General features: G+C 36.3%; 50 protein-coding genes, 2 tRNA genes and 1 rRNA gene. 1 reads left to right on the forward strand and 52 read right to left on the reverse strand.

Features of this window, described 5'->3' with window-relative positions:
- Positions 1–423 precede the first annotated feature (423 nt).
- From lysS to metG, 42 genes are all read right to left on the reverse strand, one after another.
- On the reverse strand, positions 424–1,923 hold the full coding sequence (gene lysS, locus CQZ94_RS25390; RefSeq protein ID WP_105587646.1) for a lysine--tRNA ligase: 1,500 nt from the start codon (positions 1,921–1,923) through the stop codon (positions 424–426).
- Positions 1,924–2,083: 160 nt separating this feature from the next.
- Positions 2,084–3,082: a tRNA dihydrouridine synthase DusB gene (dusB, locus tag CQZ94_RS25395; protein WP_002159621.1), complete on the reverse strand. Its 999-nt coding sequence runs from the start codon at positions 3,080–3,082 to the stop codon at positions 2,084–2,086.
- Between the two features lie 23 nt (positions 3,083–3,105).
- Positions 3,106–3,309, reverse strand: coding sequence for a helix-turn-helix domain-containing protein (locus tag CQZ94_RS25400; RefSeq protein ID WP_002009706.1), 204 nt, complete (start codon positions 3,307–3,309; stop codon positions 3,106–3,108).
- A complete protein-coding gene (gene folK, locus CQZ94_RS25405) occupies positions 3,261–3,776 on the reverse strand; it encodes a 2-amino-4-hydroxy-6-hydroxymethyldihydropteridine diphosphokinase (protein ID WP_105587648.1) in 516 nt (171 codons plus the stop codon). Before folK ends, CQZ94_RS25400 begins: the two co-directional genes overlap by 49 nt.
- The gene (gene folB, locus CQZ94_RS25410; protein ID WP_105587649.1) at positions 3,773–4,135 is read right to left on the reverse strand and encodes a dihydroneopterin aldolase; all 363 of its coding nucleotides are present in this window, start codon (positions 4,133–4,135) and stop codon (positions 3,773–3,775) included. Before folB ends, folK begins: the two co-directional genes overlap by 4 nt.
- Positions 4,136–4,996: a dihydropteroate synthase gene (gene folP, locus CQZ94_RS25415; protein WP_142395932.1), complete on the reverse strand. Its 861-nt coding sequence runs from the start codon at positions 4,994–4,996 to the stop codon at positions 4,136–4,138.
- The gene (pabC, locus tag CQZ94_RS25420) at positions 4,971–5,843 is read right to left on the reverse strand and encodes an aminodeoxychorismate lyase (protein ID WP_105587652.1); all 873 of its coding nucleotides are present in this window, start codon (positions 5,841–5,843) and stop codon (positions 4,971–4,973) included. Before pabC ends, folP begins: the two co-directional genes overlap by 26 nt.
- Positions 5,837–6,424 carry an aminodeoxychorismate/anthranilate synthase component II gene (gene pabA, locus CQZ94_RS25425; protein ID WP_002113273.1) on the reverse strand — a complete coding sequence of 196 codons (588 nt, stop codon included), beginning with the start codon at positions 6,422–6,424 and terminating at the stop codon, positions 5,837–5,839. Before pabA ends, pabC begins: the two co-directional genes overlap by 7 nt.
- A 5-nt stretch (positions 6,425–6,429) precedes the next feature.
- Entirely contained in the window at positions 6,430–7,827 is a 1,398-nt protein-coding gene (gene trpE, locus CQZ94_RS25430) for an anthranilate synthase component I (RefSeq protein WP_105587654.1), read from the reverse strand.
- A 223-nt stretch (positions 7,828–8,050) separates the two neighbouring features.
- Positions 8,051–8,974: a cysteine synthase A gene (gene cysK, locus CQZ94_RS25435; protein ID WP_105587656.1), complete on the reverse strand. Its 924-nt coding sequence runs from the start codon at positions 8,972–8,974 to the stop codon at positions 8,051–8,053.
- Between the two features lie 117 nt (positions 8,975–9,091).
- Entirely contained in the window at positions 9,092–9,967 is an 876-nt protein-coding gene (gene hslO / locus CQZ94_RS25440; RefSeq protein ID WP_105587657.1) for a redox-regulated molecular chaperone HslO, read from the reverse strand.
- Between the two features lie 6 nt (positions 9,968–9,973).
- The gene (locus CQZ94_RS25445) at positions 9,974–10,762 is read right to left on the reverse strand and encodes a type III pantothenate kinase (protein WP_002144522.1); all 789 of its coding nucleotides are present in this window, start codon (positions 10,760–10,762) and stop codon (positions 9,974–9,976) included.
- Positions 10,763–10,984: 222 nt separating this feature from the next.
- Complete coding sequence (ftsH, locus tag CQZ94_RS25450; protein ID WP_070140511.1) at positions 10,985–12,886, reverse strand: ATP-dependent zinc metalloprotease FtsH; 1,902 nt, start codon at positions 12,884–12,886, stop codon at positions 10,985–10,987.
- Positions 12,887–12,971: 85 nt separating this feature from the next.
- The gene (gene hpt, locus CQZ94_RS25455; RefSeq protein WP_002124550.1) at positions 12,972–13,514 is read right to left on the reverse strand and encodes a hypoxanthine phosphoribosyltransferase; all 543 of its coding nucleotides are present in this window, start codon (positions 13,512–13,514) and stop codon (positions 12,972–12,974) included.
- Complete coding sequence (tilS, locus tag CQZ94_RS25460) at positions 13,511–14,941, reverse strand: tRNA lysidine(34) synthetase TilS (protein WP_105587658.1); 1,431 nt, start codon at positions 14,939–14,941, stop codon at positions 13,511–13,513. The genes hpt and tilS overlap by 4 nt, the downstream gene beginning before the upstream one ends.
- 204 nt (positions 14,942–15,145) lie before the next feature.
- Complete coding sequence (gene spoIIE, locus CQZ94_RS25465) at positions 15,146–17,617, reverse strand: stage II sporulation protein E (protein ID WP_142395933.1); 2,472 nt, start codon at positions 17,615–17,617, stop codon at positions 15,146–15,148.
- Positions 17,618–17,878: 261 nt separating this feature from the next.
- A tRNA-Glu gene (locus tag CQZ94_RS25470) sits at positions 17,879–17,950 on the reverse strand.
- 13 nt (positions 17,951–17,963) lie between these two features.
- Positions 17,964–18,037 (reverse strand) — tRNA-Met (locus CQZ94_RS25475).
- 159 nt (positions 18,038–18,196) lie between these two features.
- A complete protein-coding gene (locus CQZ94_RS25480) occupies positions 18,197–18,682 on the reverse strand; it encodes a S1 domain-containing RNA-binding protein (protein WP_105587660.1) in 486 nt (161 codons plus the stop codon).
- A gap of 87 nt (positions 18,683–18,769) precedes the next feature.
- Positions 18,770–19,129 (reverse strand): cell division protein DivIC, encoded by a 360-nt coding sequence (divIC, locus tag CQZ94_RS25485; protein ID WP_105587662.1) that lies wholly within the window; start codon positions 19,127–19,129, stop codon positions 18,770–18,772.
- Positions 19,126–19,779, reverse strand: a complete 654-nt coding sequence (yabQ, locus tag CQZ94_RS25490) for a spore cortex biosynthesis protein YabQ (RefSeq protein WP_002107301.1) — start codon at positions 19,777–19,779, stop codon at positions 19,126–19,128. The genes divIC and yabQ overlap by 4 nt, the downstream gene beginning before the upstream one ends.
- The gene (gene yabP, locus CQZ94_RS25495; protein WP_001059101.1) at positions 19,776–20,084 is read right to left on the reverse strand and encodes a sporulation protein YabP; all 309 of its coding nucleotides are present in this window, start codon (positions 20,082–20,084) and stop codon (positions 19,776–19,778) included. Before yabP ends, yabQ begins: the two co-directional genes overlap by 4 nt.
- Positions 20,085–20,142: 58 nt before the next feature.
- Positions 20,143–20,418: an RNA-binding S4 domain-containing protein gene (locus CQZ94_RS25500; protein WP_105587663.1), complete on the reverse strand. Its 276-nt coding sequence runs from the start codon at positions 20,416–20,418 to the stop codon at positions 20,143–20,145.
- Positions 20,419–20,429: 11 nt separating this feature from the next.
- Complete coding sequence (yabN, locus tag CQZ94_RS25505; protein WP_105587665.1) at positions 20,430–21,893, reverse strand: bifunctional methyltransferase/pyrophosphohydrolase YabN; 1,464 nt, start codon at positions 21,891–21,893, stop codon at positions 20,430–20,432.
- Positions 21,894–21,905: 12 nt separating this feature from the next.
- Positions 21,906–23,507 (reverse strand): putative polysaccharide biosynthesis protein, encoded by a 1,602-nt coding sequence (locus CQZ94_RS25510; protein WP_105587666.1) that lies wholly within the window; start codon positions 23,505–23,507, stop codon positions 21,906–21,908.
- 231 nt (positions 23,508–23,738) lie between these two features.
- The gene (gene spoVT / locus CQZ94_RS25515; protein WP_105587668.1) at positions 23,739–24,275 is read right to left on the reverse strand and encodes a stage V sporulation protein T; all 537 of its coding nucleotides are present in this window, start codon (positions 24,273–24,275) and stop codon (positions 23,739–23,741) included.
- 135 nt (positions 24,276–24,410) lie between these two features.
- On the reverse strand, positions 24,411–27,941 hold the full coding sequence (gene mfd / locus CQZ94_RS25520; protein WP_105587669.1) for a transcription-repair coupling factor: 3,531 nt from the start codon (positions 27,939–27,941) through the stop codon (positions 24,411–24,413).
- Between the two features lie 105 nt (positions 27,942–28,046).
- Positions 28,047–28,271, reverse strand: a complete 225-nt coding sequence (locus CQZ94_RS25525; RefSeq protein ID WP_002174557.1) for an anti-sigma-F factor Fin family protein — start codon at positions 28,269–28,271, stop codon at positions 28,047–28,049.
- Positions 28,272–28,341: 70 nt separating this feature from the next.
- Positions 28,342–28,902: an aminoacyl-tRNA hydrolase gene (pth, locus tag CQZ94_RS25530; protein WP_002144538.1), complete on the reverse strand. Its 561-nt coding sequence runs from the start codon at positions 28,900–28,902 to the stop codon at positions 28,342–28,344.
- Positions 28,903–28,974: 72 nt separating this feature from the next.
- Complete coding sequence (locus tag CQZ94_RS25535; protein ID WP_000107420.1) at positions 28,975–29,928, reverse strand: ribose-phosphate diphosphokinase; 954 nt, start codon at positions 29,926–29,928, stop codon at positions 28,975–28,977.
- Between the two features lie 18 nt (positions 29,929–29,946).
- A complete protein-coding gene (glmU, locus tag CQZ94_RS25540) occupies positions 29,947–31,326 on the reverse strand; it encodes a bifunctional UDP-N-acetylglucosamine diphosphorylase/glucosamine-1-phosphate N-acetyltransferase GlmU (protein WP_105587671.1) in 1,380 nt (459 codons plus the stop codon).
- A 322-nt stretch (positions 31,327–31,648) separates the two neighbouring features.
- Positions 31,649–31,942 (reverse strand): septation regulator SpoVG, encoded by a 294-nt coding sequence (gene spoVG, locus CQZ94_RS25545; RefSeq protein ID WP_000454042.1) that lies wholly within the window; start codon positions 31,940–31,942, stop codon positions 31,649–31,651.
- A 152-nt stretch (positions 31,943–32,094) separates the two neighbouring features.
- Positions 32,095–32,469, reverse strand: coding sequence for a RidA family protein (locus tag CQZ94_RS25550; RefSeq protein ID WP_105587672.1), 375 nt, complete (start codon positions 32,467–32,469; stop codon positions 32,095–32,097).
- A 123-nt stretch (positions 32,470–32,592) separates the two neighbouring features.
- Complete coding sequence (purR, locus tag CQZ94_RS25560) at positions 32,593–33,441, reverse strand: pur operon repressor (RefSeq protein ID WP_105587674.1); 849 nt, start codon at positions 33,439–33,441, stop codon at positions 32,593–32,595.
- Positions 33,442–33,495: 54 nt separating this feature from the next.
- Positions 33,496–34,365 (reverse strand): 4-(cytidine 5'-diphospho)-2-C-methyl-D-erythritol kinase, encoded by an 870-nt coding sequence (ispE, locus tag CQZ94_RS25565; RefSeq protein WP_142395934.1) that lies wholly within the window; start codon positions 34,363–34,365, stop codon positions 33,496–33,498.
- Between the two features lie 196 nt (positions 34,366–34,561).
- Entirely contained in the window at positions 34,562–34,741 is a 180-nt protein-coding gene (gene sspF, locus CQZ94_RS25570) for an acid-soluble spore protein SspF (protein ID WP_002094215.1), read from the reverse strand.
- A gap of 91 nt (positions 34,742–34,832) precedes the next feature.
- Positions 34,833–35,096 carry a biofilm formation stimulator Veg gene (veg, locus tag CQZ94_RS25575; RefSeq protein ID WP_002107294.1) on the reverse strand — a complete coding sequence of 88 codons (264 nt, stop codon included), beginning with the start codon at positions 35,094–35,096 and terminating at the stop codon, positions 34,833–34,835.
- Positions 35,097–35,334: 238 nt separating this feature from the next.
- On the reverse strand, positions 35,335–36,198 hold the full coding sequence (yabG, locus tag CQZ94_RS25580) for a sporulation peptidase YabG (RefSeq protein ID WP_105587677.1): 864 nt from the start codon (positions 36,196–36,198) through the stop codon (positions 35,335–35,337).
- Between the two features lie 110 nt (positions 36,199–36,308).
- Complete coding sequence (gene rsmA / locus CQZ94_RS25585) at positions 36,309–37,187, reverse strand: 16S rRNA (adenine(1518)-N(6)/adenine(1519)-N(6))-dimethyltransferase RsmA (RefSeq protein ID WP_105587678.1); 879 nt, start codon at positions 37,185–37,187, stop codon at positions 36,309–36,311.
- Positions 37,184–37,741: a ribonuclease M5 gene (rnmV, locus tag CQZ94_RS25590; protein ID WP_105587680.1), complete on the reverse strand. Its 558-nt coding sequence runs from the start codon at positions 37,739–37,741 to the stop codon at positions 37,184–37,186. Before rnmV ends, rsmA begins: the two co-directional genes overlap by 4 nt.
- 260 nt (positions 37,742–38,001) lie before the next feature.
- The gene (locus CQZ94_RS25595; protein ID WP_105587682.1) at positions 38,002–38,769 is read right to left on the reverse strand and encodes a TatD family hydrolase; all 768 of its coding nucleotides are present in this window, start codon (positions 38,767–38,769) and stop codon (positions 38,002–38,004) included.
- Positions 38,770–38,935: 166 nt separating this feature from the next.
- Complete coding sequence (metG, locus tag CQZ94_RS25600; protein WP_105587683.1) at positions 38,936–40,945, reverse strand: methionine--tRNA ligase; 2,010 nt, start codon at positions 40,943–40,945, stop codon at positions 38,936–38,938.
- A gap of 490 nt (positions 40,946–41,435) precedes the next feature.
- Between metG and CQZ94_RS25605 the strand changes: the two genes are divergently transcribed.
- Positions 41,436–41,720, forward strand: a complete 285-nt coding sequence (locus CQZ94_RS25605; protein WP_000843037.1) for a transition state genes transcriptional regulator AbrB — start codon at positions 41,436–41,438, stop codon at positions 41,718–41,720.
- A gap of 20 nt (positions 41,721–41,740) precedes the next feature.
- Here the strand turns inward: CQZ94_RS25605 and rsmI are convergent, their stop codons facing one another.
- The 10 genes from rsmI to rrf all read right to left on the reverse strand — a co-directional run bounded on the left by rsmI (position 41,741) and on the right by rrf (position 48,563).
- Positions 41,741–42,616 (reverse strand): 16S rRNA (cytidine(1402)-2'-O)-methyltransferase, encoded by an 876-nt coding sequence (rsmI, locus tag CQZ94_RS25610; protein ID WP_105587685.1) that lies wholly within the window; start codon positions 42,614–42,616, stop codon positions 41,741–41,743.
- Positions 42,585–42,875, reverse strand: coding sequence for a GIY-YIG nuclease family protein (locus CQZ94_RS25615; protein ID WP_105587687.1), 291 nt, complete (start codon positions 42,873–42,875; stop codon positions 42,585–42,587). Before CQZ94_RS25615 ends, rsmI begins: the two co-directional genes overlap by 32 nt.
- The gene (locus tag CQZ94_RS25620; RefSeq protein WP_105587688.1) at positions 42,862–43,602 is read right to left on the reverse strand and encodes a tRNA1(Val) (adenine(37)-N6)-methyltransferase; all 741 of its coding nucleotides are present in this window, start codon (positions 43,600–43,602) and stop codon (positions 42,862–42,864) included. The genes CQZ94_RS25615 and CQZ94_RS25620 overlap by 14 nt, the downstream gene beginning before the upstream one ends.
- 120 nt (positions 43,603–43,722) lie before the next feature.
- Positions 43,723–44,073: a DNA replication initiation control protein YabA gene (gene yabA / locus CQZ94_RS25625; RefSeq protein WP_002009639.1), complete on the reverse strand. Its 351-nt coding sequence runs from the start codon at positions 44,071–44,073 to the stop codon at positions 43,723–43,725.
- A gap of 14 nt (positions 44,074–44,087) precedes the next feature.
- On the reverse strand, positions 44,088–44,915 hold the full coding sequence (locus CQZ94_RS25630) for a PSP1 domain-containing protein (RefSeq protein WP_002144546.1): 828 nt from the start codon (positions 44,913–44,915) through the stop codon (positions 44,088–44,090).
- 5 nt (positions 44,916–44,920) lie between these two features.
- Positions 44,921–45,904 carry a DNA polymerase III subunit delta' gene (gene holB, locus CQZ94_RS25635; RefSeq protein WP_105587689.1) on the reverse strand — a complete coding sequence of 328 codons (984 nt, stop codon included), beginning with the start codon at positions 45,902–45,904 and terminating at the stop codon, positions 44,921–44,923.
- Positions 45,905–45,939: 35 nt separating this feature from the next.
- Positions 45,940–46,566: a dTMP kinase gene (tmk, locus tag CQZ94_RS25640; protein WP_105587691.1), complete on the reverse strand. Its 627-nt coding sequence runs from the start codon at positions 46,564–46,566 to the stop codon at positions 45,940–45,942.
- A gap of 1 nt (position 46,567) precedes the next feature.
- Entirely contained in the window at positions 46,568–47,989 is a 1,422-nt protein-coding gene (locus CQZ94_RS25645; RefSeq protein ID WP_105587692.1) for an aminotransferase class I/II-fold pyridoxal phosphate-dependent enzyme, read from the reverse strand.
- 79 nt (positions 47,990–48,068) lie between these two features.
- On the reverse strand, positions 48,069–48,248 hold the full coding sequence (locus CQZ94_RS25650; protein WP_105587694.1) for a sigma factor G inhibitor Gin: 180 nt from the start codon (positions 48,246–48,248) through the stop codon (positions 48,069–48,071).
- Positions 48,249–48,447: 199 nt separating this feature from the next.
- Positions 48,448–48,563, reverse strand: a 5S ribosomal RNA gene (gene rrf, locus CQZ94_RS25655).
- Between the last annotated feature and the right edge of the window lie 73 nt (positions 48,564–48,636).

The following is a 48,636-nucleotide window of genomic DNA, read 5'->3' on the forward strand; positions in this document are numbered from 1 at the left end:
TCAAACTCTCCAATAAAGTTAGTTTGTCTAGCATCTAAAAATAAAAATTGACGTTCACGTTGTTTGTTTCGTTCAGTTTTCAAAGAACTTGTCTGTCGCTCAGAAGCGACTTTATTAATATAACATTTCGTTATATTTTCGTCAACAACTTTTTTCAATAAGTTGTTTTTCGTTTGTTTCTTATGTTGTCTTCCGTGACAACGAATATAAATATACCAGTTTGATTATTAAAATGCAATAGTTTTTCTAATAAAATTTTTAACTTAGTAAAAAAGCATAAAAACAGCACCTTTCTTCTATATAAGTATAGTTTTTTAATCTGGCATCCATTTAACGAGCAACAATCTCGCTTTCCTTTTAATAGAAGGTTTCTCTCCCCTCAAATAAAGAAAATAAAAAAAGCTTTGGAGAAATCTCCAAAGCTTAGTCTTGTTTATGGCGCATAGCTGGGAATAATAGCACGTCACGAATAGATGGTGCGTTTGTTAATAACATAACAAGACGATCAATACCGATTCCTAATCCGCCCGTAGGAGGCATACCATACTCAAGAGCTTCGATATAGTCATCATCCATCATATGAGCTTCATCATTACCTTGCTCACGCTCTTTTAATTGAGCTTCAAAACGTTCCTTTTGATCGATTGGATCATTTAACTCAGTGAATGCATTCGCATGTTCACGAGCAACAATGAATAATTCGAAACGATCTGTGAATCGTGGATCTTCATCATTCTTTTTCGCAAGTGGTGAAATCTCTACCGGATGACCGTAAATAAATGTCGGTTGAATTAACTTATCTTCTACTTTTTGTTCGAAGAATTCATTAATAATATGACCAACTTCCATTGTATCTTTAATTTCTACACTATGCTCTTTTGCAAGTTCACGCGCTTCTTCTACACTCATCGTCTTCCAGAAATCAGCTCCAGAGTATTGCTTAATTGCATCTACCATATGAAGACGTGTCCATTCTGGCTCTAAATTGATTTCTTGATCACCGTATTGGATTGTTGTTGTACCTAGTACTTGTTTCGCAATATGAGCAACCATGTTTTCTGTTAGTTTCATAATATCTTTATAATCAGCATACGCCTCATATAATTCAATCATTGTAAACTCAGGGTTATGACGTGTTGATACACCCTCATTACGGAATACACGGCCGATTTCATAAACTTTTTCTAATCCGCCCACAATAAGACGTTTTAAATGAAGTTCAATTGCGATACGCATATATAATTCCATATCTAACGCATTATGGTGTGTAGTGAAAGGACGAGCAGATGCTCCACCTGCAATTGCATGCATCATAGGCGTTTCCACTTCAAGATAACCATTATCGTCTAAGTATCTTCTCATCTCACGAATGATTTTACTACGAGTAACGAATGTTTCACGACTTTCCATACTTGTAATTAAATCTAAATAACGTTGACGGTAACGTTGTTCAATATCTTTTAATCCGTGATATTTATCCGGCAATGGACGAAGAGATTTCGTTAATAGCGTAAAGCCTGTTGCCTTTACTGAAAGTTCTCCAACATTTGTTTTAAAAACTTTACCTTCAATACCTACTAAGTCACCTAAATCAGCTGTCTTAAATAATTCATACTCATCATCACCAACAGCATCTTTACGAACATAGATTTGAACTTGTCCGTGTAAATCTTGAACGTGCGCAAATCCAGCTTTTCCTTTACCGCGTTTTGTCATAATGCGACCAGCGATAGAAACAGAGATTTCTTTCTCTTCTAATTCTTCTTTAGAGAACTCTCCATATAAGCTTAATAAGTCATTTGTTGAATTTGTGCGTTCAAATCGTTTACCGAACGGATCGATTCCTTGTTCACGTAAGTTATGTAACTTTTCACGACGAACAAGCAATTGGTCGTTTAATTCTTCGTGGTTCATGTTATCCATGATATTGATATCACTCCAGCTCTATTAAATTTTACAATATATACAGTATAGCATTTTCTACTCAACTAGAAAAACTGCCAGCAACCAACTGGCAGTTCTTCTTTCTTTCACGTAATTATAGGAAGTGTATAGAAGAATGTCAATCTCCTATGCCCCCTTATTAACCAACATAAATTGTTTGTTGTTTCGCTTCTACTTCTTCTACAAATGCACCTAATAAATTCGCAAGGTCTTCACGTGTGTTACAAATATTGATACCATTGCGCACACTCGCATTACCACGAACACCTTTTAAATACCAAGCTGCATGCTTTCTCATCTCTCTTACAGCGACATTTTCGTTCTTTAAATCGATAAGACGATCTAGATGCAACATACATACATCAATTTTCTCACGCACTGTTGGTTCCGGCATTAATTCACCTGTCTCTAAATACTTTACCGTACGATAAATCATCCACGGGTCTCCAAGAGCAGCGCGACCAATCATAACTCCATCTACACCAACTTCATCAAGCATACGCTTTGCATCTTGCGGTGTTTCCACATCACCATTTCCGATAACCGGGATATTCACAGATTGCTTTACTTGTTTAATAATATCCCAATCCGCTTTCCCTTCATACATTTGCACTCGTGTACGTCCATGAACTGCTACAGCTTGCCCACCAGCACGCTCAACAGCTCTAGCGTTTTCAACTGCGAAAATATGATCTTCATCCCAACCAATACGCATTTTAACTGTAACTGGTTTTTCAACTGCATCTACAACTGCCGCTACCATCTCATATATTTTATTTGGATCTAAAAGCCACTTTGCTCCCGCATCACACTTAGTGATTTTCGGTACTGGGCAACCCATATTAATATCAATAATGTCTGCTGTCGTATATTTATCTACGTATTTCGCAGCATCTACAAGAGTTTCTTTCTCTCCACCAAAAATTTGTAAACTTAATGGCTTTTCTCTCTCATCGATATATAACATATCTAATGTTCTTTTGTTATTAAGTAATATTGCCTTATCACTTACCATTTCAGCACAAACTAAACCTGCACCAAATTCTTTTACTGTCAAACGGAATGCAGAGTTACACACTCCCGCCATCGGTGCTAGTACAACTGGATTTTTCATCTCAATATTTGCAATCTTTAACACCCGACTTACTCCTTCCTTTACGGTCACTTTGGCATCAATTCGTCTATTGAAACGTTTAATGTTTTAGCGACTTCTACTACAAAATCTTGGGAAGGTGATCTATTGCCCCTCTCAACTTCACCTAAAACCGATACAGATACCCCTAATTCTTTCGCAAAACCTTCTTGCGTATAGCCTTTTAGCTTTCGAAAAGCACGAATGCGTCTTCCCCATTTTTCTGCTTCCATACCGTTACTCCCTCTCGCCTTTTCATTTCTTCTACTTGTGAACGTGAAATGTTTTGTTTTATATCTTGATTAATCTCTAACAACGGAACGATAACAAAAGCTCTTTCGAACATCCGCGGATGCGGAACAATAAGACTCTCTGCTTCAATATTTTCTTGATTATATAGTAAAATGTCAAGGTCGATGGTCCTCGGGCCCCATCTAATTTCCCTTTTTCTTCCTAGGTCATTCTCTACCTTTTGTGTTACTTTCAATAATTCTTGCGGTGATAAATTGGTAGAAATTTTTATAACTAAATTTAAAAAGCAATTTTGGTCAGTATAGCCAACCGGATCAGTTTCATATACAGACGAAACATCATCAACTTGGATATGCTGGTTTTTATTTAAAAACTGAATTGCTTCAGTTAAATAAATATAACGCTCCCCAATATTGGAACCTAATGCAATGTACGCTATATTATTCATGGACGTTCTCTCGTAATTTCTACCGCTACAGCACGATAATGTCCCGGTATCGGCGGATCCGGTTTAATTACCTTAATTGTACACTGTGAAATACTCTCATATTGTTTCAATATATCTGTAGCGATATTTTCAGCGATACTCTCTACAAGCTTATACGTTCTATCTTCAACAACTTTTCTACACAGTTCGAAAAGCTCCCCGTAATTGACAGAATGCTCTAAGTCGTCACTTTCTCCTGCACGTTTTAAATCCAACTCCACCGTTAAATCCACTTTAAATCTCTGACCCAATTTATTTTCTTCTAGGAATACACCATGATAACCGTAAAACTCCATATCATGGATATAAATTTTATCCAATTACTTTGCCCCCTTACCAATCATCGCGTCCATCATCTTAGCCATACGCGCCATTTCTTTCACATCATGAACACGGATAAACTCACAGCCCTTTTCAATACCAAGACAAACGGTAGCGCCCGTTCCTTCAAGACGTTCCTCCACTGGTAAATCTAACACATGGCCAATAAAGGACTTTCTTGAAGTACCTAAGAGAACTGGGTAACCCAGTACATTTAACTGTTCTAAATTACGCATCGCTTCTAAATTTTGCTCAGGTGTTTTCGCAAAACCGATACCTGGGTCTAAAATAATATTCTCATCTCGCACACCCGCGTCTTTAGCGATTTTAATACTTTCATACAAATCAGCAATCATATCAGCCATTAAGTTGCGGTATTTCATATTATCTCGGTTATGCATTAAGATAATGGGCACATCATAATAGGCTGCAACTTCAGCAATCTTCGGTTCCGCCTTCGCTCCCCAAATATCATTAATAATATGAGCACCAGCTTCAATCGCTTGTTTCGCAACCTCAGCTTTATACGTATCAATAGAAATAGGTAGCTTTACTTCTTTTGACACTGCCTGAATCATTGGAACAACTCGCTTTATTTCTTCTTCTACTGAAACTTTAGCGAAACCCGGGCGAGTAGATTCGCCGCCAATATCAATAATATGAGCACCTTCATTTTTCATTTCTTTCGCATGTCGCACCGCGGCATCTACTTCGTTGTAACTCCCACCATCAGAAAATGAATCTGGCGTTACATTTAAAATCCCCATAATTAATGTCTTTTCATTTAAGTTCAATGTATATTCGCCGCAGCGCAAATCATAATCCCACTTCAAACTACACATCTCCTCTTCGCAATTCATTTCTGCTCCACAATTTTTCTCTCTGCACTCCATAAAGATCCATAAGTCTTTTTGTAACCACTCCCACTTTACCCGGGAAATCTTTCTCCTCTATACGATAAAGGGGGACAATCTCTTGAATAGAGTTCGTTACGAACACTTCATCCGCTGAAAGCAATGCATCTTTTGTAAAGAAACCTTCCTTTACTTCTATACCTAGCCCTTCAGCAGCCTTTATAATAAACGCACGAGTGATTCCGTTTAAAATCCCTGTTTCTAATGAAGGAGTATATAAAATATCTCCTTTAACAAAAAAGAGATTCGAAACAATACCCTCTGCAACATAACCTGTTTCGGTAAGAAAAACGCCTTCCTTATTCACAACATTTCCAATTTCGCGTTTCCCTAAAATATTATTTAAATAATGATGGGACTTCAAGCGAAATGCACCCTCTGGTGTATTTCTCACTTGCTTTAAAATAACTCCTTCTTTTTCCACTACATTCCCTGGAGCTGCTAAAGGTTTTATAAAAACAATAACAGACGGTTCTTCATATACTTCCGTTTGTAATCCTATTTCATCTATACCCGCCGATACATTTAAGCGCACATATGCATGCTTTAACCCATTCTTAACAAGTAGATTCTTTAAAATAAGCATCACTTCATCTTTTGTCATTGTCCATTTGATTTGCAATATATCGAGCGCATCCACTAAGCGTTCATAATGATCATCCAATAAAAAGGAATGACCATTATAAATACGAAATGTCTCAAAAACCCCAAGCCCATATAGGTAACCGTGGTCATACGGAGAAATTTTCGCTTCACTCGCTTCTACATACGCGCCATTTACGTAAATTAACACGATGTCACACTTGGGCTATATTTGCGAATGAAATTCTGTAGCAACTCTTTCCCGTGAGAAGTCATAATAGATTCCGGATGGAATTGTACCCCTTCAATCGGCAACGTTTTATGACGAAGCGCCATAATTTCACCTTCTTCAGTCCAAGATGTTATCTCTAAACAATTCGGTAACGTCTCTTTTTTAACGATAAGAGAGTGATAACGTGTCGCGGTAAATGGATTTGGAATATCAGAAAAAATCGTCTGCCCATCATGATGCATTAAAGATGTTTTTCCATGCATCAAACGCTCTGCCCTGACAACATCCCCTCCAAATACTTGTGCAATTGATTGATGTCCAAGACAGACCCCAAAAATCGGAAGCTTACCTGCAAAATATTTAATAACATCCATACTGATTCCCGCCTCATTAGGACTACATGGACCTGGCGAAATCATTAAAAAATCCGGTTTCATATTCTCAATATCCGAAATAGTCACTTCATCATTACGCTTAACAACAAGCTCTTGTCCAAGTTCTCCAAGAAACTGCACTAAATTAAATGTAAAAGAATCATAATTATCAATCATTAATATCATTTCTCTCACCTAACCGTTTCTTCGCTACTTTCTTTTGCACGCCATAAAGCGATTGCTTTTTTTAACGACTCTTTATATTCATTTTTTGGATTTGAATCAATTACAATACCCGCTCCAGCTTGCACATGCGCTTGTCCATCTTTAGCAAGTAGTGTTCGGATTACAATATTCAATTCCGTATCTCCAGAATAACCAATCCAACCAATTGAACCCGTATAAATTCCTCGACGAACAGGTTCTAATTCTTCAATAATTTCCATCGTACGTATTTTCGGGGCACCGGTAATTGTCCCACCAGGAAATACAGCCTTCACCAAATCGAAAGCATCTTTATCTGCTTCCACCTCACCACGCACATTAGAAACAATATGCATAACGTGTGAGTATTTTTCAATTACCATAAATTCATCTACTTCAACAGTGCCATATTTACAAACCCGGCCCAAGTCATTTCGTTCTAAATCCACAAGCATTACATGCTCTGCTCTTTCCTTTTCGTTTTCAATTAATTCTTTCGCTAATTCCTCATCCTCTTGCTCACTTGCTCCTCGAGAGCGCGTACCGGCAATTGGCCTTGTACTCACTTCCTTTCCTTGCTTTTTAATTAGCAATTCAGGCGAAGCACTAACAATTTGAAAATCTCCAAACTCCAAGTAACCCATATATGGAGATGGATTAATTTCACGAAGACTTGTATATATTTCTAGTGGATGTGTTTGTAATGTTCTTTCTTGTCTTGTCGACAAGTTTACTTGAAACACATCACCCGCTCCAATATATTCTTGAATACGTTCAACGGCCTTCATAAAGCCCTCTTCCGTAAAAGCGACTGCTTCATTTTTCTTTTCAGGAGATTCAAACGGCATAGTCACTTCGGGGGCTTCTTTCATCCAAAGACCCTTCCATTCATTTAATCGTTCTTCTGCCTCTTCACACTCATCTACATAATGCGTAATAATCCATAATACTCTCTCCTGTTGATCATACACAAACACGTCATCAAATAACAAAAAGAATATGTCAGGTATATTAATATCATCCTTCGCAAGAGAAGAAAGTTTTTCAATATAACGGATACAATCATAACTAAAGTATCCAATTGCTCCACCTTGAAAAGGTGGGTACTCCGGATTATAATCCGTTTTCCATTTCTCCATATACGCTTGCATTAAATCTAATGGATTCCCTCGTTCTATTGTTTCCTTACCACTTTCACTTATATGTAACGTCTCATTCTTACCCTGAATTACCGCTACTGGATCCAGCCCAACAATGTTATAACGACCACCACGTCCACTTTCTAACAAAATATGTTGCGGCTTATCCTGAGAAAGAAATTTATATTGCTTAAAGAAATCTAACTGATATGGAATAGAAAGCGCTAAAGATTTTCTTCGTTGCATATCAACACCCCGTCTTCTGTTATCCCACCCTCTTAAGCCAATCAACTCAAACTACATAAAATTATTTATATAGAGAATGATTATACTTGAGGGCTAGTGAAAATAAATTAATTATACTACTTCTTATTTTACATGAAGTTTTCTAGTCATTCACTCTTTTCCTTTTTCCAATCAAAAAAGAAAAAGCATCCTTTTTTAAGGATGCTTTTCAAATCACATTCAATTATGACTCAAATTGATAAAGTGGTGTACTTAAATAACGTTCACCGTTACTTGGGATAATAACAAGTACCTTTTTCCCTTTACCTAATTTCTTCGCAACCTCTGTCGCTGCATAAACGACTGCTCCCGAAGAGATACCAACTAAAATACCTTCTTCTCTAGCCACTCTTCTCGCATATTCGAACGCTTGCTCCGTTTTCACTTGAATAATTTCATCATATACCTCTACATCCAATGTCTCCGGAACAAACCCCGCTCCAATTCCTTGGATCTTATGTGGCCCCGGCTTTCCACCAGATAATACTGGTGAATCCGCAGGTTCTACCGCGTAAATTTTGATATCTTTATAAGCTTCTTTCAGTACTTCACCGGCACCTGTAATTGTTCCACCTGTACCAATACCTGCGATAAACGCATCTAATTGATCCCCCATCTGTTCAATAATTTCTGGACCTGTTGTTATACGATGGATTTCTGGATTCGCTTGGTTTTGAAACTGTTGTGGTATAAAGTACCCATGTTCTTCTGCTAATTCAGTTGCCTTTCGAATTGCCCCGCCCATTCCTTCAGGTCCTGGAGTCAATACTAATTCAGCACCGTAAGCGCGTAATAAATTACGACGCTCAATACTCATTGTTTCTGGCATTACTAAAATTGCCTTATATCCTTTAGCAGCTGCTACCATCGCTAAGCCAATACCTGTGTTACCGCTTGTCGGCTCAATGATTGTATCGCCCTCTTTTAATAATCCTTTATTTTCAGCATCTTCAATCATAGCTAACGCGATACGATCTTTAACACTGCTCCCCGGATTCATAAATTCTAATTTTAAGTATACATCTGCGCTGTCTGATTCTACGATGCGGTTCAACTTAACGATCGGCGTTTTCCCGATTAATTCTGAAACTGATTGTGCCACTCGCATTCCTGTCACTCCTAACACCGAGTATTTTTATTGGTTTTATCTATATTTAGATTTTGTCAGAAAATTCCCTGTTTGTCAATCTATTTGGGTGGCTGATTCTCCAGCTAAACTTCTTTATTACAGGTTCTCAATTAGACTTGTAATATCTTCTTTAGCGAATTTATATCGTTCATTACAGAAGTGACAGTGAACTTCCGTCTCTTCTTCTTCTGCACGAATTTGTTCTAACTCCGCTTTCCCTAAACTAATTAGCACACTTTCAATGCGCTCGCGTGAACATGTACAATTAAATTGAACATCCATTGTTTCTAGCACTTTCACTTTATCTTCTCCAAGCACTTCATATAGTAGCTCTTCTGGAGAAAGCCCTTGTTCAATCAGTTGTGATACGGGAGGAATTTTTTGCAAACGCTCTTCAATAAATGAAATTGTTTCTTCCTGCGCACCTGGCATAATTTGAAGAATGAATCCACCCGCTGCCAATATGCTATCATCACCATTTACGAGAACACCGACACCTACAGAAGAAGGTGTCTGCTCAGAAACCGCGAAATAATATGTGAAATCTTCCCCTAGTTCTCCTGAAACAATTGGAGATTGACCGATAAACGGTTCACGCATACCGATATCTTTAATTACCGTTACAAATCCTTCTGTACCTACCGCTTGATATACACGTAATTTGCCTTGTTCCGTTCCCTCAAAATCAACATGTGGATTCGTTACATAACCACGTACATCCCCATTTGCATGAGCATCGACTAAGATAGGACCAATCGGGCCGTTACCCTCTACTTTAATCGTTAGCTTCTGCTCGCCTTTTAACATAGCACCCATCATTGTACCCGCAGTTAAAGAACGACCAAGTGCCGCTGAAGCTGTTCTCCATGTATCATGACGTTTTTGCGCCTCACTTACTGTATTTGTTGTACGTACACTATAAGCACGAACCTCTCCATTAAACGCTAACGCTTTTACTAAATAATCTTTCATACTTATTTATTCACCCTTCTCATGTTGTAAATTTGCATTACGTTCATATAACATATACAAACCTTTTAACGTTAAAAACGGATCTACAATATCAATTACATTTGATTCTTCTGAAATCAATTTTGCTAATCCACCTGTTGCAATAACTTTCGGCTCTTGCTTAGCTTCTTCTTTCATACGCTTAACAATACCTTCCACTTGTCCAACGTATCCATAAAGAATACCTGATTGCATTGCACTTACTGTATTCTTCCCGATAACACTACTCGGTTTTGTAATTTCAATACGAGGAAGCTTTGCTGCTCTGCTATATAAAGCCTCTGCCGAAATCATAATTCCTGGCGTAATGACGCCACCCATATAATGCTTCTCTTCGTTAATATAACAATATGTAGTAGCCGTACCAAAATCAACAATAATAAGCGGACTTCCATATAAGTGGATTCCTGCTACTGCATTTACAATTCGGTCCGCGCCTACTTCACGTGGATTTTCATATTTAATATTCAAGCCAGTTTTTATCCCAGGCCCCACTACAAGCGGTTTAATTTTAAAATACTTTTCACACATACGCTCTAAAGCGAACATAATTGGCGGTACGACTGAAGACACAATAATACCTTTCACATCTTCAAAAGAAAGACCTTCATGCTCAAGTAACTGCTTTACAAGCATCCCATACTCATCTTCTGTTTTATGACGATCTGTTTCCATGCGCCAATGCTGACGAAGTTTCCCCTCTTCAAACACACCTAGTACTGCATTTGTGTTCCCTACATCCAATACAAAAATCATATTCTCACCACTTATCTTATTTAATCTATATTTGTGCAGTATGTATAAAACTTATAAAAACATCATATCACACATACTTATATAATCAGTTTTTCTATACTCATCATTGTACAAAAAGATTACTCTCTATTTCAATTTTTAATAATAGTTTCATTTAAATTCTTTTGCCATTTAAATTCATTTCACAAAAAAAAGGAGTGACTATTGTCACTCCTTTTTTTCTTACTTATCTTCTGTATCTTCATCGTCTTTCTTCATATTGATGTTTACTTTCACATCATCTGAAGATGTTGGACGCTCAGGTAATCTGCCATAATCATATAAATGATTAATTTGCTCTGCATCTAATGTTTCTACTTCAAGTAACGTTTTCGCGATAATATCAAGCTTATCTCGTTTTTCAGTAAGAATTTGTTTCGCACGAGCATAGCAGTCTTTAATAATTGTTTGCATTTCCACATCAATTTCATGCGCGATTGCATCACTGTAGTTTTGTTCTGAATGGAAGTCTCTTCCTAAGAATACCTGACCACCTTGTGAGCTACCAAATTGCATCGGTCCAAGCTTATCACTCATCCCGAATTCTGTAACCATACGTCTTGCAATACCAGTCGCACGTTGGAAGTCGTTGTGAGCACCTGTACTCGCTTCACCAAATACAATCTCCTCAGCTACTCGACCACCAAGTAAACCGGTGATTTTATCAAGTAACTCTGGTTTTGTCATGAAGTAACGATCTTCCTTCGGAAGCATTACCGCATATCCACCAGCTTGACCACGAGGGACAATTGTTACTTTATGAACGATATCTGCTTCATCAAGGACAACACCAATTACAGTATGGCCAGCCTCATGGAATGCAACAATATTACGTTCTTTTTCAGAGATAACACGACTTTTCTTAGCTGGACCTGCAATAACACGATCCGTTGCTTCATCGATGTCACTCATATCAATTTTCTTCTTATCTTGACGCGCAGCTACTAAAGCAGCTTCGTTTAATAAGTTTTCAAGATCGGCACCAGAGAATCCTGGTGTACGAGTTGCAATCGCTCTTAGGTTGACATTCTCATCAAGCGGTTTATTACGAGCGTGTACCTTAAGTACAGCTTCACGACCATTTACATCTGGACGATCTACTGTAATTTGACGGTCAAAACGACCTGGACGTAATAACGCTGGATCAAGAATATCAGGACGGTTTGTCGCAGCGATGATAATAATACCTTCGTTTGCACCGAATCCATCCATTTCAACAAGCAATTGGTTCAACGTTTGTTCACGCTCATCATGACCACCGCCAAGACCCGCGCCACGTTGACGTCCTACTGCATCAATTTCATCAATGAAAATGATACAAGGAGCATTTTTCTTTGCATTTTCGAATAAATCACGTACACGGGATGCACCGACACCGACGAACATCTCTACGAAGTCAGAACCACTAATAGAGAAGAACGGAACGCCTGCTTCACCTGCAACAGCACGTGCTAGTAAAGTTTTACCTGTACCTGGAGGTCCCACTAATAGAACACCCTTCGGAATACGGGCACCAACTTCAGCGAACTTACGAGGGTCTTTCAAGAATTCAACTACCTCAACAAGTTCTTGTTTCTCTTCATCCGCTCCAGCAACATCTCTGAAACGAATTTTTTTCTTTTCATCATTGTATAGCTTCGCCTTGCTTTTCCCGAAGTTCATAACACGGCTACCGCCGCCCTGAGCTTGGTTTAATAAGAAGAAGAATAAAATGAAGATAATGACAAACGGAATGATGGAGGTAAAGAACGTTACCCAAGCACTTGTTTCTTCTGCTGGTTGATACTTAACTTCAGCCCCTTGCGCTTTATCATTAATTTTCTTTTGTAATTCCTCAGTATTTGGTGCATACGTAACAAATTGTTCTCCTTGGCTAGAAGTCTTGAATTGTCCCTTTACCTCAAACACACCATTTTTCGGTTGAAGCTGCACATTACGCACTTCACCTTTTTCAAGTTGAGTAATGAATTTATCGTAGCTAACTGATGTCGTTTTTTGCGTCGAACCATTAAAATAGCTTACGATCCCAATTACTACTAAGAATATCAGTAAATAAAAGATGGTATTACGGAAGATACGATTCATTCCTAACCTCCTCTCACGGCATAAACACTATAGTAAATCGTAACATAGAAAAAATTCCCTATACAATTGTAACGCCTATATTTAATTAATTTGAGTAAACACTTGGTTTTAATACTCCTACATAAGGAAGATTACGGTATTGCTCTTTATAATCTAATCCATATCCTACAACAAATTCATGAGGAACAGTAAATCCAACATAATCTGCTTTCAGATCAACCTTACGGCCTGTTGGCTTATCTAATAACGTAACAATCTTTACAGATTTCGCTTTACGATATTTAAACAGGTCTACTAAATAGCTTAGTGTAAGACCGCTATCAATAATATCTTCAACGATTAAAATATCGCGACCTTCTACAGAAGTATCAAGATCTTTTAAGATTTTTACTTCGCCTGTCGAAACTGTAGAGTGACCGTAGCTAGATACAGCCATAAAATCCATTTCAAGATATGTATCTGTTCTCTTTAATAAATCTGCCATAAATGGCATTGCGCCCTTTAGTACACCAATCGCAAGAGGTACTGTATTTTTGTAATCCTCTGCAATAACTGCACCTAGTTCGTGCACCTTTTCCTGTATTTGTTCTTCAGAAATTAATACTTTTTCGATATCTTGATTCATCATTTCATTATCCTCCCGGAAGACTCCTTGCTTTTGTAGTGAATAATCATGTATTTACCCTTCTTTGCTATCTCTTTCGAAGTAGCAAATGCAGATCGTTTCAACAAGGGCACCCAAATAATATTTCCACTTGCGTCACAAACGATCGGCCATTCTTCTCTTTTTTCTTTCGGTACTTTCGCTTCGATAAAAACAGCTTTTATCTTTTTTGTACCAACCATACCTTGCATTGACATGCGATCTCCATTTTCCCTAGACCGAATACGAAGTGGATACGATATATCATTATACTTAGCAACAAATACTGTTTCATTCATGTTACTCGGTATATCTTCGCTCACCTCTGTTACAAATTTATCCCCATTCGGCAATATAATTGTCCCAGGTACTGATAAATCTTGCGAAAAAGGAGAAACAATTTCTTGTTTAAATCCAAAACTACATTCTTCGTATGTGCGAACAATTTTCAAACCACCTGGGAAATCTAGTGAACCTGAAGGTTGTGCCCGCTTAAAAAATTCAATCACCTTGTCAATATGTATAGAAGAAAGCGAAGATGGAATCTTATATTCATAAAGATAGTTTAATATTAGTTGAATCCCTCTTCTTTGTAAAGACATAGACATGGATTCAAAGGCAGGAATTGATAAGCTAATTTGTTTATCGCTTTTTTTTGTAATTACTTTATTCATTTTCTCAAAAGCTAATTCCTGCAAATAAGCCTCATCCTCTTGCATCTGCACGCTGAATTTTTGAAATTTCTCATGCATTTGTGGATTTTCTTCTTTCAAATAAGGGAGGACATATTTACGTAATCGATTCCTTGTATATACTTCCTTTTTATTACTCGGATCTATACGTGGAATAACTTTTAATTTATTACAGTAATCAACAATTTCTTCCTTAGTTACCCCAAGTAACGGCCTAATTAAATATCCATTATGAAAAGAACGCTTCACTGCAATTCCTGCGTATCCTTTCGGAGTACTCCCTCGTACAAGGCGCATTAAAATCGTTTCTACTTGATCATCTCCATGGTGACCAAGAGCTACATATCTCGCATCATATTTCTTCATTATTCTTTCCAAAAATGCATATCTGCATTCTCTAGCAGCAACTTGTGCATTCATTCCATATTGCTGTTGATATTGCGACACATTAATCCTTAGCGTTTCACAAATAACTCCTAGCTCTTTGCAAAGATCCTGTACAAACTGCAGATCCTCATAAGATTCATTACCTCTAAACATATGATCCACATGTGCTACTACAATTTCGAGCTGTTTTTCTACCCTTTTTTCTAGCAAATAATATAAAAGAGCCAAAGAGTCAGGTCCACCAGAAACCCCTACAACAATTGTTGAATGTTTCTTTAATACATCATGCTGCTTTACAAAGTCATCTACTTTTTCAACAAATGCATCTTTCAACTTCGCAATCACCTTTCATTAAACAAGAACAACAACATTAGTTACCTTGTATATAATGGTACAACTTTTACAAACATTGTGCAAAAAAAAGATGTACAAAATTCACATTTTTATCTTACATCCCTCCTGTATATTTAACAAAGTAATCACATTACCTTTTTAATCAAAAAAACCTAGGTAGATACCTAGGTTTTTTTGATTATTTTATTGCGCCTGCATTCCTACTATTGGAATCGTAGCCCACTTCGGCATATTTTTCTTTACTTTCGCCACCACAATAGTCATATCATCATTTATATAACCATCACCAGAGCGAATCACTTCTTCCATAATAATATCAGCAATCTCCTGCGGATCCTCTGTTTGTAGTTCTTTAATTTTACGTTTTATCCATAATTCGTGATTCTCCACATGTTGCGCTCCCTCAAAAATGCCGTCACTCATCATGATAAGAAGATCACCCGTTTTTAATTGCTCACCAACCACATCAACTTCAACATCTTCAATGATTCCCATCGGCAAATTACTTGCCTCAATTTTCAAAATATTATTTCCGCGTTTAACAAAACTCGGCGTCGATCCAATCTTTAAAAACTTCGCACTCGCATCCCGTAAATCTACCATAGCCAAGTCAAGCGTTGTATACATCTCCTCTGTCGTCCTTAAAGAAAGGATTGAATTGATGGACTTAATCGCTATTTCTTCCTCAATACCTGATTGAAGTATCTTTTGTAATAATTTTACCGTTTCCCTACTCTCCATATGAGCCCTTTGTCCATTTCCCATACCATCACTAATCGCAAGTGCATATTTACCAACGCTCAAATCCATCATCGCGTAGGAATCACCTGAAACAAACCCACCACCTTTTGCAGCTGTGGCCAATCCTGTATCAAGAGAATACGTCTTCGCTGAACCAAATGATATTAAACTGTGCCCATTTGGATATGAGGATTTCTCTTCATGCTTAACGACGATATTCTCTTTTAAAATATCTGAAAGCATTGGAGCAACCAACTTCTCGCATTCCCCATGTTCATTAGATGCAGCTGGAATCAACATTTCAATATCAATACTTCCTCTATCTAAACAATAAATATCAACATGCTCCACTTCGACACCGAAATCACGAAACGCTTGTAAAATTTGCTCCTCCTGTGCTTGATGGTTCTCTCTTTCTCGTTGTATCTCCTTAGCGAAATCTTCCATCACTTTTGATACACCTAGTAATTGCTCCGCTACAATTCTACGATTTTCCTTCATTTGTTTTCTTAATTTCTGCCCCTCATAGAAGTGATCTAATTCACCCGCTACTAAATCTGTTACTTTCTTCCCTCTCACACAATGCTTGTCCCATTCACGAACTAACTTCCGATTATGCTGCAGCGTTCCTTCTTCTGTTTCACTCATTATTTGTTTCATATAATCGTATGTTTTATCAAAATTAACTACCCAACATTGATCCTTCTTAAAGCATGTTTGACATGTTTTTGCAGTAATTGTACTTAAAAATAAATCAGCTTCTGTTTCTTTATCTTCCTCCTCCACATACCCGTATACAGAAAAGCTATTTGACAAAGCAGCAAATACATTAGCAAATTGATTGATTTTGTTTGCTGTAACATCGCGCACTCTTCTTAAATATTGTTGTTGATCTTGTGAATGTTCCTGTGTACCCGGCATAAATTTAGCAATACGATCCATAACAAGCTTCGGTGTTAATAAGAAGAAAACAATCGCTACACCAGATTCAATTAAAGTTGTTACAATACTTGTTTGCTTGTCTACATATAATGTAATTAAGCCTGTACCAATTAATAAACCTAAACTAACTCCTATACGCTTCCCTTCTTTTAACAATCCCCCAAGCAATCCTGAAAAGGCAAGGAGACTAAGTTGAGACAAGCTAGCCACATTCGCTAAACTTAATATTAACCCAGTGACAACTCCTACTGTGGACCCTGTAGCTGCCCCTGCAATAAAGGCAAATACTAATACTAAATATCTAGTGAAAATATGTTGAATAGAAGCATCATAAACAAACCAATCCGTTGTGCCCGTTAAAACAGATGCTAGTAATATAATTAAACAAACAATTTCTTCTGTTTCTAACGCTTGTTGCTTCCCTTTCCTTTCCACTAAAAGCGGAACACTTTGTAAAAATATCATCGTTAATACGAAGCTAAGCCCTGCTTCGATCGTACTGACGAGCAGATCATACATGGTGACGGTTTGCTGTGCAAAATATACAACAACTAAATGTGCGGTTAATGCGGAGATAAATACTTGGAATGGTACAAGTCCAACAGTTTTACGTGTAAACCGACTAAAGAAGATATTATAAATAAAGAAGGTAAAGATAGATGCAAAAGTAAAAAATAAATTATCTATTGAAACTGAAAGTGCTCCCCCCATTAGGGCTAAGAACGCGAGCGGCATTTTATCTCGCTTCATAACATAAACAGCAGCAAAAAACGGCAATGCAAACGGTAAAATGTTTGTTAATATATATGCTCGTCCCAAAAGAAAACCAATAACAGCAATAATGAATCCCCATCTAAAGAAAACTTGTTCAAACTTCATTCGCAACTTACTCGTCCACTTTATTGTTCCAAGCTGATTTTCATTCATCGCCAATGCACTTGTATTCATAGTAGTCCTTCCTGCTTTAGGCATATTTTTAACACCACCTGCATAGTTTAATTACTGTTATTATAAAAGATGATTATTGGGATTTTTGTCAAAACAACAGTTTTGACTTTTATAATCGTTCGACTTTTTATTCGAAATAAATCTACATATATACATAGTATTTAATTTATTCAAAGCGAGTTAAAAGAATGTTCAGAAAATATAGGGTGATTTTGTAGAAGTATTGTACGTCTTAATTTATATTTAACAAAAAAAGATCATGCAAATTTGCATGATCTTTTCAGATGACCCGTACGGGATTCGAACCCGTGTTACCGCCGTGAAAGGGCGGTGTCTTAACCACTTGACCAACGGGCCGTTAAATTAAATATAGCGGCGGAGGGGATCGAACCCCCGACCTCACGGGTATGAACCGTACGCTCTAGCCAGCTGAGCTACACCGCCATGTCGTCGTATTTAACGGACAATTAGTATCTTACATCAGATACGTTTTAAAGTCAACACATCTCAAAAACTTTTTTGAAAATATATTCTCTCACATAAAAAAGTACCCGAGTAATTACTCTGGGTACCTCTCTATATGTTAAGAATTAAACGGACTTATTATCCGCGACGTGCGCCACGGCCACCACGTTTAGATTCTGTGTTACGCTTTAAAGAAGTTAAACGATCTTCACTATCTTTTAAAAAGCGTGCCATCTTTTGCTCAAATGTTTCTTTTGGAGCTCGTTCGCTACCGCCACCGCGGTTATCTCTGTTGGAAGAACGATTATTACGTTGTGGACGTCCAGAACGTTGTTGATCACCACCACGTTGGTATTCACCACGTGGACGATCTCCTTCTGTTTTTTCACGTTCTTTCGCTTTCTTAATAGATAGGCCAATTTTGCCATCTTTTTCAACATTGATAACTTTTACTTCTACTTGGTCGCCTACTTTTAAGTGATCGTTAATATCTTTCACATAATTATCAGCAACTTCACTAATATGAACAAGACCTGTTAAGCCTTCTGGCAGCTCCACAAAAGCCCCAAAATTTGTAATACCTGTTACTTTACCCTGTAACTTGCTGCCTACCTCGATTGACATAAAAAAAATGCTCCTCCTTAGTGGTTAAAAAGTCAAATTTTACTTTATTATATATAATCCTAAAATGTAGTGTCAATAAGACATACTCTACTTAGAAACAGGAAAAATTATCTCCCCTTTTCCGGAGAAGAAATAATCCCTTCTAGCAATCTTTAAAACGTACTCTTCATCATTCAACTTTTGAACTTCATCTTTTAGATTCTTTTCTTTTTTCGTTAATGAATCCAGTTCTTTTTTCATGTCCTTAACTTTTGCTTCTTTTGCTTTAATGGAACTGTTTTGTTGATAAAACGTCACACTAACACTAGCAATAATTGTAAAAGCAAAGACAAGAAAAACCGCTAAACGGCGATAAAGTCGCTTCCTGTTCTCATCCGTTTGTATTATATGTTCTTTAACAGGATTTGGACTCTGTTTTTCGATTGTTCTTTGTCTCAGTTCCCTCATTTCCGAGGTCCCCCTAACTTCTTTTTTATACGCTCCCATAATTGGAAGATATGTCCCTTCAATTTTGCTACATATTGCAGGAACCCTACATGCTTCATTATAAAAAGTTTAACACGATTAGGGAGAAGTTTCCATATGAGCGAAGCAATAAATCGAACAGGCGAGAAAAAAACTTTCCATATGAAAAGTAATATCCAAATCACCATTTTCCATAACACATGTCCAATTGAAAGCAGTATACGAAATAAGAATAATATAAATGCAATAAATAGCTGCGCTATAATAATAACAGGTTTTATCATGAGTAGCTGTATAATTCGAACAAAAAATTGTGTTGTTTGTACAAAAATATAGATGAGAAAATTTAACATCTTCATGTATAGTGCTTTCAATAAGCTTTGATATGCTGCAAAACCACATAGTAACGCCAAAAATACATATATACGTAGTTCGGCTTCATTCACACGCAGTAATACATAAAAAACGAATAATGCTTGGACAATCCAAAATAGTATATCCTGTATAAATACAAGCCAACGTTTACGCTCTTGGCGCTTTAAAAACCGTTGATATGTATCTAAAGAGGCACCAATCCAAGCACCCATTCCAATCATTGAAAGCATTGTATACAACTGAATTGTTAGGCTCATTTAAACAACTTACTAAAGAAGCCTTTAGTTTTCTCCCCTTGGTTCTCATCAATATACAGCATCTCATGAACTTTCCCTTTAATTGATACAACACCCTTTTCTACATCTAAATTCTTCATTTGCAAATTTTGACCACGAATTGTTAAAAAACCCATTACAGTCTCAAGTAAAAATTCTTCGCTATCAAAACTCTCTACTTGCTTTACACCAGTAATATCGATTACACGCCTGCCACGCATGATAATATCATGCTCTACAGAAACATTTTGTTGATTAGAAGACATAGGTGAGTAACCATTATTCACGAAAATCCCCCCATAGCTTTATACTAGCTAATAGTAATGTATGAAGGGATAACCTATTTTAGAACAAGCCTTCTTCCGCTTTCACTTTTTCCTCACGAACGATACTATACATGTTTGCTGCATCTTCTTTTTTAGTTGTTTCTTTCAATTCATTTACTTTCACAGTTACTATTTTTTGACCGAAACGAATTGTTAATTCATCCTCTACCTTCACATCTGAACTCGCTTTTGCCACTTGACCATTAATCGAAATTCTTCCTTGGTCAGATACTTCTTTTGCTAATGTTCTTCTTTTAATTAAACGTGATACTTTCAAAAATTTATCTAGACGCATATCAAATCCCCCTATTGACGCTCTGTTTGTTTTGCCTCTTCCCATAAAACATCTAACTGTTCTAATGATAAATCTTGCATTTCCTTATTCATTTCAGCTACTTTTGCTTCCATGTATAAAAAGCGAGCCATAAATTTCTCATTAGTTGAACGTAACGCTTCTTCTGGATCTAATTTATAATGACGAGCTATATTAACAAATGCAAATAGTAAATCACCAAATTCACCTAGCATCTTTTCCTCATCCATGTTTACAACTTCTTGTTGGAATTCTTGCCATTCTTCTAAGGCCTTCTCTATCATCGGCTGCACATCAACCCAATCAAATCCAACCTTTCCAGCTTTCTTCTGAATTTCATAAGCACGCATTAGCTGCGGCAAGCTTTTTGGAATACCCGTTAAAACAGACTCTTTCACAAGTCCCTTTTCTTGTTTTTTAATTTCTTCCCAATTTGCAATCACTTCATCAGCATTATTTACATCCGTATCACCAAACACATGCGGATGACGACGAACCATTTTCTCAGCTAAAGTCCGAATAATATCATCTATAGAGAACCAACCTTCATCCTCTCCAATTTGGGCATGAAGCATAACTTGTAATAATATATCACCTAGTTCTTCTACTAAATGATCATCATCCTCTTCATCAATCGCTTCTAGCACTTCATACGCTTCTTCAATTAAGTATTTCTTTAAAGATTGATGAGTTTGCTTTTTATCCCATGGGCAACCGTTCGGTCCACGAAGATCAGCAATAATTGCTCTAAGCACATCAAACTGCTGATATAAGGACGCACGTTCCTTAACTGGCGGTATATATACACTCGTTAAATTATTTAATTCTGTTTCATGATCTAACATGTATAACGGTACCTTTTTCACTTGCTCGAATGAAGTCCCTGCAGCTGTTACGATATACAGTTCGTAATCATCTGGCAAAATCTCCATTAACGTTAGCTTCACATCTGAAGCAACGAATGCATCATACACTTGGCAAAAGATTAAATGTTGACGTAATTCTAATTGCCCTCTTTCAAATGATGTAGCATCAATTAATTGGAACCCTTCAATCGGATCAATTTTTAGACTTGCAAACATCGGATCAAGGAAACTTTGTCCACCTTCAATTCGCACTTCAATATTTGCTACTTCTCCTTTTTCCAAAAGTAGCTGAACTGTTCTTTCTGCTACAAGCGGATGACCTGGAACAGCATAAATAATTTCTGCGCCTTTAGCTTGTTCTAGCAATGTATTCGCGATTGTTTCATATACGATTTCAAATGTATCATGTGCCTCATATACATTATCAAAGGCCGTATACTTTATACCTTCTTTCTCCAATTCTTCTATAACTGGATGTTCCTTCGTTCTAACAAACATACGGTCTGCTTCTTTTATCTTTCGATATACACCCATCGTTAACTGATCTAACTCACCAGCACCTAATCCTAAAATAGTAATGATTCCACTCACAACCAGTCACCTCTATCCACTCTTCTTCAATGAACCTTCTTTTTTCTCTTGTTTCATAACGGTTCCTAATTCTTCTTTTGTAAATACACGTAATTTTAAAATTAAAAACATATATGCTAATCCACCGATAGCTACACCTAACAGCGCTTCAAGCGTCGCAATTCCTCTATGTCCTGTATCCATTACTAATCCGGACATTCGCAACATACGCATAAAGATTATTAATACAAACCCCATACCGATACCACTAATAGCTACGCCTAACACATTCCGCCTATCAATAAGTGGCTCCGATACAGTTCGCATAAGTAACACACTATTTAGCAAGGCAATTACAATAAGCGCAACTAAAGTTGCAATTGCAGCTCCCTTTACACCAAAATACGGCATTAATATATAGTTTAAAACTAACTTCAAACAACCTCCAAATACAACGAATATTGCTGGTTTTAATGTTTGTCCCACTCCTTGCAAAATAGAAGCAGTTGTAATTGACAATGAACTAAATAAAATAGATAAAGATAAAATCGATAACACATCTGATCCATCACTATTTTCAAACAACATAATATTTGTAGGTTGAATAATACAAGTTAATCCAATAGCAGCTGCAAATCCAATAACAAATGTTATTTTCATTGCTAATTTTACCTTTTCTTGAATAAAAGAAAGATCTCCTCTTTCTTTCGCCGCTGTAATAATAGGAATAAGTGACAATGAGAAAGAAGTTGTCACAACAGTACCTAATTGCATAAGCGGGATACTTCTATCATAAACACCTTTTAGTATCTTTGCATTTTCAACTTGCTCTCCCGCGCGAATAAGTAAGGTATAAAAGGAAATAGAATCCGCCATTTGTATAAAAATAAGGACTAAATTACTAACACAAATCGCTAATCCCTGCCAAAAAAGGATTCGAATAATCCTTTTTTTACCTCCAATTCTCTTCCAACTTTTAAAGAAAATAGCCTGGAAATCATGACGCATATAAAGTAAAAGTACGATAATCCCAATAAGCCCGCCTGCAATTGAACCTAGCATAGCACCCGCACCAACTGTATATAAATCAAATCCATGAGCAATAAGGAATAGTGATAGAAATACAATAATAGAAACACGAATCGTTTGTTCAATTACTTGCGAAACAGCCGTCGGCATCATATTATTGAATCCTTGAAAATATCCTCTCGCTACAGATAAAAATGGCATTAGTAGGAATGAAAACGAAATAACACGTAATAATTTATCTAAATGTATATCACCCATAGCCGATGCAATTGTTTCGGCCCCAAAGAATAATGTGAAAAATCCTATAAAGCCAATTCCTAATAAAAACCAAAAAGATACACAAATAATTTCTTCTGCTTCCTTTTGTTTTCCTCGTTCTAATCTTTCTGCGACCATTTTTGAAATAATAATAGGAAACCCATAAGTAGCTAAAATTAAACAAAGTCCATAAAACGGATAAATTTGTTGGTAAATATAAAAACCAATATCACCCGCTATATTTTGATATGGAATACGGTAAAAAGCGCTTAATACTTTCGTAATAAAACTTGCGATTGTTAATATAATAGCCCCACGCCAAAAGGCTTGGTACTTCTTCGCTTCCATACAAGAAAACTCCTTTTTCTATTCTCACCCCTCGTATTATATCACAAAGAAAAACTGGCTCTCCTTCATATTCCTTACATTCACTGCCTTCTTTCAACAGCAAAAATATTCAATGAAAAAAGGTAGCAAAGCGCTACCTTCATTCAATATACTTATATCTCCAAATAGTTAATTTCTCAAATAGAAATATCATAATTAGGAAAGATTGCTACTTATAGAAATTACACTTCGCTACTGCTCCATTTGTTTCGCTAAAAAGCTTGCAGCTGTATTTACTGATTTATGCTCTACTTCACTTATAATAGCCTCTTTAGAGAAGATAACGACAGCTCCGATTGGATCTCCATTTGCAATAATCGAGCCAATTGTATAAGAGCTAACTTTTTCTGTTACTCCATCAATAATTGAAATTTCGCTTTCATCTGTCATAATAACAGATTTACGTTCTTCCATTGTCTTCTCAATTAAATCGCCAACACTTTTATTTAAGTATTCTTTTTTAGATATACCTGCTACTGCGATAATAGAATCACGATCGCATACAAGTACATTATGTCCTAAGCTATCGTATAAAGCTTCCGTATATTCTTTTGCAAAATTACCTAATTCACTAATCGGAGAATATTTTTTCAAAATGACTTCTCCATCGCGATCAACAAAAATCTCTAAGGGATCTCCCTCACGAATACGTAAAGTTCTACGAATTTCCTTTGGAATTACTACCCTACCTAAATCATCAATTCGACGTACGATTCCAGTTGCTTTCATTCTAATGCTGCCTCACTTTCTACTGATGATCAAAGTGGTGAATTTACCTGTTCATGTAAAAATCACCAACTGTTAAACATAGTATTTTACACATTAGTTCTTCTATGCACGTCGAATTGTATTTTTTATCTTATATTAGGCATTTATTACTTCTTTTTTTACATCTGGTAAGCCTTTTAATAAATTTTCAGCAATTGTTAACCATTTCGATGTCTCTAATCCATTCGTTTTCATCACAATTTTCAATTGTGCCCCCTCCATACCAAGACCGATCATACGACCAAAACTACTTCCTAGCATGAATAATTTTCCACCATCTATATTTTGGCTCGCTTGTTCAGAAAACAGGAATGTTACTTCAAATTTATTTTGCTTAATTAACTCAATTTGTTCTTTCATCGCCAACACTTTAATGTTTGCAATTTGTAATAAATAACCAACTTCTTGTGGGTAATCACCAAATCTGTCGATCATCTCTTCCTGCAACTCTTCAATATCTTCAATTGCAGAAATACCTCTAAATTGTTTATACATCATAATTTTTTGTTTACTATCTGAAATATACGCATCCGGTAAATATGCATCCACTTCTAAATCAATTTCAACATTAACGGTATTTTCAACTCCATCTGTTCCTCTACGTTGCTCAATTGCATCTTTTAACATTTGAGAATATAGATCAAATCCGACAGAATCAATAAATCCATGTTGTTCTGCCCCTAACAAATTACCCGCACCACGAATTGATAAGTCTCTCATCGCAATTTTGAAACCAGATCCAAGCTCTGTAAACTCTTTAATTGCCTGTAGACGCCTCTCTGCAACTTCCGATAACACTTTATCACGTTTGTATGCAAAATAGGCATATGCGACGCGATTAGAACGTCCAACACGCCCACGGAGCTGATACAACTGCGATAATCCCATACGATCTGCATCAAATACAATTAATGTATTTACATTCGGAATATCTACACCCGTCTCGATAATTGTTGTACTTACAAGAACATCATGCTGCCCTTCTAAAAACGATAGCATAACAGCCTCTAATTCACCTTCATTCATTTTCCCATGTGCGTATGTTACACGAGCATCTGGAACTAACATCGAAATTTCATCTGCTTTTCTTTCAATATCCTCCACACGGTTATATAGGAAGTAAATTTGACCGCCTCTTGCCAACTCTCGCTCTATCGCTTCTCGCATTAATGCTGGATTATACTCTACTACATATGTTTGTACTGGGAAACGATTCTCTGGTGGTGTCTCAATAACAGATAAATCGCGCACACCAAGCATAGACATATGAAGTGTACGTGGAATCGGAGTTGCCGTTAATGTTAACACGTCAACATTTGCTTTCAATTGTTTAATTTTTTCTTTATGCGTAACGCCGAATCTTTGTTCTTCATCAATAATAAGAAGTCCTAAATCTTTATACGTAACATCTTTAGATAAAATACGATGCGTTCCGATTACAATATCCACCGTTCCATCTTTTAAACCCTTAATCGTTTCATTTTGTTGTTTTCGTGTGCGGAATCTACTTAGTAACCCTATATTAATTGGGTAATCTTGAAAACGCTCTCGAATTGTTTCATAGTGTTGTTGTGCAAGGATTGTTGTCGGTACTAAAATCGCAACTTGTTTTTCATCCATAATTGCTTTAAATGCCGCACGAATAGCTACTTCAGTCTTTCCATATCCTACGTCGCCACAAAGAAGCCTATCCATCGGACGTCCGCGTTCCATATCTTTCTTAATCTCTTCAATAGAACGTAGTTGATCCTCTGTCTCTTGATATGGGAAAGAAGATTCAAATTCTTGTTGTTCTGCCGTATCTGGTGTATATGCATAACCTTTCGAAGCTTCACGCTCGGCATATAATTTAATTAGGTCATCTGCAATGTCTTGTACAGATTTTTCAACTTTCGTTTTGACCTTCTTCCAATCATTTCCGCCTAATTTATAAACTTTTGGATCCTTACCTTCAGACCCTACGTATTTTTGCACTTGATCAATTTGTTCAATTGGAACGTATAACTTATCATTACCTTGATATTTAATATTTAAATAATCTTTATGAACACCATTAATCTCTAATGTCTCAATACCTAAAAATTTACCTATACCATGATTTACATGAACTACATGGTCTCCAACTTTTAATTCCGAATAACTTTTAATCCGTTCAGCGTTAGATAACTTTTGCTTACGTTGTGATTTTTTAACTTTCTTATGAAAAAGCTCCTTTTCAGTAATGACAACAAACTTTTGCATCGGCATTTCAAAGCCTGCATGTAAATCGCCTACAGCAATTTGTAACCTTCCAGGCAATAAGATATCTGTGGCCTCTACAATGTCTGCATCAATATCATAATCACTTAAAATATGTTGGAGTTTTTTTACACGTTCATCATCTGTTCCAAGCACAACAGTCGTAAAATGCCCTTCATTCCATCTATCAATTTCAGTTTTTAACAACTGCATCTGTCCGTGGAAATCTTGCATCGTTTTACATGTCACATTCACAATATTTTGAGGATGTGTGTGTGCTATATGGCGTAAGAATAACGTTAAATATACAAAACTTCTTTTTTTATTATGAAGAAACTCCTCAAACGAGTGGGAGAAAGATAAATCCTGAATAATTGTTCCTTCGCCAAGAAGTGAGATATACCATTCCGCTTCTTCTGTTTCAAGATGTGATGCTGTTTCTTGAATACGGGAAATCTCATCTAAAATTACAACACCGTTTTCTGGTAAATAATCTATCAGACTAGCAGGTTCTTTATAGAAAATAGATAAATATTTAAACATTTGTTCTATACTTTGCCCGTTTTTCAACATTTCAATTTCATGACTAACCGTCTCAAGCACAGTAGTCTTTAATTTATCATCGGAAAGCTTTTGCATCGTCTTAGTCAAACCTTCTTCAAGATGCTTAATTCCCGATTTCAATTCTTCCTGTGAAAATAAAAACTCTGTTGCCGGACCAAACCGAACACTTTCCCTTTTATCTTGAGAGCGCTGTTCTTCCACATCAAATAATCGAATAGAATCAACCTGTGTATCAAAGAATTCAATACGAAATGGTAATTCTTCAGTTAATGGGTAAATATCTAATATTCCCCCGCGCAAACTAAACTCTCCTGGAGCTTCTACCATCGACTTACGCTCATAGCCAATATGATGTAAGGTATGCAAGAGTGCATCTAAATCAATCTCTTGCCCTAGATTGATTTCAATTTGCCTTTGCTTCCATAATTCTTTTATTGGTAAAAACCTACGCAGTCCTGCAACTGGCGCTACAATAATCCCATTCTCTCCCGCAGCTAAGCGATTTAACACTTCAATACGCTGCGCCTTCAGTTCTGGACTTGCAACACCAACTTCCGATGCTATCAATTCATTTACCGGATATAGCCAAACATCTTTTTCACCAAGTAACGCCACTAAATCTTCATGTACTTTTTGTGCTTGGTATAAATTGTGCGTCACAATAAGTTGTGATTGCTTTGTTTTTTTATATAAAGCTGCCATTAATAATGACCGAGAGGATGTTGCCATACCCGATACAAGTTGTTCTTTCAACCCATCTTCTAGCCCATTGATAACCGATTGTATTTCTTCATTTTTATAAAATTGCTCTAATAAACCTATCATTTTCAAAACTCCTCTCAACATAAAGAGCAAGTTACTATATTTTATGCAAATATTTTGGAAAAAGAAAACAGAAAAATGCTTTGGACATGCCAAAGCGACAACATTTTATTGCAGAAATTTTTCATATTCATAATACTCTGGATAAGATGCGAGCGTTTCTTGACACGATTCACAAATCGTTTTTATATATATATTTCCATTCTCATGAAAATGAATCATATCCACTACTTCTTGCTCTGTTAGTTGAAACAAAACGTCGCTATATACTTTTTCTGCGATAATGGAGCCCACATTGTTTCCACAATGTCTACAGTAATAATAACCTTCCATACTAGCCTCCTAAATATCCAATTGCTACTAGTATGGGATAAAACAAAATAAAATATTCCAGATTGTGCGCTTAACTATTAAAAGTATTCATGATTTGGAGAAAAGGTTTATTTAACCATTCCTCACATGCATCTGCTGCATTTTCAATGGATTGATTAACGCCAGATATTTCTTCAGATGTAAAACGTCCTAATACGTAATCCACTACTTTCATCCCATTTTTCGGACGATCGATTCCCATGCGGATACGTTGAAATTCTTGTGTTCCTAAATGCGAAATTGTTGATTTCACACCATTATGTCCACCCGCACTACCTTTCATGCGAAGGCGTAATTTACCTACAGGAATATCTAAATCATCGTACATAACAATGAAGTCCTCGACATCAATTTTATAATAATCCATGAGCGGACGGATACTTTCCCCAGATAAATTCATATATGTAAGTGGCTTTAGTAAGATTACTTTTTCCCCATTAACAAAGCCTGCGCCAAATACCCCTTTAAATTTTTGTTCATTCAAAGAAATACTCCAACGTTTTGCAAGTTCATCGATCGCCATAAATCCAATATTATGCCTTGTTAATTCATATTCTCTACCTGGGTTCCCAAGTCCTACTATTAATTTCATTCTTGTACCACTACTTTCTTTTTTCGATACGAAAAGACGTAACCAAGCTTGGTTACGTCTCATTCTATCCAATTAATTGAATAATACACTTACAGATTCTTCTTCGTATACACGAATGATTGCTTCTCCGATTAATGGAGCAACTGAAAGTTCATGTACTTTATCAATTTTCTTCTCTTCTGGTAATACGATAGAGTTCGTTACAACTAACTCTTTAATATTCGAATTTTGAATACGCTCAATTGCTGGACCAGATAATACTGGGTGTGTACAGCAAGCATATACTTCAGAAGCACCGTTCTCAACAAGAGCGTTTGCCGCTAATGTAATTGTACCAGCTGTATCAATGATGTCATCAATTAAAATTGCTGTTTTGCCTTCGATGTTACCGATAATGTTCATTACCTCTGATACATTCGGACGAGGACGACGCTTATCAATAATAGCGATTGGCGCTTTTAGGCGATCCGCCATTTTTCTAGCACGAGTTACACCACCGTGATCAGGAGATACGATTACGATATCTTTAAGGCCTTTTGTTTCAAAGTAATCTGAAAGAATCGGTACACCCATTAAGTGGTCGATCGGGATATCAAAGAATCCTTGAATTTGTGGAGCATGTAAATCTAGAGTGATTACACGAGTTGCACCTGCTGTTTCAAGCAAGTTTGCTACAAGTTTCGATGTAATTGGTTCACGAGAACGCGCTTTACGGTCTTGACGCGCATAACCATAGTAAGGAATAACAATATTAATTGTTTTTGCAGATGCACGTTTTAATGCATCAATCATAATAAGTAATTCCATGATATGCTCGTTTACTGGGAAGCTTGTAGATTGAATAATGAATACATCGCAACCACGGATACTTTCTTCGATGTTAATTTGAACTTCTCCATCACTAAAACGATCAACAGAACATTTTCCTAGTCCTACTCCAATATGCTTTGCGATTTGCTCAGCAAGTTCCTTATTAGAGTTTAAAGAGAATACTTTCAAATTAGAATTTAGATATTGAGTCGACATCTAGATTAACCCTCCACATTATGATTTTTTCTTATTCAGCAATTGATCAACATAGTCTTCTTTGTTAACTTGACGTGCACGTGCTACTGATAATGCTTTTGATGGAACATTCTCTGTTATTGTAGAGCCTGCTGCCACATAAGCACCATCTTCAACTGTTACAGGAGCAACAAGGTTTGAATTACATCCAATAAATACCCCGTTACCAATTACAGTTTTAAATTTATTCTTGCCGTCGTAGTTCACCGTAATTGAACCACAGCCAAGATTCACGTCTTCTCCAACTTGTGCATCCCCGATATAACTTAAGTGTGAAGCTTTACTTCTATTACCAAAAACAGTTTTTTTGATTTCTACGAAGTTTCCAACGCGCACTTCATCTCCAATAACTGAATCTGGGCGAATATGTGCAAATGGACCAACCGATACTTCTGTACCAAGTTTGCTGTCATGTACAGTAGATTGACGAATTACCGTACGATCTCCAATTTCACTATCGCGAATTACTGTATGCGGTCCAATTTCACAATCAGAACCAATTACAGCGTTACCCTCAATAACCGTTCCTGGGTGAAGAACTGTATCACTACCAATAATTGCATCCGCAGAAATGTATGTGTTACTTGGATCAATAATTGTAACACCATTTACCATGTTCTTTCGGTTGATACGATTTTTCATAATAATTTCCGCTTGCGATAGAGCGACTCTGTCGTTAACACCTAACGTTTCATCGAAGTGCTCTGTTTGATAAGCTGATACAATATGACCTTCATTTTTTAAAATTTCAATAACGTCCGGAAGGTAATATTCGCCCTGTACATTATCATTTGAAACTTTAGAAAGTGAAGCAAATAAAGCTTTATTATCAAAACAATACGTACCTGTATTGATTTCTTTAATAGCTAATTCTTTTTCATTTGCATCCTTATGCTCAACAATCTTTTCAACATGACCATTCTCATTACGAACGATACGGCCATATCCAGCAGGCTCTTCTATGTACGCTGTTAGTACCGTCGCCATTGCCCCCGCTTCTTCGTGTTGCTGAAGCAATGCTTCCATCGTTTCAGCAGTTATTAGAGGTGTATCACCACAAATAACTAAAGTTGTTCCTTCTTCATTTGCAAGTACACTTGCAGCTTGATCGACAGCATGAGCTGTACCAAGTTGTTCTGCTTGTAATGCAAACTCACTTACATTTCCTAGCTGTTCTTGTACCTTTTCAGCACCATGTCCAACGACTGTTACAAGTTTCTGCAATCCTAATTGAGATACTTCATTGACTACATGTTGTACCATTGGTTTTCCACATACAGGATGCAGCACTTTGTATAGCTTGGACTTCATACGTGTGCCTTTACCTGCAGCTAGAATCACTGCAAATCTGTTTGACATATAGACCCTCCATCGCAACCTATTTATCCATTAACGATATTATCCTAAATCATCATATATTTCAAGAAACACATTATAACTATTAAATTTTACCATAATTCTTATAAGATGTTTTACTCTTTAGTATCTTTTTTAAGGAATAAGCTATACTATTTTAAATGATTTTGAAAAAATTAGAAGTTTTTCATCTTTATTTTTTCAAAATATGAATTTTTATAATTAGAAACATGTATTATTCAAAAAAACAAACTCCTGTAAATGCTTACAGGAGTTTGCTACAAAATTATAAGGCTTTCTTTCAAAAGCCCTTTTCATTCGAATTTTACGAAGCGCCTGCTTCTTCAAACTCAACCTCTTCTAACTCGCCTAAACGGTGATACTCTGTTAAAACCGCATCTTGAATTTTAGAGCGTGTATTAGAATTAATTGGATGTGCAATGTCACGGAATTCTCCATCTGGAGTACGTTTACTTGGCATTGCTACAAATAATCCATTATTACCATCAATTACACGAATATCATGAACAACAAATTCATGGTCTAGAGTAATAGAGGCAATTGCTCTCATGCGGCCTTCTGTGTTTACGCGGCGTAATCTTACGTCAGTCACTTCCATCTTGTGTTCACCACCCTTTTCTAAATAAGCGATATATTTGTATAAATTCCACAAAATTTCTATTTTCCCTTTAATTTTTTAAAAATTTTTAAGATAAAAATTTTTATTGTAGTTGAATATAAGGATTAGTAGAGGTTATCGCTTACAAAGAGTTACTTAACTAGGGCAATTACTTCGATTTCAACAGAAACATCTTTCGGTAATTTTGCTACTTGTACACAAGAACGCGCTGGTTTATGAGTAGAGAAATAAGAACCGTATACTTCATTAACAGCATTAAAATCATCCATATCCTTTAAGAATACTGTTGTTTTTACCACGGTATCAAATGAAGCACCTGCTTCTGCTAATACCGCTTGTAAAATTTCAAATACTTGCTCTGTTTGTACTGTTACATCTCCTGTTACAAGTTCTCCACTTGCCGTTAACGGAATTTGTCCTGAACTATAGAACATATTATTTACAATAATCCCTTGTGAATATGGTCCGATTGCCTGTGGTGCTTTGCTTGTTTGAACAACTTTCATACTTTTCACCCTTTTATTATTTATTTTTACTCTTTAAAAATAGTGTACCAAAGGCAGTTTGTCCATCTATTTTGTAATTTATAAATAGGAATAAAAAAAGGTAAAGCTATCTGCTTTACCTTTTTACTCAGCCTCTACAAGCCCTTTATCAAATGGTGCAAGTGCATAATTCCCCTTTTCCACTTGAATCGCTTTTTCTTTCACATCAACTTCTGACAGACGAATTAATGATACAAAGTTATTAATAAGTCTTTCTTCAATATCCGTAGACTCTACTAATACGCCAATCCCAACAACATTAGCTTTAAACTCTTCTAGCATGCTCATCATACCTTGAATGGTTCCGCCAGCTTTCATAAAGTCATCAATAATTAAAACATTGGACCCTTCTGGAAGGCTACGCTTTGCTAAAGTCATCGTTTGGATTCGCTTAGAGGAACCTGATACATAGTTAATACTAACAGTGGGGCCTTCTGTTACCTTATTATCTTTTCTCGCAATTACTACCGGTACATCTAAGTAGTTCGCTACTGCATAAGCAAGCGGAATTCCTTTTGTCGCTACCGTCATAACCGCATCAATTGACTGCCTAGCAAAAACAGAAGCAAATAAACGACCTGCGCCATTAATCTGGCGAGGATTACTTAAAAGATCCGTCATATATAAGTAACCGCCAGGCAAAATACGGTCTGGGTTTTCAAATAAGCTACAAAGCTCATTAATAATCAGATTCGCCTCTTCTTCACTTATATAGGGAATATATTTCACTCCTCCTGCTGCTCCTGGTATCGTTTGCAATGTGCCGACCCCTTGTTGTTCAAACGTTTGCTTAATAATAACTAGATCTTCACTAATGGAAGATTTAGCTGATTGATACCTTTCAGCAAAAAAAGTGAGAGAAACTAGCTGACGAGGATTTTGTAACAAGTAATAAGTCATATCGACCAATCTTGTACTTCGTCTAATTTTCATACTCTCACCTCAAATCACGAATATTCTAAACAAATCATAACGTATTATACGTCTTTATTCAAGCGTTTCTCGCTCTCCTAATAAACGAACTGCATATACTTGCTCGCAAAATCCTTTTAATCCGTTATATATACGATGCATTCGCGAATCATGGTGCACAAGACCAAATACAGTTGGACCACTTCCACTCATTAATACGGCATCCGCACCGAATCGTTTCATCTGCGCCTTAATACGTGCAACCTCAGGATGCATCACAAACGTAACATCTTCTAAAACGTTACCAACAGTATCACAAATCCCCTTATAGTCCCCGTCATTAATGACTTCAACCATTTTATCTACATTTGGATGTGTAACACGATTTAATTTTAAATTTCCGTACACATCAGCAGTAGATACACCGATGTGGGGCTTTGCCAAAATAACCCAACAAGAAGGTGGAGTCTTTATATGTTCAATTTTTTCTCCTCTTCCAGTGGCAATTGCAGTTCCGCCATATACACAGAACGATACATCTGACCCAATTTCTGCGCCAAGCTCTGCTAATTCCTCAATTGTCAGCCCTAAATTCCATAACTTATTAAGGCCACGTAATGTCGCTGCTGCATCACTACTTCCACCTGCTAATCCTGCGGCTACTGGAATCGTTTTTTCAATAGTAATAGATACACCTTTTTTTACATTAAACTTCCCTTTTAATAATTTCGCTGCTTGATAAGCTAAATTGCGTTGGTCGTCTGGGACATACCGATTATGGGACAAAATTTCAATACGGTCTTCTGCTAATTCCATTAGCTCTAAACGATCTGCTAAGTCGATCGTTGTCATAATCATTTTCACTTCATGATATCCATCTTGCCTTTTTCCCAGTACATCTAACGACAGATTAATCTTTGCTGGTGCTTTCACTAGTAGCTTCAATCTATTCACCCACTCTATGTACTCAATCTTTTATCGTTTATTTTACCATAAATTTATAGTAAGACGATGACACTTCCCTAATTATAACGAAAAGCACTCAGAATGAAACTACTTATGTCAAATGATGGCACCTTTTAGCGTGCAAAAAGCCGAGGAATCTCTCCTCGGCTACCGTAGCATAGAAAGTATCTTACAACTACTGGTTTCGTTTCATTAATTGCTGTTCTGCAATTTCTATAGCACGTTTCACCATATTACCAGCATCTTTCGCACGAATTCCGCCCCATCCTTCTTTCTGAACAACATCATAAAAGCCAAGCTCTTTTGCAAGCTCTTCTTTAAATTGATTTGACATGACTCCTCTTCGTCTACTCAATGCAGAGTCCCTCCTTATTTTGCTACGGTATAATTAGTATGCAAAATAATATAGCGTTTCATTTGTGGGAATATATGTAACAAATAACACATTAATTATAAAATGCTTCATTATGAGGTTCATCGTAAAATGTTAACTCTACTGTCTCTGTTAAAACATCTGCATAACTATAAGATACACGTTGTAATGCATCTTCTTGCTGGTCTAACTGTACAACAAACACAGAACGATACGTTTCTGCAAGCACACCCGATTGCTCCACAGTTTTTCTTCTTCCACTATTCGCCTTTAACACAAGTCGCTGTCCAAGATGGTGATCTAATTCGCTTTTAATTTCATCTAAACGTTTTGACATATACCTTGCTACACCTCGCTGTAATTTAGATTGAACACTTAAAGCACGATATATCTATCCCAATTATTAACCGCAATTTACAGACAATATCATTATAAAAGCATTATGCGTTCAAATAGATAGAAGAAATACTATATTGTACAAGTATCATTGTATAGTCTGCACGTTCTTGTCGCTTTTTATCCAGATTCATTTAAATCATTTCCACATAAAAAAGCAAGATACGTATGTACCTTGCTCATTCATCATAATGTTGAAAGGGTAATCCCGTTCGTAAAATCCCTCTTGTTTCAATTCCGCCTAATCCCTTTTCACCAGTAATTGTATTACGCACAACGTCCCATACATTGACTCTTTCCATAAATGAGGTGAAACTAACTTTGCCGACTACATATACCGGATCTAGAGCATGAATATTAATTCTAGACGGTGAACTAGCGAAATTAGCACCTGCTCGAATCAACGCCTCAAAGTGTGATTGACAAGCCCCAGCAAAAATAACGAGTTGATCTAATGATGGATACTTTTTTCGCACTTCTCGAACGGCCTGTACAAAATGTTTAGAATGTCTATATGCTGCTAAATCTCCCATAGCTCCTTTTGACTTTGTATATGCATCATGTCCTGTAATAACTAAAATGTCTGGGCGAAAATGATCTATTAAGTCTACTACCTTTTCATGCATCTCCGTTTCCTTACAATGAATACCTTGAACAGGAACGCCTATTTTATTATATAAGTCTAAGCACTTGCGCAAATATAAAGGATCTCCATCTATATGCAATACACGCCCTGGCATTTGAAAATAATTCACTTCACTTGTATATCCACCAGTTGAAGTATGTTCATGTCTTTGTTTCATCAACACGTAATCTTGCTGAAACAACCGGTAAGTACGCTCCATTGTTTCTTTTTCACGCTTCACTCTTTTTTTATGTTCTCGTTGATCTATACTAATTAAATCTGCAAGTGGCGCATCCGCCACAAGTCTAATTTCCTCTCCAAATAATATTGCTATCTCGCCTTTTATTTCTATAATACGAAAAAGAATATCCCTATTATGAGAATATCGTTCAACTAATTCTCCAACATGTAAAGCCATTCTCCTACCTCCAAACTCGTTAGGCCATCTTACCTGTTTTTAAAGTATGAATTTAGGAAAGGAAAGGTGACAAAAGGGACAGCTCAAGTTGAACTGTCCCTTTCATATTCTTATGACAATTTATGAAGAATTAATGCATTACTTAATGTTGCAAACTCTTCGATAGATAGCGTTTCGCCTCTTCGCTTCGGATCAATTCCTATTTCTGTTAAAATTCGATCCAACAGCTCTTTATCTTTCGGGAAACCATTTAAATTATTTGATAAATTATTCATTAAAGTCTTACGACGCTGTGCGAAACTTGCTCGTACTACTTCAAAGAAGAAAGTTTCATCTGTCACTTCTACAACTGGTTTAGGACGCTTTAGAAGACGGATAATCGCAGAATCAACATTTGGTTGTGGTACAAACACTGTACGCGGTACAGTCATAACTGTTTCTACCTCTGTATAATACTGAATGGCAATTGATAAAGAACCATACTCTTTCGTTCCGGGTTTAGCAGCTAAACGATCTCCAACTTCTTTTTGCATCATAACAACAAATCCACGAACCGGTAATTTTTCTTCAAGCAATTTAAATAAAATTGGCGTTGTAATATAGTATGGTAAGTTAGCTACTACCATTACATCTTGTCCTTCTTCAAATTGCTCACTAAACACTTCATGTACATCTGCCTTTAGTACATCTTTATTTATAACTGTAACGTTGCTATATGGAGCTAACGTCTCGTCTAAAATTGGTAATAATCTCTGATCAATTTCAAAAGCCACTACTTTTTTTGCACGCTTCGCCAATTGCTCTGTTAACGCACCGATACCTGGTCCAATTTCAATTGCGCCACTTTCTGAACCGATTTCTGCGTGATCAACGATACGATTTAATACATTTGTATCAATTAAAAAATTTTGTCCTAAACTTTTTTTGAATGAAAATCCATACTTTTCAACAATGTCTTTCGTACGATTTGGTGTTGCGATATCCTTCATTTTTTTTCCTCCTGTATTACTTGCTTATAAGCTTCTGCAAATGATTCCTTTGAAACTTGAAACATTTGTAAACGTTTATGTAACTGTTTTGCGTTTGTATAACCAATCTTTAATAGCTTACCCACTCTTTCTCTGCGGCTCTTTGCCATTTCTCCGCCCACTAAGCCCGCATCGACTAGATCACTCCAACTAATTTCACTTGTGTAAGCTTCCATTTCTTCATGTATATTCTCTAAAGCACGGCGAATCGACTCGTTAGAAGCATGTTCGATTCCAACACCTTTTTTCCTTTTAGCAAGTGCTTCTTCCTTCGATAAAAAAGCATGCTTACATCCAGGAACCTTGTCAGAAATAATTTTTCGAATACGCTCTCCAGGATAATCCGGATCTGTGAAAATAATAACGCCTCGTTTTTGCTGCGCTAATTTAACTCGCTCAATAACATGATCACCGATTGCTGAACCGTTCGTTTCGATTGTATCCGCACCAACAGCACGTTTAATCGCAACTGTATCATCTTTACCTTCTACAACGATAATCTCTTTAATTTTCATGCTTGCCTCCACACTCGTTTCATCTCTACTTAGTAAAACAAAAAAATGACGACTTTTCCATTATTATTTTCCCAATCTTACATTTTAAAAAGTAGAAGAGAAAAATCTTTGTTCACTACCCTTATTGTAACACTTCTATCTCCATCTTAATTTATCCACAATATTTCTACACTTATGTTATGAGTAAATAGTGGGTTCTTATCATTTCTACTATCTCCCTTCTCAAAAAACAAAAAAAGAATGGGAATCCCCATTCTTTTTTATTCAACACCAAATAAGGCTTTGGCATTCTTTGTTGTTATTTTTGCTACTTCGTCATAAGAAATTCCTTTTAAATTCGCAATTTCTTCTGCTACCAGTTTTACATAACTCGGTTCATTTCGTTTCCCTCGAAATGGATGTGGTGTTAAATATGGACAATCTGTCTCTATCAATAATTTTTCTAACGGAATCTCCATAGCAACTTCTTTCGGTTTCTTGGCATTTTTAAATGTTACTGGCCCACCTAATGAAATTAAAAAGTTCATATCGACACATCGCTGCGCTACTTCTACACTACCACTAAAGCAATGCATAATGCCTCCTACTTCAGCTGCATTCTCTTCCTCTAGGATATCAACAATATCTTGAGTTGCATCGCGGTTATGTATAATAATCGGTAATTTCACCTTTTTCGCTAATGCAATTTGTTTACGGAATACTTCCTTTTGTATTTCTTTTGGAGACTTATCCCAGTGATAATCTAATCCCATTTCTCCAATTGCAACTACTTTAGGGTGGGCAGCTAATTCTTCTAACCAAGCTAAATGTTCTTCTTTCATGTCGATTGCATCAACGGGATGCCATCCAACTGCAGCATAAATAAAATCATAAGCCTCTGCTAATTCAATTGCTTTCTTTATCGTTACTTCATCAAATCCAACAACAACCGTATATGTAACTCCCACTTCTTTCATTCTCGCGATAACTTCTTGTAAATCTTCTTCAAATTGCTCTGCATTTAAATGTGAATGTGTATCAAACAACATAATAAATAACTCCTTTTATATTGAAATCAATTCTCTCATAGAAAAACTACACTCTTTCTAACTTAACGATAACAATACTACAATTTTAATGCAAAAAAAGGGAATTTAAAAAGAAAAAAGACGCTTCACCAATGTTACACGTGAAACATCTCTTTTCTTGTCTCAATTACTTGATTTTTGTACCGTTTGGTAAATTTTGGTCAACTGATGCTAATGACAATACGCCATTCTCTTCACCTGCTAAAATCATACCTTGTGATAATTCACCACGTAATTTTACAGGTTTTAAATTCGTTACACAAATAACCTTTTTACCTTTTAGTTCTTCTGGAGAATAGAATTTAGCAATCCCAGAAACCACTTGACGCTTCTCTGTACCTAAATCAAGCTGAATTTTTAACAACTTATCTGCTTTTTTCACAGGTTCAGCGGATATTACTTCAGCTACTCGTAATTCTACTTTAAAGAAATCATCAATTGTAATTTCTTCTGCCTTTGGTTCTTCTGCTTTTTTCTCTTCTACTTTAGGAGCAGAACCTTGCATTTGTTCTTTAATATACCCCACTTCTACTTCCATTTCCAAACGAGGGAAAATAGGGTTTCCTTTTTCTACTTTTGTTCCAGCTGGAATACATCCAATTGTAGATAGGCTTTCCCAAGATTTATGCGCCTCTTCAGTAAGTCCAAGTTGAGCAAACATCTTACTTGGTGCTACTGTTAGGAATGGCATAAGCATAATACCTGTTTGACGAAGTACCTCAGCTAAGTGGGCCATTACAGACGCAAGTTTTTCACGATCATTCTCATCCTTCGCTAATACCCACGGCTGCGTTTCATCAATATATTTGTTCGTACGGCTAACTAATTGCCAAATGGAACTTAGCGCCACAGAGAATTCCATATTCTCCATTGCCTCTTCTACTTTTTTCAATGTATCTTTGGCAAATGTCACTAGCGTTTCATCGAACTCAGTTACATTTGCTTTAAATGCAGGGATTTCCCCGTTAAAGTATTTATCAATCATAGCTACTGTACGATTTAATAAATTCCCTAAATCATTCGCTAAATCAAAGTTGATTCGTTCAACAAATCCTTCTGGTGTGAATACTCCATCAGATCCAAATGGAACTTCGCGAAGTAAGTAGTAACGCAATGCATCTAATCCGTAACGATCAATTAGTGTAACTGGATCTACTACGTTTCCTTTTGACTTACTCATTTTTCCATCCTTCATTAAAATCCAGCCATGAGCAAAGACTTTCTTCGGAAGTGGTAAATCTAAAGCCATTAAAATAATTGGCCAATAAATTGTATGGAAACGAACGATTTCTTTCCCAACTAAATGGACATCTGCTGGCCAGAATTTTTTATACTTCTCGTCGTTTTCTGTTCCATATCCTAATGCAGTAATGTAATTAGACAACGCATCTACCCATACATAAATAACGTGTTTTGGGTTACCTGGAACACGAACTCCCCAGTCAAATGAAGTACGAGAAACAGCTAAATCTTCTAATCCTGGTTTAATGAAGTTATTAATCATTTCATTTTTACGGGACTCCGGCTGAATGAAATGAGGGTTATCTTCATAGAACTTTAATAGTCGGTCTACATATTTACCCATTCTAAAGAAATAAGATTCTTCGCGAACAAGTTCTACAGCGTGACCACTATCTGGGCTTTTTCCACCAACTACTTTGTCACCTTCCATAATTGGATCTACCAATTGATGCGCTGTATAGAATGTTTCATCTTGTACAGAATACCAACCTTCATATTCATCAAGATAAATATCGCCTTGATCTACTAGCTGCTTGAAGATTTTCTCAACAACATCTTTATGACGATCTTCAGTTGTACGAATAAAATCATCATAAGAGATATCCATCTTCTCCCAAAGTTCTTTAATCCCTGATACAATGTTATCCACATATGCTTGTGGTGTAACATTTAGTTCTTCTGCTTTCTTTTGGATCTTCTGCCCATGCTCATCAGTTCCTGTTAAATAATGAACATTGTATCCTTGCATACGCTTATATCGTGCCATCGCATCTCCTGCTACTGTCGTATAAGCATGTCCAATGTGTAACTTTCCACTTGGATAATAAATTGGGGTAGTAATATAAAAGGACTTATTTTCCTCTTTCATCGTTTTGGACCTCCCGAATAACCTCATATGTATTTATAAACAGTATATCAAAAACTCACATATAAAGTGAAACTTTAATCCGTGGGGGGGGTGTTCATCCCCCATGGATTATTAGCCCACACCAATCGGGCTGTTACGAGCAGTTGATCTCCCACTTAACTTCTTTGCTCCGGCTAAATTTTGAAGCGGGAGTATTACTGCTCGTTAATGCGGGATAAAAACGAGTTAATGCTCGATATCTTTATCATCTATTACTCATATTCAAAAAAATATACAATATTTTTTTCTGAAAGGTATAAACATTATAAAAGAATAATACGAAACAATTGTAGAAATGACTTACATTCTATTATATATAAGAAGTATAAAAATCTATAAATCTTTTTTAAAAATATAGAATTTAAGAATTGACGGAAATGTAAATGATTGGTATCATATGTCCATAGGGTATTTTGTCGAAAAATGACGAATCAAAAAAATAGACTCGAAACTGATAAACTATTAGGAGGAACAAAATATGAAATCTACTGGTATCGTTCGTAAAGTTGATGAATTAGGTCGTGTAGTAATTCCAATCGAATTACGCCGTACTTTAGGTATTGCAGAAAAGGATGCTCTTGAAATCTACGTTGATGACGAAAAAATCATCTTAAAGAAATATAAACCAAACATGACTTGCCAAGTAACTGGTGAAGTATCTGATGGTAACCTATCTTTAGCTGAGGGTAAAATTATCTTAAGCAAAGAGGGCGCTGAACAAGTCTTAAACGAACTTCAAGATTATATCGAAACAGCAAAATAAGCTTCTCAATTATGAGAAGCTTATTTTTTATCAACATGATAGATTTGATATACGTCTCGTTTCGACAAATCTCGGTCTTTAGCGACTGTTTTTATCGCTTCTTTTGAATTCATACCTTTTTCATTTATATAATGTTCAATATGATTATATACTGAAATAGACTCCCACCATTGTTCTTCTTGAGTAGGTTCTTCTGTTGAACCTGCTACTAAAATACAAAACTCACCACGAACTTCATTTTGCTTCGTCCACTCAATCGCTTCTTCAATTGTTCCACGAATAAACTCTTCAAATTTTTTCGTTAGCTCACGACATAATACGATTTCCCTATTTCCTAATACTTCTTGCATAGAGATTAAAGTGTCATCTAAACGATGTGGCGCCTCGTAAAACATCATTGTAGTCGGAATATAGCGTAGTTTTTCTAATTCAAGCTTACGTCCCTTTTTATTTCTTTGCAGGAAACCATAGAAATAAAAATGTTTTGTCTCAAGTCCTGATGCAATTAATGCTGTAAGAGCTGCATTTGCCCCAGGAAGCGGGATAACATGATATTGTTCTGCTACAGCCTCTACAACGATATCATAACCAGGATCTGAAATACATGGCATACCAGCATCGCTCACAATGGCTACAGTCTTACCTTCTTCTAACTTATCTAAAATTTTCCGTCCACTTACTCCTTTATTATGCTCATGATAACTCATAACCGGTGTTTCAATTTCAAAGTAATTACAAAGCTTCTTCGTTTGCCTTGTATCTTCCGCAGCAATAACATCTGCCTCTTTTAAAATTCGGATTGCACGAAATGTCATATCCTCTAAATTTCCGATTGGAGTCGGTACTAAATATAAAACTCCCTTTTCATTTTGCTGAAAGCTTTTTTGCTGCCACATAGCGTTCTCCTTTTTGCATATATTCTTCTTTTTGTTTCCTCGTTAACCGTTTAAAGTGATATTCAGCTTGCATAGCCGTTCGTTTATCCTCATGATCCTCTACATATTTTAAAACAACTGGAAGCCTAGCACGTGTATATCTAGCACCTTTTCCACTATTATGGGTCTGAATCCGTTTTTCTATATGATTTGTATATCCAGCATAATAACTTCCATCAGAACACTCCACCACATAAAAACAATGCTTATTCTTCTCCATATAAAATTGAACGAAGCTCCTTTGTATATTCGTTGTTTTCTTCATATACAAAAAGAGGTGGTAAGATTTTTAAATCTGCATTCCCATCCTTAATTCCTTCAATTAACAACGTATTCGCTTCTTTACCAGCCTTAGGATAAACAAATCGCACACGTTTCGGTTCGATTTTGTATTTACGCATTAATATGACAATGTCGAGCAAACGACCTGGACGATGTACAAATGCTACTTTCCCACCCTGTTTCACTAACTGGCTACTTGCATATACAACATCCTCTAATGTGCACATAATTTCATGACGAGCTATCGCTAAATGTTCATTGATATTCTTCTCAGAAGTTTGTGGTGTTTGAAAATAAGGAGGATTACATGTTACAACATCATATTGATGACGTCCAAGTTTCTCCGGCATATCTTTCAAATCTCCATGGATTAAATGAATTCTTTCTTCTAAATTATTATATTGAACGCTTCTTATTCCCATATCATATAAGCGCTCTTGAATTTCTACACCTGTAATTTTCCCTTTTGTCCTTGTACTTAATAAAAGAGGGATAACTGCGTTACCTGTACACAAATCAAGTAAATTACCTTTTTGAATTGGCACCCAAGCAAAATCTGCAAGTAAAACAGCATCCAAAGAAAAATTAAATACTGATGGACTTTGTACAATCTTCATATCTTGCGCTAATAAGTAATCTAAACGCTCATCTTCATATAAATTCATATATTGCTCCCTTTCTTACACTTAACCTACCCTATTTCATCCTCTATTAATGTAAAAATAAATTTCATTCTACTCTCATGTATAAAAAATTACCTTTCCAATTATATTGGAAAGGTAATCTCACTTTTTATTTAAAAATGACAGACAGAATAAACAATCTCCCTCTTTACGTACACTTCCATAATGTAGATTGCAAATATGAAAACCTTCTTGATATAGTCTCGCTAGGTTATCGTAGCCTTCACCAATATCTGTCTTCGCCTTCATTTCTTTGCGTTTTTGAGTTTTTTGTTTTTCCTTGTTCTGCACTTCTTCAAAACGATGTCGCAAATTTTCATTTTCCATTTTTATATGTTGGTTTTCTTCCAATAATTCTGCAAGATGTTGTTTTAATTCTCCCAACTGTTTGTATAAATGTCCAATTTGCTCTTCCATACTAGAAACCGATGCAAAAATATCCTTTTTCTCCACAAGCACCCACCTCATTAATCTGTGGTTTGACTCGAAACGACCCCTTTATTAATTAATTCATCTAACGTATATTCTACTATCCGTTCCTTGTCTACTAGTTCCACTTGAATTAATCTTTCTAAAATATTTAATCCGATAACACGGCCAGTACCTTGCGGTGTTTGTATACGTTGATCTAAATCAGGAAGTTGTTCCTTTGCTGCCTCATATTCATCATTCTCATATTTTAAGCAACACATTAAGCGACCACATAAACCAGAGATTTTTGCAGGGTTTAATGATAAATTTTGATCCTTTGCCATTTTAATGGATACAGGTTCAAAATCTCCTAAAAAAGTAGAACAACAAAGCATACGACCACATGGACCAATACCACCAAGCATTTTTGCTTCGTCACGAACGCCGATCTGTCTCAGCTCAATTCTTGTCCTAAAAATTGCCGCTAAGTCTTTCACTAGTTCCCGGAAATCAATCCGACCATCCGCAGTAAAGTAAAAAATAATCTTATTACGATCGAACGTATACTCTACATCTACAAGCTTCATATCAAGATTATGTTCTCCTACCTTTTGTTGACAAACTTGATATGCTTCTTTCGCAGCATGTCTATTCTCTTCAACAATGGTACGATCATTTTCATTTGCAATACGAATAACTTTTTTAAGCGGTAATACAACGTCGTTTTCATCAACTTGCTTTTTGGTAATAACTACTTTCCCATATTCAATACCTCTTACCGTTTCTACTATTACAAACTCATTTTCTGAGATATCGAACTGATTTGGATCAAAGTAATATACCTTTCCGGCCTTCTTAAAGCGAACACCTACTACATCATACAAAACGGTCATCCCTCCTGCAACCGCAACACTAACTGTTCGAACACAAGCTGCGCATTTACATTAGCGTTGATTCTATTTTTTGCCTCTAATATATTAAAGAGAGCTGATACAATGCGCTTCTGAGCATAAGAAAAGGATTCAAACATCTCTTTCTGCTCATGAAAAACAAGACGATCTTCTTCTCCAAGTTGAACATATAATAAATCCTTATAAATAAGGAGTAACATATCTAAGCCTTGCTGTAATTGTTCTTTCTCTCCAAAGTGCTTTCCCCATTTTTCTTGTACAAAAAAAATAGAGGCCTTATCTTTTTCGAGCGCTTCACATAATTTTATCACTAAAGCTCTCGCTTGTGCAAACCATTCATCATTACACATTAATAAAGCTTCTTCAAAACTATTTGTAAGCTGCGCAGCAAGTGTAGATAAAGAAACTGTAATACCTTCTTCCTCTAACCTCTTAATTAAAGATTCTGTAGGCAACGGCCTAAACGTAACAACTTGACAACGAGATAAGATTGTATTTAAAATCTGATGACTTTGTTCAGTAAGTAAAATAGCTGTTGTATCACTACTTGGTTCTTCTAAAAACTTTAAGAGCGTATTCGCTGCATTTGCTGTCATACGATCTGCATGCTCAATAATATATACTTTTTTATTTGCTTCTAATCCTGTTTTTGAAAACTCTTCTTGTAAATCATGAATTTGCTGTTTTTTAATAGATAATCCATCTGGTTTTACAATATGTAAGTTTGGGTAGTTACCTGAATCAATTCGGCAACAATTCGTACATACATGACAAGGCTCTACACCATTTCTCCCTGAACAGAGAAAACTTTTTGCCATTTGAATTGCTGTGGCGAACTTCCCAGTCCCTTTCCCTCCCTCTAACAAGTAAGCGTGGGATATACGCTCTTTTGCAATGCTATTCATCAACATTTTGACACCGATGGGCTGTATAGCAGAAAGCTGCTCCCACGTATTTATCATACTGCATACCTCACTTATTTCATTCTTTCCTTCTATTATAACAATTTATCTTCTATAATCTGAACAACTTCTTCTATAAGTTTTTTCATTGGTTGATCAGCATTTACTAATACAATGCGATTAGAGAAACGCTCTACAACTTGTAAATAGCCTTCACGCACACGTTTATGGAAAGAGATATCTTCCATATCTAGTCGATTTACTTCACGTCCTGCATCTTTTTCAATTCGTGCTAAACCTACCTCCGGCTCAATATCTAAATAGATTGTTAAACTAGGCATACAATCTTCCGTTGCGAAACGATTAATTTCAAATACTTTATCCATACCTAAGCCTCTTGCATATCCTTGATACGCTAAAGAGCTATCTATAAAACGATCACATAGTACAAGATAGTTTTCCTCAAGTGCTGGCATAACTTTTTCCACTAAATGTTGTCTACGTGCAGCAGCATATAAGAGCGCCTCTGTACGTGCTTCCATCATCGTATACTGTTGTTTATGTAAAATTGTTCTAATATCTTCAGAAATTGCAATACCACCCGGTTCTCGCGTCGCCATTACCTTTTGTTCCTTTTGCTCAAAATATGGTAATAAACTTTTAATTAATGTTGTTTTACCCGAACCTTCTGGCCCTTCAATTGTTACAAATAATCCCTTCATCCTAAAACCTACTTTCTACATCATACACGTTCATATATTTCGTACTACCTTGAAAACGAGCCCCTGTTTTCTCTAAATGAGTAATTTGCTTTGTATGTTCTTGAGTAATTCTCTCTCCATACATGATCAATGGAATTCCAGGTGGATACGGAATCACCATTTCTGCAGCTATCATACCAACGGCTTCTTCTATAGATACTAACTTCGTTTCGTATCTCTCTAATTGTTTATACGTATACGGTAAAGGGGAAATCTCCCCTTTATAAGTATAACGAATTGATGCTGTCTTGTCTTTTACCTTATATTGCTGCAAAGCTAATCGAATTATCTCTATAGCTTTCATATACTCCTCATTTACTTGTAACGGTAATATAAATAGGACGTTATATGGATCTGCCATTTCCGTATATATACCAACCTTTTCAAATACAGACTGTAATTCATACCCCGATAACTGACAGCGAGTTTGCACCGTAACCTTTAATTCATCTTGCGATGGATATTGCAAAATGGATATTTGTGGGATAGATCGCAATCCTTCTTTAAATCGGCGTAAAAACTCAACGATTTCATCATGACCCTCTTCCTTTATAACTGCTATTGCAAAACGTGCTATATCAAGAGAAGCCATAATTGGATACGACGGGCTACTAGATTGTAGCATACTTAAATAGGAGGAAACTTTTTCTTCGCTCACCAAACGGCTATTTATATGTAAATAAGATCCCATTGTCATCGCAGGTAATGTTTTATGTGCGGAATGAACCACAATATCCGCACCATAAACTAATGCTGACTTCGGGAATGGCTCCCCTATACAAAAATGTGCCCCATGGGCTTCATCCACTAGAACAGGAATTTTATGTGCATGTGCGTAAGCGATACTTGCCTCTAAATCAATTCCCATACCATAGTAATTAGGATGTGTTAAAATAAGTGCTTTTGCATTTGGATACTTTGTAATTGCCTCCTTAATAATTTCATCATGAACACCTACTGGTACGTTATGTACTTCATCAATCCATGGATTTAAAAAGACCGGATTAGCCCCTACTAATTTCAAACCATTAATGATTGATTTATGACAATTTCTTTGTACGAGGACAATATCATGTTCGCCGCAGCAAGACAAAATCATTGCTAAATTTCCAACTGTTGAACCATTAATTAAAAAATAACTTTTGGGCACGCCATATACTTCAGCTAATAATTGCTGTGCTTCATCTATACATTCAAACGGGCTATGTAAATCATCTAATCCTGTTAACTCTGTTACATCAATCGATAATATGTCCTTAAACCCCCCTGAGGCTTTCTGAGGGAAGTTTAAACCATTCTTATGACCCGGAACATGAAAAGATAGTAGTTGCCTTTCTTTAAATTCCATTAACGCCTCATATAAAGGCATACGATTTTGATTCATATATATCTCTTCCTTATTATTCATTCTGTATCTATTATACAGATATTAGGGAAAAAAAAATAATAGGCATAATGCCTATTTAAAAATATGATACTTCTAATTTTCGCAGTTGTTTTAAATAATGTATATACTTCGGGTCATTTGTCTCAGTATTAACCAGATTTCTTTCGCACTCGTAACATATTAAATTATTATATACATATATTCCTTCTCCTCTTTTTGTCTCACAAACGATGCAAATTTCACTTGTTAATTTCATAATCTTTCCTCCCTTTTTAAATAAACATATTATATACCTCTATTCCTTAACAAATTTCAGAAAAATATACATCAATTTCTTATATAATATGATTTACTCTTGGGCAACGTGTTTGTATTACTTATGTATTCCCTTTACTTCTTTCGTGTACTGTTTAAAAACAAAAAAACACAAGTCAAAAGACTTGTGTTTTTATCTTGCTTGGCGACGTCCTACTCTCACAGGGACAAGGTCCCAACTACCATCGGCGCTAGAGAGCTTAACTTCCGTGTTCGGTATGGGAACGGGTGTGACCTCTCTGCCATCATCACCAAACTATTGAAGGTATATTCCTTCAAAACTAGATAACATTTGCTTCATATTATATGGTTAAGTCCTCGATCTATTA

The organism is Bacillus sp. MYb209 (assembly GCF_002975175.1).
GTDB lineage: Bacteria > Bacillota > Bacilli > Bacillales > Bacillaceae_G > Bacillus_A.

What these genes read in the sequence shown, in the direction of transcription:
- lysS (WP_105587646.1), bottom strand. Translation starts at nt 1,923, where the DNA reads ATGGATAACATGAACCACGAAGAATTAAACGACCAATTGCTTGTTCGT.
- CQZ94_RS25400 (WP_002009706.1), bottom strand. Translation starts at nt 3,309, where the DNA reads ATGGAAGCAGAAAAATGGGGAAGACGCATTCGTGCTTTTCGAAAGCTA.
- folK (WP_105587648.1), bottom strand. Translation starts at nt 3,776, where the DNA reads ATGAATAATATAGCGTACATTGCATTAGGTTCCAATATTGGGGAGCGT.
- folP (WP_142395932.1), bottom strand. Translation starts at nt 4,996, where the DNA reads ATGAATTGCGAAGAGGAGATGTGTAGTTTGAAGTGGGATTATGATTTG.
- pabA (WP_002113273.1), bottom strand. Translation starts at nt 6,424, where the DNA reads ATGATATTAATGATTGATAATTATGATTCTTTTACATTTAATTTAGTG.
- trpE (WP_105587654.1), bottom strand. Translation starts at nt 7,827, where the DNA reads ATGCAACGAAGAAAATCTTTAGCGCTTTCTATTCCATATCAGTTAGAT.
- cysK (WP_105587656.1), bottom strand. Translation starts at nt 8,974, where the DNA reads ATGCGAGTGGCACAATCAGTTTCAGAATTAATCGGGAAAACGCCGATC.
- hslO (WP_105587657.1), bottom strand. Translation starts at nt 9,967, where the DNA reads ATGAAAGATTATTTAGTAAAAGCGTTAGCGTTTAATGGAGAGGTTCGT.
- CQZ94_RS25445 (WP_002144522.1), bottom strand. Translation starts at nt 10,762, where the DNA reads ATGATTTTTGTATTGGATGTAGGGAACACAAATGCAGTACTAGGTGTG.
- ftsH (WP_070140511.1), bottom strand. Translation starts at nt 12,886, where the DNA reads ATGAATCGTATCTTCCGTAATACCATCTTTTATTTACTGATATTCTTA.
- hpt (WP_002124550.1), bottom strand. Translation starts at nt 13,514, where the DNA reads ATGATGAATCAAGATATCGAAAAAGTATTAATTTCTGAAGAACAAATA.
- spoIIE (WP_142395933.1), bottom strand. Translation starts at nt 17,617, where the DNA reads ATGCCTAAAGCAGGAAGGACTACTATGAATACAAGTGCATTGGCGATG.
- CQZ94_RS25480 (WP_105587660.1), bottom strand. Translation starts at nt 18,682, where the DNA reads ATGTCAATCGAGGTAGGCAGCAAGTTACAGGGTAAAGTAACAGGTATT.
- divIC (WP_105587662.1), bottom strand. Translation starts at nt 19,129, where the DNA reads ATGAGGGAACTGAGACAAAGAACAATCGAAAAACAGAGTCCAAATCCT.
- yabQ (WP_002107301.1), bottom strand. Translation starts at nt 19,779, where the DNA reads ATGAGCCTAACAATTCAGTTGTATACAATGCTTTCAATGATTGGAATG.
- CQZ94_RS25500 (WP_105587663.1), bottom strand. Translation starts at nt 20,418, where the DNA reads ATGCGTCTAGATAAATTTTTGAAAGTATCACGTTTAATTAAAAGAAGA.
- CQZ94_RS25510 (WP_105587666.1), bottom strand. Translation starts at nt 23,507, where the DNA reads ATGGAAGCGAAGAAGTACCAAGCCTTTTGGCGTGGGGCTATTATATTA.
- spoVT (WP_105587668.1), bottom strand. Translation starts at nt 24,275, where the DNA reads ATGAAAGCAACTGGAATCGTACGTCGAATTGATGATTTAGGTAGGGTA.
- mfd (WP_105587669.1), bottom strand. Translation starts at nt 27,941, where the DNA reads ATGATAGGTTTATTAGAGCAATTTTATAAAAATGAAGAAATACAATCG.
- CQZ94_RS25525 (WP_002174557.1), bottom strand. Translation starts at nt 28,271, where the DNA reads ATGGAAGGTTATTATTACTGTAGACATTGTGGAAACAATGTGGGCTCC.
- pth (WP_002144538.1), bottom strand. Translation starts at nt 28,902, where the DNA reads ATGAAATTAATAGTAGGACTTGGGAACCCAGGTAGAGAATATGAATTA.
- CQZ94_RS25535 (WP_000107420.1), bottom strand. Translation starts at nt 29,928, where the DNA reads ATGTCGACTCAATATCTAAATTCTAATTTGAAAGTATTCTCTTTAAAC.
- glmU (WP_105587671.1), bottom strand. Translation starts at nt 31,326, where the DNA reads ATGTCAAACAGATTTGCAGTGATTCTAGCTGCAGGTAAAGGCACACGT.
- spoVG (WP_000454042.1), bottom strand. Translation starts at nt 31,942, where the DNA reads ATGGAAGTGACTGACGTAAGATTACGCCGCGTAAACACAGAAGGCCGC.
- CQZ94_RS25550 (WP_105587672.1), bottom strand. Translation starts at nt 32,469, where the DNA reads ATGAAAGTTGTTCAAACAAGCAAAGCACCACAGGCAATCGGACCATAT.
- purR (WP_105587674.1), bottom strand. Translation starts at nt 33,441, where the DNA reads ATGAAAATTAGACGAAGTACAAGATTGGTCGATATGACTTATTACTTG.
- veg (WP_002107294.1), bottom strand. Translation starts at nt 35,096, where the DNA reads ATGTCAAAACGTTTAGATGAAATTAAAAGCGAATTAGATCACCATCTT.
- yabG (WP_105587677.1), bottom strand. Translation starts at nt 36,198, where the DNA reads ATGGCTTTACATGTTGGAGAATTAGTTGAACGATATTCTCATAATAGG.
- rsmA (WP_105587678.1), bottom strand. Translation starts at nt 37,187, where the DNA reads ATGAAGGATATCGCAACACCAAATCGTACGAAAGACATTGTTGAAAAG.
- rnmV (WP_105587680.1), bottom strand. Translation starts at nt 37,741, where the DNA reads ATGAAAATTAAAGAGATTATCGTTGTAGAAGGTAAAGATGATACAGTT.
- CQZ94_RS25595 (WP_105587682.1), bottom strand. Translation starts at nt 38,769, where the DNA reads ATGTTGTTTGATACACATTCACATTTAAATGCAGAGCAATTTGAAGAA.
- metG (WP_105587683.1), bottom strand. Translation starts at nt 40,945, where the DNA reads ATGAGGTTATTCGGGAGGTCCAAAACGATGAAAGAGGAAAATAAGTCC.
- CQZ94_RS25605 (WP_000843037.1), top strand. Translation starts at nt 41,436, where the DNA reads ATGAAATCTACTGGTATCGTTCGTAAAGTTGATGAATTAGGTCGTGTA.
- rsmI (WP_105587685.1), bottom strand. Translation starts at nt 42,616, where the DNA reads ATGTGGCAGCAAAAAAGCTTTCAGCAAAATGAAAAGGGAGTTTTATAT.
- CQZ94_RS25615 (WP_105587687.1), bottom strand. Translation starts at nt 42,875, where the DNA reads ATGGAGAAGAATAAGCATTGTTTTTATGTGGTGGAGTGTTCTGATGGA.
- CQZ94_RS25620 (WP_105587688.1), bottom strand. Translation starts at nt 43,602, where the DNA reads ATGAATTTATATGAAGATGAGCGTTTAGATTACTTATTAGCGCAAGAT.
- holB (WP_105587689.1), bottom strand. Translation starts at nt 45,904, where the DNA reads ATGATAAATACGTGGGAGCAGCTTTCTGCTATACAGCCCATCGGTGTC.
- tmk (WP_105587691.1), bottom strand. Translation starts at nt 46,566, where the DNA reads ATGAAGGGATTATTTGTAACAATTGAAGGGCCAGAAGGTTCGGGTAAA.
- CQZ94_RS25645 (WP_105587692.1), bottom strand. Translation starts at nt 47,989, where the DNA reads ATGAATCAAAATCGTATGCCTTTATATGAGGCGTTAATGGAATTTAAA.
- CQZ94_RS25650 (WP_105587694.1), bottom strand. Translation starts at nt 48,248, where the DNA reads ATGAAATTAACAAGTGAAATTTGCATCGTTTGTGAGACAAAAAGAGGA.